Source organism: Mycoplasmopsis californica (assembly GCF_000695835.1).
In the GTDB taxonomy this organism is placed as follows: domain Bacteria; phylum Bacillota_I; class Bacilli_A; order Mycoplasmatales; family Metamycoplasmataceae; genus Mycoplasmopsis; species Mycoplasmopsis californica.
This window is the reverse complement of sequence record NZ_CP007521.1, coordinates 230,687-288,357: the sequence shown is the minus strand read 5'-3', so window position 1 is coordinate 288,357 and position 57,671 is coordinate 230,687. Positions and strand designations below refer to the sequence as shown.

The following is a 57,671-nucleotide window of genomic DNA, read 5'->3' as shown; positions in this document are numbered from 1 at the left end:
CGTGACAACCTGAGCAAACGTCGACAGAAATAGCTGTTTTAGTTGTACCGAATTGAAATTTTGTATTGCAGGTTGAACAAGTAACATCAACGATGTTGTATTGTGGGTGAATATCTTTTCTCATGTTTAGCTCCTAACCTTAATTATTTAGAGTAGAACTCAACAACTAAGTTTTCTTTAATTTCTGGCAATACTTCTGATCTTTCAGGTAAACGGTCAAATTTAGCGTCGAAACCTTTTAAGCTAATTCAAGCTGATGTTTGTTTTGCTTCCAAATTAGCAGTAATTTGTACATTTTTTTGTGATTTTTCTTTAAGAGTAATTGTCTGACCAACTTTAATTGTCATTGATGGAATATTTGCTTTTTTACCATCAACAATAAAATGGTTGTGAGCAACTAATTGACGTGCTTGTCTTCTTGTGTTAGCAAAACCTGAACGATAAACTAAGTTATCTAGGCGAGATTCAAGAAGTTGAATTAAGTTAGTACCTAAAACACCTTTCATTTTAGATGCTCTTTCAAAGAATTTTTTCATTTGTTTTTCAGTTAAACCATAAACAAATTTAACTTTTTGTTTTTCATATAAGTGTAAACCGTAGTCTGACAATTTAACACGTTTATTACCATGTTGGCCTGGTGCATAAGTTCTTTTTTTACCTTTTGAGAACTCTTTACCTGTTTCTAGAATTGAAAAACCATAACGGCGTGATTGTTTAAAAACTGGACCTGTATATCTCATTTTTCCTCTTTCTGCATAAAACATCAAAAGGGATTGTCTCTAATAAAATAATGCTAGTTTAATGATTTCAGTTTGCAGCAACCTTACTTTCAACTCAAATGAACTACCATTAATTATTTATTATGATAATCTGCTGTAATATGCTTTTCAATTATATAATAAAGTTATTTAAATTGAAATTTTTTTAAGAAAATGTATTTTTATTATTTCGCAATTTTTTTATCAATAAAAATTTTAAAATTACTAAATGTTTTTTGTATATATTTCAGTGCTTTTACTCAATCAAATACTGAAAAATGATTTTTGTACTTATAACTCATGCAAAAACGAATTTCAGCTTTTAATTCAAGCTTTTCAAAATCGTAATAAAAAATTATTTGGTGTTTTTTTTCATTTGAAGCCGAAAATAAATAAAATCTATTTCCTTCTCAACATCCTATTATTTTATGTTGAAATTGTTTATTATTCCCCTGCTTGGCAAGATAGTTGCAAAAGCGAATTAATGCGATGTTGTTATACATTTTAATTTTTTTAGTGCGTGTAATTGTTTTTATTCGCCCAAATTGTTGCTCAATTTGTTCGAGCTTAAAATTTAACAAATTATTACGATTAGCATAGGAGTTTAACATCCAAATTAAGCAAGCGAAAAAGTAATAATTATTAATTTCCGTTGAATATTTAGGGTTCGCTATAAAACCCTGGCTGTTGTATGCGAAAACATAGCTTTTATCTAATAATAAATCTTTGTAGGTGTTTTCGTCAAAATATGAGTATTGAACGCTATATTGTTTTAAGAGTTCTTTAATTCTGTATGGTGCGTCAAAAGGAATTAAAACTTTAAATTTTTGTACCTCAAACTTAGCTCTTTTATACTCTTGAAGATAAAAGTCCAAATAGACTAAAGCTAAAGTATGATAATCTAAAAAACGATAGCGATTGTTTACAAAGAAAAATGAATTCATGTGATTTATTTCATCGAAATGAATCACATTAGTTATACCAAGCTTAGAATAAGTTTTTTTGAATAATTTCAGTCTTATTTTCAATCTTTTTACCGAAATTTTACGATTTTTAATCCGATATTCATTAGCATAATTAGTTAATATCTTACGCATAATTTTTAGTGCTTGTTGGTTTCGATGGGTTAATAAACTCATGGTTTTATAACGCGGTTTAATGTCCACAAAAGGTTTTAAAATTTCCTCTTTACCTGCCAAAATATTGACATAACCTTCAAAATCTAACCTAACTAATGGTTGAGCGCTAAACTTAAAATTAAATGGTTTATTTTGAATATATATTTGATAGATATTATTTAGACTTTCAGAATTTAAAGGTTTTAAATCCTTGTTGTAAAGATGCACTCTAACTAATGAATTTGTTGAATCAACCGTTATCTTAAATAAATAATCCAATTTGTGTAGCTTCATAGCATATTCATCAACCATAAAAGGAGTTGAAGTTGGCGTATCAAACTCATAAATTGTGTGGCCACTGTATTGCAAAAATTTAGCAAACTTTGAGATATATTGACTTTGACTAAAACCCTGTAAAGAAATTAAAATATTGCTCTTAGAATCGATATTTTGATTAATCGCTTGTGCTAATAATAAAAAAGAATTTGTTGATACAGGATTTTTTTCAGTTATATCATAAAAGACAAATGAATTAGCAATTCTTGCAATTTTATCTTTTAAAAAATCCATTTTACCCTGCATTGCAAACTCCTTAAATTAATGTTAATATCTTAATTGTGTGTGTTTATTTCAGTATTTTCAGTGCTTTTCTCCTCTATTTCAGCATTGTTTTTAATAACTTCAACACCTTTAATATGTTCATTATTTTTAAGATTAATGATCTTAACACCTTTTGAATTTCTGCCTATCTCACTAATTTGTGACACAGGAATTCTGATTGTTAGTCCACCTGAAGTAATAATTAATAACTCATCATCTTGATTTACAAAACGAGAAAACACAATTTTGCCAGCTGATGAGGCTTTAATGCCGATAACTCCCTTAGCACCCCTCTTAACAAGTCTAAATTCATCATGGTGGGTTAATTTACCGTATCCTAAGGCACCGATTGTTAAAACATAATCACCTTCATTATTGCTTGAAGCTGAAATAACCTCTTCATCTTCACCTAAATTTATTCCTTTAACACCTGTCGCCGTTCGTGAAAGCGGTCTGAAATCACTTGAAAGAAACTTCACAACCCGATCATTATTGTTTGCTAAAATAACAATCGCTTCTTCATCAATAATCATTGCTCGAACTAATTCATCGCCATCTTGCAATTTAAAAGCATATTTTCCACTGGCGTGGATAGTTGAGTATTCGCTAAGTTTAGTTTTTTTAATAATTCCATGTTTAGTTGACGTAAATAAGTAGCGACTGCTATCATAGTCATCAATTGGTAAAATTGAAATAATTTTTTCATTTTCTTTAACATTTAGGGAAGGTACAAGATTAATAAATGGCACCCCTTTTGATTGGCGAGACATTTCCGGAACTTCGTGCGCTCTAATTCTATAAACGCGTGCGTGATTAGAAAATAACAATAAATCTGTATGAGTTGAACAAGTTACAAGCGATGCAACATCATCATCTTCATAAGTTTTCATCGTAGTTATTCCAACACCACCACGGCGTTGCAATTTATATTCGTTCAAGTCAATTCTTTTTACATAGCCTTTGGTTGAGGTTGTTATAACCACATTTCTTTGTGGAATCAAATCCTCATCTGTGATTTTAGCCCCTAACTCCAAATTAATTTGGCTCCGACGTGAATCAGAATATTTTTCTTTTATTTCTTTTAATTCAGAAATAATCAATTCAATTAATTTATCACGATCGGCTAAAATTGATTCAATATATTGAATTTCAGCGATAAGTGTATTCATTTCAGTTATCATGTTTTCAATTGCTAAGCCAGTTAAACGACCTAAACGCATGTCAACTATTGCCTTCGTTTGTCTTTCACTCAGTGAAAAACGCTCACCTAAACTTTTTTGTGCTTCAGCATCATTTTTAGATTTTTTAATTATTGCAATGACCTCATCAATATTTTCAACAGCAATTTTTAAACCTTCTAAAACGTGAAGTTTGTCTTTGGCTTTTTCTAAATCGAATTTCAGTCTTCTTGTAACAACTTCTTCTTGATGTTTTAAATATACTTCGATAGCTTGCTTAACATTCAATAATTTAGGTTCGCCATCCACCAAGGCAACAAAGTTAACTCCGTAATTGACTTGTAGATTAGTTTGGCGATACAGCTTATTTAATAAAACGTGCGGATTTATATTTCTTTTTACATCAATTACAATTCTAATCCCCTCACGGTTTGTTTCATCACGTAAATCAGAAATTCCCTCAACAACTTTATCTTTAACTAATTCAGCAATTTTTTCAATAATTGCTGTTTTCTTAATTTCGTATGGTATTTCAGTCACGATAATACGACTACGACCGTTCGCAAATTCTTCAACACGAGCCACTGAGCGAATAGTAATTGATCCACGACCTGTGCTATAAGCATCTTTAATTCCTGAGTTACCAACAATTATTGCTCCTGTCGGGAAATCGGGGCCAGGCATGTGATGCATAATTTCATCAATTGTAATGTCAGGGTTTTTTGCAACTGCAATTGTTGCATCAATTGCTTCGACTAAATTATGAGGTGGTATATTTGTGGCCATACCAACCGCAATCCCTGAACCTCCGGTAACTAGCAAGTTTGGAAAACGAGATGGCAAAACAACCGGTTCTTTTTCGCTGGCGTCATAGTTATCCACAAAATTAACTGTGTCTTTTTTAATTCCTTCAAGCATTTCAGAAGCAACTTTTGACATTCTTGCCTCTGTATAACGCATTGCTGCGGCACCATCGCCGTCAATTGAGCCAAAATTACCATGACCATCCACTAGTGGATAACGCATCGAAAAATCTTGGGCCATACGAACCATAGCCTCATAAACCGAAGAATCTCCGTGAGGGTGATATTTACCTAAAACATCACCAACTATACGAGCACTCTTGCGATGTTGTGAGTTGTGTGTAATCCCTAACTCACTCATATCAAAAAGAATACGCCGATGAACAGGTTTTAAACCATCTCTTGCGTCAGGCAATGCCCGTGCCACAATAACACTCATTGCATACTCTAGAAATGAATTTTTCATCTCTTTATCAATTTGCACCGGATGTAGACCTTCTTGTGGAGCATCAATAATTTGACTTTGAACTACATAATCCTCTTTATTCTGCGGTATTTCTTCTTCATCATCATTTGTTTCAGTTTGCGCCGTTTCATTTTTAAACGCAACAAACAACTCTTCTTCAGGAAGAAATTCTTCATTTAACTCTTCAGTACCTAAGGTATCAAGTTCCTTTTCCAATGATTTTTTTTCTAAATCTTTTTCTTTTGGCATGACAACTCCATTTAAATTTAAATATTTAATATTAATATTATACTAATAATTAAAAATTTTATTCCTTAATAATGCAAAATAAATAATAGTACAAAAATATTAGGAAATATTTGAACAAAATACACACAAAATCTATTGAAAACGTCAAAAATATCTCCAAGAATATTAACAAATTTAACTAAATCTAAGTAAAAATGATAAAAAGAGCATTATTATGAGAACAAATTGACAAAATCTATTCATAATAGGTTCATTTGTTATAATTTTATAGACAAGGGTGCTACTTTTTGTGGCTGAGAACATACCTATTAGCAGATCACGGTAATTCGTGCGTTGCTAGGTCCAGTTTTATATTCCTTGTCAAAGGAGTATTTTTTATATGAAAATTAACAAAAAAATAATAACTATATTATCTGCTTTGACACTTGGTACCGGAGGAATATTTGTTGCAGCTTCATGTTCTAATGATGCTCCAACTAATAGAAAGCCTCAGGACACCACACCAACAGACCAAATTCGCGAAAATATCAAAAAAGCATGAGACACTAAAATTACTATTACAAATGCTTGGGTGAATCCAGGATTTTTAGCTGAAGACGGCAAACCTCAAACCCAAATCCAAAAAACTTTTTTAACAACTTTAGCGTCTCGTTTTAATAAATTAAAAAATGAAGATGAATTAACAAAAGATCTTCCCGATGTGTCTTTTGATATAAAAATTGATTATGATAAATCAAAATACTATTCAACACTTGAAAATGACAATTCAGAAAAAGACATTTTTATCGCAAACTACGCAACTTATCTTAATGAATTATATGAGGGAGATAAGCTAAAAGACAAATTTCCTTTCAAATTCGTTGCACAAAGTGCAACTCTTAAATTTACTTGACAAAGCCAAGATACCGATTTTTATACTGATGGATTAAAAGATGATAAATTAAGAATTGCAGCTGAAAAAAATAATCAAAAATGAGTTAAAGAAACCGGTTTTGAATATCCAGACTGAGATAAAGCAAAAGCTGCTAAAAAGGTTGAATTTGACGGTTCCAAATACTCAACTTTTTATGAAAAAGACAAGCTTACATATGTTTATCACGGTGCAATCTTAATTGCCGGCGATAAAGAAAAAAGAGACCAAATAATTAAAGATTGAGAAGAAAAAAATTGAGAAAAATTCATTTCTCACGGAATAGTTTATAGAAAAAAAGATAGTGCGGGCGGTTACAAATATCAAGCAGCACTTCTAGCACGCCACTTTGGTAAAACATTAAAAGATGTTAATGAGTACTTGCAATCTCAAAATGAAAACATAATTATTGGAAAAACTAAAGATCAGCTAGGTAAGGCTAATTCAAACGGAAAAACTGCACATATCGGTTTTGACGATGAAGGCGCCTACAACTGAACTGAACACAATGCTATTTCAAATAATTATAAACCTACCGGATTTATGAGCTCGAAGCCATATGACGATCCAACAAATAAAGTTATACGGACACTAACTCTAACTAACCCCGCTCCATATGATGTTGTTTTAGGTCGTAAAGGTTTATCAGAAAAACAAGCTGAGCTAATTGGTAAAGCTCTTGAATCTTTATCACTAAAAGAAAACACGTATGGAATTTACACCGGATATAATAAATTCAAGCAACTAAACTATGAGCAATTTAGAAAATTCGCTCAACTTCAAGCACAAGCCGAAAGCAAACAAAATTTAGTTAAAGAAATACCACAAATTCAATAGTATGAATAAAAATATAATTGAGTTAAATTCAGTAAATTTACAGTATAAAACTAGTCAAAATTCAGTATTAAGTAATCTTAATTTACAAATCCAACCAGGCGAAATGGTTGCGGTTGTTGGTCCCAGTGGTATTGGGAAAAGCACTCTATTCAAAGCTCTGGTAAGGGCAGTTAATGTTCAAAATGGGACAATTAAACTTTTTGGTAAAAACATTTATGATTGCGACCGAAATCAATGAAAAAAAATAATAAAAAAAATTGGCTTCCTAACACAAAAACCAAACCTTATTAATACAGAAGATGTTTATGATAACATCAAAAGAAATTATGTAGATTACAAAAATTTTATCTTTAAGATTTTTAGCATAATTGCTAATGATCAAAAAATAAAAATATTTGAAATACTAGACTCTCTAGGGATTCTAGATAAAGCTTTTTATCGCGTTAGCGAACTTAGCGGAGGGCAACAACAAAGAATAGAAATTGCTAAATTACTTATACGTGATGTAGATATCGTTTTAGCTGATGAGCCAACTTCAAATCTTGATAATCAAACCAGTGAAGAAGTACTGACATTACTGAAAAAAATGAATAAAATGCAAAAAACAATTCTTGTGATAACACATGACCTCAGTTTTATTAAAACACATTTTAATCGTGTAATAGTAATTAATAATTCAACTATTACAATCGATAAAAAAACTAGCGAAATTGAAGAATGAGAACTGAAAAAAGCAATTCAAAAAACAACATAACAAAACGATGAAAAGGTGTTAAGTATTCGTATTGGAACAATAAATCAAATAGCTCTACTTCTTGAAAAATTCATCCAATCTTTAAACATCTTTTAGTTTTGTTTGTTATTGCAATAGTTTTTTGAGCATTTTATGCACAAAGCAGTAACTTCAAATGAAATAACTGGTCTTTAGTCGGACAAAAAATAGTTAAATTATTTCAATTTAAGAATCAAAGTGATTATGTGACGGGATCGTTTAGTGGTGAATACACAAATTTATGAGTTGACAGTTTTAAAGCATTATGAATAAATATTCAAAATGCTTTGACCGGTACATTTATCGGTTTTTTACTCGCTGTATTGACAGCTTATTTATCTTTTAGCAAAGGTTTAAATAAATATATTGCAGTTATATTCAAGTTTCTTTTATTATTTTTAAGAGCTATTCCTGAACTGGTCTTTATTTTAGTTATATCAGGGACTTTTAGATTTGAATTTAGTTTATTGCTTGTTTATTCATGATTCACTTGATTATGATTACACAAATATTATATTGACATACTTGAAAATACTGAAATACGACCATTTTACGTGTCACTGAATCAAGGTAATTCGCCGTTTAAAGCTTTTTTAAAAGAGATATTCCCTCGTGTCAAACATCGCTTTAATGCTCTATTCATTTTTTCATTCGAATCAAACATTCGATGATCTTCAATTCTTGGTACCTTAGGTCTTCCAGGAATCGGCGCTCTTATAAAATATGGCTCTTCATCTACCTCTCTTTTTGCTCAATTAGGCATCCCATTATTAGTGCTTGTGATTTTTGTCGCCATCCTCGAAATTGCTAACATTTTCTTCAAAAAATATCTTTTTGAAGCTAAATCAAGAGAAATAAAAGTTAAACATAAATTCTCTTTTGCAAACTACGAACAATTAAGTAAAATAGTAAATATTCGTAAAATTATCCTTTCGTGTATATATCTTATCTTTGTGGGGATAACTATCTATACACTAGCTACAACTCGATATTTAACTGTTAATGCACACAACACCGTGCAATTCATTAAATATTTATTTAATCCAGATTTTAGTGGCTTTAGTATTTTTTCTAATTTAACAGCTAATAATCCAATATTAATTTTTTGAGAATCCTTTCAATTCAGTACTGCATCATTTGCAATTTGCATAATTTTAACCTTAATTTCAATAAGATTGCAGTCTATAAAACTAAATAAAACTTACTTTGCGTTTTCATTTCGAATGTTAAATGTTTTGATTAGAATTTTACCTACTATTGTCTTTATTTACCTATTTTTACCATTATTCACTTCAGCAATTACAATAATTTTTATTGTAGTCGGAATTCACGAAATGAGCTCGATGTCAAAGCAAATAACTGAGGCAATAGATTCTCTTGACGAAGAAATTATTGCTAATATGCGCTTGCAAGGTTATTCAAATAATGCAATTTATTTTAAATATGTATTACCTTCAATTAAATTCGATCTAATCTCAATGTCGACATTTTATTTTGAATTAATCTTTAGAGCTTCGATTACATATTCTATTTTTTCAGAAAATAAATTAACAATCGGCACCCAAATCACCATTAATATGGACACTAGAAATTTTCATCCCGAAAAAGCTATGACTTATGTTTGAATAGGTACTATCTCGATTTTATTTATTAATTTGAGCAGTTATTTATTACTTAAAAAAATTAAAAAATCATATTAATACTGAAAATATACTCGAAAATATGATTTTAATCAATTATATTAACCACACTCAACAAAAATGGGTGTGTTTTTTTGTTGAGTGAAAAAAATATTTTTTCATATAATTATAATATTAGCATTATATAAATGAGTTGAGGTTACTACTATGATTTCAAATAAAATAAGAACAAGATACGCCCCTAGTCCAACAGGGTATTTGCATATTGGCGGAGCAAGAACTGCACTATTTTCTTTTCTTTTTGCTAAACATTTTAATGGCGATTTTATCTTTAGATTAGAAGATACTGATGTTAAAAGAAACGTTATCGATGGTGAAAGAAGTCAGATTGAAAACCTTGCTTGGTTAGGCATTATTCCTGATGAAAGTCCGCAAAATCCAAATCCAAATTGCGGACCTTATCGTCAAAGTGAAAAATTAAATCGCTATAAAGAAATTGCAAATAAATTAATATCTCTTGGATGTGCTTATAAAGCATATGATACACCCGAAGAATTACAAGCTCAGCATGATGAATCGGATGCTAAAGGTATCCCTTCATTTAAATATGACAGAAATTGACTAAAAATTTCTGAGGAAGAGAGACAAAAAAGAAATGCAAATGGTGCATATTCAATTCGTTTTGCAATGCCACAAAATAATGAATTAGCTTGGAATGACCTAGTTAGAGGAAGTATTTCATTCAATTCTTCCGATATTGGGGATTGAGTTATTATGAAATCAGATGGCTATCCAACATATAATTTTGCTGTCGTTGTAGATGATTTTGATATGGCGATTACACATGTTTTACGCGGGGAAGAACATATTACAAATACCCCAAAACAACTTGTAATTTACAACGCTTTAGGATGGCAACATCCACAGTTTGGTCATTTAACGGTAATTACGAACATGGAAGGAAAAAAACTTTCAAAACGTGATACGTCACTAAAACAATTTATTGAGGACTATCGCAATGAAGGTTACGTGCCGCAAGCTATTTTTAACTTTTTAGCACTTTTGGGTTGAACTGCAGCGGACGCTTCTGAATTAATGACTAAAGAAGAGATTATTAAAAAATTTGAACCTGAACGTCTTTCTAAATCTCCTTCAAAATTTGATATTGTAAAAATGCATTGATTTTCTAAACAATACTTTAAAAATCAGACCACAGATCAACTTGCTACAATGTTAAATATCGATGCAAACGATAATTGAAACAAATTATTTATTGAAACCTTCAAAGAAAGCTGCGGAACTATTTCTGAATTAAGAAACTTTTATAACCAATATAAAGAGCATCATGATAAATGCGATTTTGGATTAAATGACGAAGAAATTAAAGTTGCAAAACACTTTTATAAATTGTTAAAAAATACTGATTTTACTATTGAAAACATTCAAAAAGCGATCAATGAAACAAAAGATGAATTAGGAGTAAGTGGAAAAAAATTATTTATGCCAATTAGAAAAGCTTCAACTTATGCCGAACATGGTCCCGAATTGGCAAAAGCAATCTTTTTATTTGGTGAAGAAGTTGTTTTAAAAAGATTAAATAAATGATAATTAAATTTAAATCAATCGCCCTACAAAACGGCCAAGAACATATCGCTAATTTTAAAGCTGAAGCTGAATTTTATAGTGAAACTATCGAACAAGATGGTGAAAAAATTGATTACAAAATAATTTCTTTTTCTGACCCTGACAACAATCTAAAAACAAAAATTGAATTAAATCCCAAAAGCATAAATATTAACAATAATGTCGCTACCGTCCAGTTAAGACTCAAAAAAACGCACAATAAAACTGTGGTATACAACCCTCACGGAGAATTAAGATTTAAAAGCTATTTATATAAAACTAAATTCCGCGACAATGTATTTAACTTTGAATACGAACTACTCACTCAGGATAATGATCCAATAGGTACTTTTAAAATCGATATTGAATTAGTAGATTAAAAATCAAGCCAACTAAACTGGCTTGATTTTTTTCAAAAAATGGGCAATTAAAACTAAAATGCGTTCATTTTTCAAATGTAATATAGAGATTCTGCGATTGTTGGATGTGTAAAAGTAACATCTTGCAATTTATCCATTGTAATATTATTTTGCATCGCAAAAGAAATTTGATTAATCAATAAATGAGCACCTTCCGCAAACATGAAAGCACCAAGAATTTTATGTGTTGATTTCTCAACCAAAATTTTCACAAAGGTATATTGATTATCTGCACCATCAGCTAATGAACGAGGCAATGAATTAGCTGGCATTATTACTTTAACATAATCAATACCCTCAGCTTCAATTTGTTGTTCAGTCAAACCTACGCCACTGAACTCTGGATTTAAATAAACACTTCATGCGATATGATTGCTGTTTATAGGATTAGATTTTAGACCTAAGATTTCACGCGCTACTATATCAGAGCTACGATAAGCAACAGATGATAACATCATTATTCCCGTCACATCTCCAAGGGCATAAACGTTTTCAATACTCGTACGCATTCGATCATCCACTTTAACAAATCCGTTTGAACCTAACTCTAGTTTCAATTTTTTAAATGATTCAACATTCGCTTGACGGCCCACAGCCAGCAAGGTTTTATCCGCTATTAATTCCTCATCTAATTCATTGGTTTTAACACGTAATTTTTTACCGTCCATACTTAGAATTTGTGTATTTTCGTAAATTTTGATACCTCTTTGCATAATATAATTTTTAACTGATAAGGCAAGGTCCGAATCATATTTATGCATAAAAGTTCCAGAATCTATGATGTTAACTTTTGTGCCAAAAGTAGAATATAAATAAGCCATTTCAAGGGCAATTGGACCAGCCCCTATAATATTAAGTGTTTTAGGTAATGAATCTAATTCCAAAATATCTGAGGCTATAATTAAATCCTTGCTCTTTAAAGACTCGCTAAAACCAGGAATATCCAATAGTCGTGCTCTTGATCCTGTTGCAATTACCAATTTGTCAAATGTAATATTAGTGCTTAACAAACTTATTGTATGTTCATTGATAACGCTCGCTTCTTCTTCAAAAATTGATACTCCAGCATCTAAAAGCTGTTGTTTTATTTTGTTATTAATTACTATTTTGTTATTTTTACGACGTAGCTGAACTTTTTCAAAATCTAGCACAGGATTGCTGGTTTTAATGCCAAATTTATCAGCACTTAAAACAGTTTCAAATACTTTTGCTGACTTTATTAAAGTTTTAGATGGAATGCAACCCTCGTTAACGCAAGTTCCGCCCAAATTCTTACGTTCAATTAATGCGACTTTTTTGCCCTTTTTACTAAGTAAAATAGCAAGAGGATATCCTCCAGGACCCCCACCTACAATAACGACATCAAAATGTTCCATTTTTTCCTCCTAGTGTATTATTTTTTTTATTATAAACATAAAGTTATTTTTTTGTTCAAATAATATTTATATTTTTTATAAAAAATCAATATTTATGCAAAATTTTAGCTAAAAAAACACTTTTTCATTAAAAAACAATATTTAGTTATTAAACATTAAAGAAGTTTCACTGTCTTATAAAATCAATATAAATTTAATATATTATTAACCTATTAACCCATCTATAACTATGAAAAATAAAGAATACAAATAATTTAATCTGAATACACTTATATGAAAATTAATTTAATTTTCAAAATAATGAGATTAGATTAAAAATCGGCAATAGTAAAAGTGTATAAATAAACTATTCGAATTAAAACTATTTTTTAATCATGTCAGATAATTCAAAATCTATTTATAAACGAAAACAATATTTTTCAGTATAAATCAGTCTAAATAACTGAGAAATCGGAAATTTATGAAATGAGTTACTTTAATTTAAAGTTATCTTTTTTGTATTTTGAACACAAACAATTAATTTATTTGATTAATTAAAGCTGTTTTGCCACAATAATTTCTTAATAAGCGTTCCACAATCAAGTCTTATTTTCTTAAATACAATTCATTTTTAACTTAATATATAATATATAAAAAGAATTTAAGGAATTAAATATTATGAAAAAGAAAATATTTTTAAAACTAGGATTAATTGCTAATGCATCGGTAATTACATTACCGTTTATCGCTGCAAGTTGCAACAAAACCGATGATCAAAAAACACCGAAAAAACCACTTAAATCTACCACCGCAACTTCTCTTGAAGAAGCGAAACACGATTATAGAGCGGCTTATACAGAGTATAATAAAGAAATAAAAACATTTGCAGACCAATTGCAACAATATAAAAAAGAACTAGCTAGCAATAAAGTCAAAAAAGATCAAACTAAAAAAAGTTTAATCGAAGCGTCAGTTGAGAAATTATACAAAGATGCTAAAACTAAGTTAGACGCACTTGAAAAAGAATATAATGCTAAATTCGAAACTGTTAGAAAACTTGAAAAAGAACAAAACGCAAAAATAAGAACCGTGAGAATTTTCCACACAAATGATGAGCATGGACGTATTAAATTTGATGATTACAAATACAATTTATACTCAGGCATGATCGGAACAGACAAATTCATCAAAACTAAAAAAAGAGATTTATTGTTGTCTGCTGGTGACTTAATTCAAGGACTACCTCTTTCAGACTCTGATAAAGGAAAATCAATCGCAAAAATTGCCAAAAACATGGGTTATGACTCGGTCGCTGTTGGTAACCACGAATTCGACTACGGTTTAAATCATATTAAAAGTTTAGATGATGAGTTAAACAAAGACCAAGCTCAAAAAATGCCGTTTTTATCAGCAAATATTTATTACAAAGACTTTTCAAGCACAACAGATAAACCAGAAGGTTATGACCAAAACAAAGTTGGACAAAGAGTATTCACTCCTTATATTGTTAAAACTCTTGAAAGTGGTTTAAAGGTAGCTGTTTTTGGAATTACAACACCTGATACAACTTACACATCGCACCCTAAAAACTCTGCTTTAGTTGAATTCAAAGACCCGACAGAAGAATCGATTAAAGTGATGAAAGAAATTAAACAAGCTCATCCTGATATTAAATTCGTTATCGCAACAACCCACTTAGGTGTTCAAAGAAACCAATCGACTTGATCATCAGAATACTTAGTTAAAAACGTTAATAAAACTGAAAAAACTGAATTAGATTTAGTTTTAGATGGCCACAGCCACACATATGTGGAAGCAAATAACAGTAGCAATTCAGACATTTATGTTACACAAACAGAAGCTTACACAAAATGATTAGGTGATATTGAAGTTGAATTCAACACCGAAACTGGAAAAATCGAAAGACTATCACAAGTTTTAAGAAATATATGACAAATTGATGTCGCAACTCACAATCAACCAAAAGATGAAACTAGTGCAAATGCTAAACTATTAGCTGCACTTGAAGCTGAATTCGAAAAAGAAAAAAGCCAACCTGCATTTAAAAACACTAAAACTCTACTTCACGCACAAAATGTTGAAATTGATGGAACCCCTCACTGAGTTGGACGTGTTAAGCCTACTGGTTTAGGTATTATGGCTGCTAATGCCCTAGTTTGAGATTATATAAGAAGCAAACCTGAAAACGTAGCCAATCCAACGCCTGATAATACAATAGGTTTAATGAACGGTGGTGGTCTAAGAGTAGATTTAACTGAAGGGGACTTAAATAAAGGACATTTATTGGCACTGAGTCCATTTGGAAATAGAATTACTGCTATTAAAGTAAAAGGTTCAAAATTAATCGATACTCTTAAACACGGATTATCAAAAGGTAAATCTGGTGGATTTGCTCAATTATCGTCAAATGTTTCATACGATGTAGATGTAGTCAAAGAAAAAGATGCTAAGTTAGATAAGTTAACATACGTGTGAAAACCAAAAGAAAGCTCATTCAAAATCAATGGTAAAAATATTGTCGCTGATCAAGATTACTACATTGTAACTAATGACTTTATAGCTGCTGGCGGCGATGGATACAAAATGCTTGATTTAACAAAAGAAAAAGATATTTCACTAGCATTTGAAGGTGGAAAATTAATCGACTCAATAATGGCTTATGGACAACACATTACAAAAGATGGTACTCAACTAAAAGAAGAATTGTTTGAGAAAAAAATAGATGCATATTCAACCGAAGAAATAAAAGCTAACCAAAAAGTTAATATTCCTACCGAAGCATTCACAAATATTTACAAAGATCCTAAAAATTCATAATATTTACACAAAAGTTCTTGCCACGCAAGAACTTTTTTTAATAACATAAAATTTCCTAATTACACTGTAATTTACTCATTTTTAAAAAATAAGCCATATTATTTTGGCTTATTTGATACATCACTCTACGGGTAATGAATTAATTATTATAAATTTGTAAATTATTATGCTTGAGCTCTTAATTCTCTTCTTTTTGCTCTTGCTTGTTCTTTTTGTAATTTAGCTACTCTTTTAGCAGCTCTTTCTTTATTTTTTTGTCTAACAATTTTTCTCATAGTTCCTCTAAATAAAATTTATATGTAGTATTTTAACATAATTATTTTTAATCTACATTCTTTCACGCACAAATTCCTTAATTTCCTCAACCTTATTTAATCTTTCCCAAGGTAAATCAAGATCTTGGCGCCCAAAATGACCAAAATAACTAGTTGGTGCGTACTTAATGTCACGAAGTTTTAAGTTCTTAATAATTTCATATGGTCTTAAGTCAAATAATTTTCAAACAACTTCTTCAATTAGCTGGCGTTCAACTTTCTCAGTTCCAAATGTATATACACTTACAGATACAGGTTCAGCAACGCCAATTGCATATGATACTTGAATTTCAACTCTATCAGCTAAACGAGAGGCTACTAAATTTTTAGCAATTCACCTGCAAGCGTAGGCTGCACTTCTATCTACTTTTGTGTAATCTTTTCCGCTAAATGCGCCACCACCATGACGAGCAGCGCCGCCATAGGTGTCTACTATAATTTTGCGACCTGTCAGACCTGTATCGCCGATTGGGCCACCTATAACAAATCGACCTGTTGGATTAATCAAAATTTTATTAGCTTTGTCAAAACCATATTCAGCTAACACAGGAGTAATAATAAATTTTTTAATAAAATTTTTAAATTCCAGCTCATTGAAATTTTCATCATGTTGAATTGACAACAAAACTGTATCAATCGTAGTTTTTTCAGGGTTTGTATAATCAACAGTTACCTGACTTTTCATGTCTGCCTTTGCTCACTTAAACTCACCACTTTGGCGTAATTTATCAGCTTTTTTCACTAATTCTTGTGCAAGTGTGTGGGCTAACGGCATAAAATTTGGCGTTTCATTTGTCGCGTAACCAAACATTATTCCCTGGTCGCCAGCTCCTATTTCTTCATCGCCTAAATCAACACCTTGACTAATATCTGGACTTTGTTGTTTGATATCAACAATAATTTTTAATTCATCAGTAAAATAACCTAGTTTTTTCAATATATTTTCAGCAATTTTACTTGAATCCACTGTCACAGTAGAAGATACTTCACCAGAAATAAACAATGTTTTTCCGCTCGCCATTGTTTCCACAGCAACGCGTGAATATTTATCCTGAACTAGATAAGCGTCTAAAATAGTATCGGAAATTTGATCGCAAACCTTGTCTGGGTGTCCTTGCCCAACACTTTCGGACGTGAATAACTTTTTATATTCCATAAAAAATGACTCCTTTTGTCTAACAAAAAGAGTCTTTCCCTCAAACCTAAAACATGTTGGAGATTAATCCCCCTGACTTTCCACCATCCTTCAAAACAGAAGAGGTTGGCATGCTTCATAGTTGTCAAACTAAGCAACTCTTTATGTTTTGATATTATAATAACGATTTTTTTAAAAAAGTAAAATATTTTTGTAATTTTTATTTGTAAATTCATGAGTTTTTATTTTTGTTTAATCTAATTTGTCTTATAATTTCAATGCGTTATTTTAATAACTTAATAAGATCTTATAAAATATTAAAAGGAGGGGCCATGGCGATTGTTCCAAAGCGTAAAACATCGAAGCAACGTAAACATAAAAGACGTACTCACGATGCTTTAGTACCTCAAAACTTGGTAGCATGCAAAAATTGCTCAAGTTTTATTCAACAACATAGAGTTTGCCAAAAATGCGGTTTCTACAAAGATAAAATTGTAGAGGGCTACAAAAGCTTAGACTCACGCAACAATTAATAATCCAGTGCACTTAAAAATCTGCCTTGCAGATTTTTTTATTACTTTAATTAATAACACTACTTTATTCGTGAAATAAATCTCAATAATTTAATTAAGTCTATTTCTTAATTTTATAAGTATACCTTGATTAATATATAATTATATTTATGATTAAATTAGCAACCAACCCCCAGCTCACAAACAAGTCGAATGGAACAAATCCAACTATGATTGCTCTACTTTGTATAGTTGTTTTTTTGTGTTTGTTGCTAAATTGTCTTTTTATTTTTTTATTATTTCGAAAAAATAAACTAACTAGATGCGCTAATGATGTTAAAAAGTTAAAAGACTACATTTACTTAAATAACCACGAAAATCAATCTACGCTAAAAAGATTAGAATCAATTTCAAAAACCAATAACTCAATGATTGAAAATCAACAAAAAATTGATAATTTAATGAATCAAATGCGTAAAACGTGTGAAATTTTAAGCCCGCTTATCCGTGAATTTAATGAAGCTACACGAAAAACTCAATTACATAAAGTTAATAACCTCTATCCCCAAATAAAAAAATATTTTAACAATTATAAAAAATGTAATTCTGAATTCAAATCAATGAGCGACTTATTGAATAGTCATTGAAATGCAATTGAAATTTCAGTAATGAATACTTATGAAGTGTTAAAAGTTCTTGAAGATACACTGCGTGAATCAAAAGAACAATACAACCTTTCTTACACGCGCCTTCATAAAGAGTTAATTTCCTTACGTTCGAAAACTCAGGAACTAGAAAAACAACGTGAATCCAAAAATATACAAGATGTTTCAGGCAAATTGAATGACCATGACCATAGAGTTCGGACCTTTGCTAGCAGAGTAAGTCATATGCCAATCATCGAATGGTTAAGTCATCATTATATGCCACAATTGCTAAATGATTTAAAAAAGATTGAGCCAAATGCCAACCTTATTTCTGATATGGATGCACGCTTAATAAAAATTCAAAACAATCTTTTTAATAGTGCATTTCAATTTACATTAACAGATATGCGCACTTGATTGCGGGATCATGCAATAGCAAAAAGAAATCATAATTTACGTGTCCAAATTCACAAATATGCTCAAAAATCGTTAAGCATTATTGAAAAATCTATACAAAAATCAAATTTAGCATTGCAAGAGTTAGAACAAAAATATTCTATCCAGCAATCAGGAGACATTACAACATTACAATCTAGATTGCAAAATTTAAATGCGGATTTTAATACAATAAAAAATAATGCAGTGGGTCAAGAAATGATCTCATTATTAAGCATCGATGCTTTAAATGAATCATTAATTAATTGAGTTTATCAATATAATGATATTGTTAAGCAAATTAACCAACAACAATTTAGCATGAGTTATTATAGATATTATTTAGAGATTTTAGAAATTTGATACATTAGTATTATTAACGAACGACACATTGTTGAGCAAAGTAGTGAAAATGAAAAAATATTCAATGAATTAATTGAAAAACAACAAAAAATGTGACAAAAAGATAGAAAAAACATTTCAATCTATTTAACTGAATTTATTGAAAAATTACAACAAAGTTATAGAATTATTACCAAAGCAAAAACTTATAAATATATGTCTAGCGAATTAATAAAATCAATTCTAGTTTATCGTATTGATAACCCTACAATTGACGCAATAATCGATCGTGCGAATGAATATCTAGGCACAAAACATTATGAAAAAGCATTCAAAATAATTACTGATTTAATTAAGAAAGAGAGACTTAATGTACACAAAAATTTTAATTAGATATGGAGAATTAACTTTAAAAGGAAAGAATAGACAAAATTTCATTGATGTCTTAGCACGTAACATAACTCAAATAGTTGGTGAAAAACCACAAGCCAAATTTGACCGTATGTACTTATCTTATTCTGAACAAAATTTAAGCAAATTACAGTTTGTTTTCGGGATAAGCTCTTATTCCCCGGTTGTTGAAGTCGAAAACGACCAACAAGCTATCTTCGAAACAGCGGCAACATTGCTTACGGATAATTTTAAAACATTTAAAATAGCTGCTCGACGTTCAAATAAGAAATTTCCACTTTCTTCACAAGAAATTAATATTGAATTAGGTGCATTTATACTGCAAAAATACCCAAATATCACTGTAAATGTTCATGAGCCTGATGCAATTATAAATGTAGAGGTTCGTGATAAATCAACATATATTTTCCTAAACACAATTATTGGTTTAGGGGGCCTACCAGTCGGAATATCGGGGCGTGTGTTGCACTTAATGAGTGGAGGTATTGATTCTCCTGTGGCCGCTTTTGAATTAATGAAGCGTGGTCTAGAAGTCTCATTTTTATCATTTATTTCACCACCACAAACAGACCAACGTACTATTGATAAAATGAAGCAATTAATCTCAGTTTTAAATAACTATCAGTCAAAATCGCAATTCTATTTAATTGACTACTCACAAATACTGAAATATATTGCCTTAGTATCAAAACCTGCGTACAAAATTACTTTATTAAGACGTAGCTTTTATCGCCTAGCATCGCAATTGGCCGATAAAATGAATTTTATAGCTCTTTCAAACGGTGAAAATCTTGGGCAAGTCGCTTCACAAACTCTCGAATCACTTTCAGTAATTAATGAATCTAGCTCAAAATTAGTTCTTAGACCACTTTTAACCAAAGATAAAATTGAGACTATTAATATTGCTAAAAAAATCGGAACTTATCCAATAAGCATTATTAGCGCTAATGAAACATGCGAAATGTTCGCGCCAAAAGAGCCAGTAACTAAACCTAAAATCTCGGATGTTTTACGTTTAGAAAAAGAATTAAATGAACTAAATATCTATGAAAATAATATAATTAATAATAGCATAGAAGTATTAAGTGTAAAAAATTAGGAGTAAAAATGTCAAAAATTGTAGATATATACGCAAGAGAAATTCTTGACTCAAGAGGGAACCCAACAATTGCCGTTGAAGTTGTAACAGATTTAGGCGCTGTCGGAGTGGCAATGGTACCTTCAGGGGCATCGACAGGAACAAGAGAAGCTTGCGAGCTAAGAGATGCTGCATTTGATGAATTTAAAGATAACTGATATGGTGGCAAAGGTGTTATGAAAGCGGTTGAAAATGTAAATAACATTATTGCACCAGAAATTATTGGTTACGAAGTTAGCGATCAAAGATTCATTGACCTAAAAATGATTGAATTAGATGGCACAAAAAATAAAACAAATTTAGGAGCTAATGCAATTTTAGGTGTTTCATTAGCTGTTGCACGTGCAGCTGCTCAGGAATGTGGCTTGCCATTGTATAAATACATCGGGGGAGCAAACGCTCGTACACTGCCTGTTCCAATGTTAAACGTTATGAATGGTGGAGCACACTCTTCAAACACAGTGGATATGCAAGAATTTATGATTATGCCCGTTGGGGCAAAAACGTTTAGACAAGCGTTGCAAATGGCGAACAAAGTCTTCCATAACTTAGGTAAATTATTAAAAAAAGAACACGGAACTACCGTTGGTGATGAAGGGGGGTATGCTCCTAATCTAAAATCTCACGAAGAAGTTTTAGATTATATGGTGCAAGCAATTAAAGCAGCAGGATTAGTGCCTGCTACACACGGTGAAAATGCGGTTGCAATCGCAATGGACCCTGCTTCGAGTGAATTTTATGATGAAAAATCAAAAAAATATGTATTTAAAAAATTAAAACAAGCTATCGATGAAAAACGCCCTGGTTTTGAGCATTTAAAAGATGTTAAATTAGAATACACAACCGAAGAAATGGTGGATTACTACGAAAAATTAGTAAATACATATCCAATTATTTCAATTGAAGATGGTTTAGCCGAATCTGATTGAGACGGGTTTAAACTAATGAAACAACGTTTAGGTGATAGATTACAAATTGTAGGTGATGACTTGACCGTTACAAATCAAGAAATTCTAAGAGAAGCTATCAAAAAAGATGTTATGAACTCAATTTTGATTAAATTAAATCAAATTGGTTCATTATCTGAGACATTAGATACAATGGAACTTGCTCACAAAGCCGGCTTTACTTGTGTAGTGTCACACCGTTCTGGCGAAACTGAAGATACAACAATCGCTGATTTAGCAGTTGCATTAAATACAGGTCAAATCAAAACAGGTTCTTTATCAAGAACTGATCGTATTGCCAAATATAATCGTTTATTAGAAATTGAAGATGAATTAGGTGAAACATCACGCTTTGATGGCGAAAAAACATACTTCAACCTAAAAAGACACGTTTAGTATAAACAAAAAAAGGGGGCTTGTGCTCTTTTTTTACATAAAAAATCAGGCAGTTTAAGCCTGATTTTGTTGTTCTTCATTTACATGTTCATCAGTATTTAATTCAATATTTTCAGTACTATTTTGTGTTTTTTGTGCTTCTTTTTGTTCTTCAACATATTCAATAATAATTTGAATTAAGAAATACACTACCAAACCGGCTGAACCACCAACCAAAGCTATATCAGCAACATTAAATGTTCCTAATTGTCTGCCTTGTATCGTTTCTAAAAATGAAGCAAATAAAATATCTTTAACGCGCCCACTAAACATAAAACGATCGAGCATATTTCCAACATTGCCCGCAGCAATAAACGAGAAAAGAATTATCATTCAAATTGAATTGGTTAAAAAAGGTATTGTGATTATTGCTAAAAATATCAAAACACTCAGTATTTGAATAATAATTACAACAGTTTTACCTTTTCAAGGCAGTAATGTAACTCCAAAATGTTCTACCGACCTTACACCAAATATCAAGCCATGATAAATTGTTTTACCATCCCCTTTTCACTCAGCTTCTGTATCTCAACTAAATAAAAATGTTTTTGTTAATTGGTCAATTAATAAAACAATCACAAATATCGAAACAAAAATTGAGTAATTAATTAAAATTCGTTTTTTATCGTTGATTCATTTATTTCTTAGCTCAGCTCCATAATTTTTGAACCGTTCTGTAAAATCCTGGCGGCGTTGTTGTCAGGATTTTTTATTACTCACCTTGGTTCCATCTATTTCTTTACTCATTTTTATCTCCTGATTTTAGCACTTTGGTGCAAAGCGGACATAAATCATCAATGATTTGAGCAGGCAAGAAATGATTTCAACATCGCTGACATTTAAGAGATTCAAAAGTTTCTAGCTTGAATTCTTCTCCGTATGCCACAATACCAACCATTAATAACTGTTTTAAATCCAATGACGCAATAAAATCTGATTTAGGCTTTAAGGTTAATTTAACTTCATTACTTCGTCTAATCAAGCCTTCTTTAATTGCTTTTTCAATTGCTAAATTTACCTCATCACGTAACTCAAAAAACTCTTCCCACTCATTAATAATACTCATATTAACAGATCTTTCACGAGTAATTGTGTCTAAATGAACTGATATCTGCTTATCTTTTTTATTAAAATAACGATACGCATCATCACAAGTAGTTGGGATAATTGGTGCTAAAATTGTGATTAAAAATTCAACAATTTCATAAAAATTAGTTAAAGTCATACGACGATTAATCGAATTAAATTCTTCAACATAAAGGATGTCTTTAGTGATGTTTAAGTAAAAACTTGATAATTCAATGACATAATTATTAATTAGTTTAATACCATTTAAGAACTTAAACTCATCAAACGCCTTTAAAACATTCGATCGAACTAATTCAAGTTGTTCTTTGATAAATTGATGCACTCCTTTACGAGGCAATGATTCATCGTATTCAAACCCTTCAAGATTGCCTAAAATAAATTTAATAGTATTTCTAATTTTTCGATATGAATCGGCGTTTTGTTCAAGGATCGAATCGGAAATGCTTACATCATTTGTATATTCACTATTCGCAACTCAAAAACGTAAAATATCTGCACCATGTTTTTGAATTACTTTTAACGGATCAATAGTATTTCCTTTTGATTTTGACATTTTTTCACCCTTACCATCTAAAACAAACCCGTGTGAAACAAGTTTTTTATAAGGAGCTACTCCTCTAAGGGCTACAGAGTTAATTAACGATGAATTAAATCATCCTCTATATTGGTCGCTTCCTTCAAGATAAAGATCATAAGGAGCGTTGACTTGAGGGTCAATTTCAACAGCAAATGAAGTCGAACCCGAATCAAATCACACGTCCATAATATCAGTTTCTTTACTGAATCCTTTACCTTGATAAGGCTTAGGTAAAAGTTCATCAGCAGTTTTTTCTCATCAAATGTCAGGACCTTCAATTTCAATTAAATTAATAACATGGTCAAAAATCTTTTCGTCAAAAATTGGTTTGTTATCCTGGTCGTAAAAAATTATAAGTGGCACACCCCAAGTTCTCTGGCGAGATATTGTTCAATCATTGTGGTTAATAATCATATTTGAAAGACGTTTTTTTGCCCATTCAGGATATGTCGATACATTTTCTAATGACCCTATAATCCGATCTTTAATTTTGTCAATCGAAACAAATCATTGTGGTGTTCCACGGAAAATAATTGGTTTATGAGTTCTTCAATCATGAGGGTATGAGTGATTAATTTTACCGGCTAAAATTAATAAATCTAGTAGTTTTAATTGTTCAATAATCAAATTATCAGCTTTTGAATAGTATTGGCCGGCATATTCCCCGCCTAATTCGTTTATTTTTCCATCATCAGAAATATGCATGATTTTGTTTAAATCGTATTTATTACCGATCAAAAAGTCATCTTCGCCAAACATAGGAGCAATATGAACAAGTCCAGTACCAGTTTCTAAACTAACGTGGTGACCAATTACTACTGGTGAAATATTTTTATTTAAGGGACTGATGTATTTTGAACCTACTATTTCAGAAGCTTTTAAATTTTCAACAACATGAAAGTTTGTTCAGTTAAATTGGTCAGTAACTTTTTCAACTAATTCAGTAGCAATTATGTATCTTTTAGCTCCTTTTTCAACAATTGAATACTCAAAAGACTCACCAATTGCCACGGCTGAATTAGCTAACAATGTTCAAGGGGTGGTTGTCCAAATTATTAAATAATCACCTTTTTTGATCCGTTCGCTCCCTGGTTCTTCAATCTCAAAAGCAACAAATATAGAAGGACTATCAATATCTTTATATTCTACCTCAGCCTCAGCTAATGCAGATTGTGAAGATGGCGACCAATAAACAGGTTTTAAGCCCTTGTAAACAAGTCCGTCAAGGACCATTTTTTTAAATAAACGTAATTGTTGTGCAACAAACCCAGGCGATAAAGTAACATAATACTGTTCAAAATCACTCAAAAGTTGCATTTGCTTAAATTGCTCTTTTTGCACTTCAACCTGACTCAATGCATACTCACGAGCTTTTCTTCGCAGTTCTAGTGGTGTCAATTCGTTTTTATTTAATTTTGCTTCTTGTAGCATTTTGTGTTCAATTGGCAATCCATGAGTGTCTCAACCAGGTATATACGGAGTATAAAAACCATTCATCGATTTGTAACGGATTACAATATCTTTTAAAATTTTATTAAGAGAGTGGCCAATATGCAAGTTACCATTAGCATATGGTGGGCCATCATGCAATATAAAAGGTGTATTAGCTTTATTTTTAGCTAATACTTTTTTATAAATTTCATTTTGCAATCACAATTCTCTAAATTCAGGTTCTTTTTTTACTAAATTTGCTCTCATTTCAAAATTCGTTTGAGGCATATTTAGTGTATCTTTATAATTTTTTTCTGCCATAACTCTCCTATTAAATTTAATATTTAGTATTATATCAAAAAGTCTTTTTTTGCTATTTACAAATCCTTATGCAAAATAAAAAATTCAGAAAACTAATTCTAAATTTTAAGATACTATTCGTAAAACATCTTTTTTAATATAAATTTATTGCAACTAACTAATTTTTAATTATTTATTTTTCTTTTTTTATAAACAAAAATTTCCATGTCATAAAGACCCAAATGCTCACAATATTTAAATTTTTTAGGTGTGCTTCAATTTTTACCATAATTTTGAATTAAAATCTCTTCTCAATTAGACGGAATTTTAACGCTTAAATCTTCAAAATTAGATTCAATTGCTGTATCAAAATCCAGTTTTGAATAAGTGTTTTTATAAGTTTTTTTCTTAAATGGTAAATATAATACCGATGAAAATTCTGGTTTATCCGAGTATAAATCATTGTAAGCATCGCCTACTGAGTATTTTTTGCTCAATCAGCTAAATAAAGAAAAGAATTTTAGAATTCTTAAACCCCATTGTCTTTTAAAAGTTTTTCTGCGTGTGTATGTGTGCAAATATCTTATTTTATTTTTAAGTGATGAGAATTTAGAAATATTTTTTCTAGATGTTGGAATCGCAAGGAATAAATCTATAAAAACAGCTTCTTCATTAGTTTTGTTATCGTTTGAAAATTTAGGAATTAAAAGAGGAGAATTGTTATTTTCGGGTAAATAAATTTTAGAAGGATAGTTTTGAACTAAAAAATCCAATGTCGCCTTAGGAACAACTAGGTCAATGTCATCGTCCCAAGGAATAAATCCGTTGTGTCGCTTAGCACCTAACAAAGTTCCATAAATAATCATATATTGCAAATTATGTTTATTAACAATTTGCAAAAATTCCTTAAGAAGTTCATAAACTTGTTTTTGTTTCTTGTCCATTTAATCTCCAAATTCAATCTAGTATGTATTAATTTTAATTATTTCTTATTAGAAGAGGAGCAAAATATACAGAAATTTTACACGTAAACAATAAGAGAAAGAAAAATTTAATGGTAGTAATTAAATTAACTAGGGCTAAAATGGTTAAAATTAAGTAAAATTTATTTTGTATCATTTGAATACTTCGAAAAGGAGGTGCGCATGAAAAATATCATTATTTTAGCTGCAGGATTTGGTTCTCGTTTAACTCCGCTTACTCTAAAAATCCCCAAAGGTTTATTAGAAATAAAAGAAAACACTCGTATTTTGACTGAAAATTTAAAATATTTAAGTGATTTTGATAACAAGATAATTGTTACGGGGTATATGCGAAAAAAATTTGCTGGAATAATTCAGCGTCATAATTTAGTCGAAGTTTACAACAAGGATTTTAAAAACACAAATTCACTATATAGTTTATATCTTGGGCTTCAAGAGCTTAAAAACCCAGAAGGTGGTGTTTTTATCTTAACTAGTGATGTAATTTTTAGTAAAGATATATTCAATCAAAAATATCCAAATTCATGAGTTAATACACAAAAATCGACTGAAAACATAGCGGAATGAGAAGTTATTAAGGATGCGGGAAACGTTAAAGATTTTAGAGTGCGAGATATAAATCAAAAATATAAATCCAATAATTTTGAGTTTTTGACAGGATGCACCTATATTCACAAAAATGATTTTTCAGCATTTAAAGAAGAAGTTAAAAAATGTGTCTTAAATGATGAATTAAAAATAAACTCTTATTGAGAACAAGCATTATGAAATGTTTTAGATGACATAAATTTAAAGACTTTACCTTGCGACAACTATGCTTTCGAAATTGATAATTTTAATGACCTATTAACTTACAATCCAGATGCACCGTGTTTTAAAGAGGATATCCATTTAAAGAAAATAATGAGTGTTTTTTCAATAGATTTTGATGAAATTTCAAATATCAAACCAATTAAACAGGGGATGACTAATGATTCTTTTACTTTTGATATAAAAAACAAAACATATATTGCTCGCATTCCTAAAAAAGGCTCTCATGAATTAATCAATAGATATCAAGAACAAGAAGTTTATGAAAAAATCAACAATCTCGGCATTAGTGAAAGCGTTATATATTTTAATACTACCGATTTTATAGATAGCCCTCTGCACGGATTTAAGATTGCTAAATTTTATACAAATGCTACAGTAGCTAACGGAAACAATTACCAACACATGAAAAAAGCAATGCACGCTTTTAAAGATTTACACAACAAAAATATACAAATCAATCATGAATTTGACTTGCTAGAAAGAATGAATTACTATGTCAAAATCATTGGTGACCACTATGCAAAAATCAATTTACAAATCAAGGAATTGCAATCACAATTCAATAATATTTATCATTGATACAAAGCTAAAAAATATCCAACTCATTTGTGTTTGGTAGATACTTTTTTTGAAAATGTTTTAATTTTAAGTGATGGTCGAGTTAAACTAATTGACTGAGAATACGCAGGCCAGGCTGATGCCTACACTGATATTGCAGGATATTGCTTATCTTGTGTTTATGACCAAAAACAAGTTAAAGACGCTTTAAGCGTATATCTAGACCGCAAACCAACCAAAAGTGAATTAAATAGACTGTATGCACAGATAATAATGCAGGCTATTTTATGAGTGTTCTGATGCGAATATAAAAAACAATATCAAGAATTTCATCACGAGTACGAAAACGAATTAATCATGGTTGCTAATCAATATTTAAAAAGGTTTAAATATGAATAAATACATAAAAAACGAGCAAAAAAAACTGTTTTCATCAACTTTTCTAGGTAAAATTTTCGGTTTTATCGCCGGGATATCTTGAGCATTAGTTTCGATTTTTTTATTTTTACACGATCAATCATTTAAAGCAAGACAAGGTGATGTTAATGGTATTTTAAATTCTTTACAAATTGGAGTGTCAATTTCATTCATTCAGGAATTTTTTGCTTTAATTTGAGCTTTTTTAGTACTACTAATGTTCAAAAGAATAAAAGATCTTAAAAAAGCTTTTCAAAATAAAAATATTTTATGAATAATTCTTGGTTCAATATTTGGAGGACCTTTTGGATCTGTAACTTACATTTTAGGTATTCAATATATCGGTTCTGGTTTATCTGGATCAATTACGGTTACATATCCAGTTTTAGCTGCAATGCTTGCTTACTTATTTTTAAAACAAAAAATGAATATCAATTCAATAGTTGGCGGTTCTATTTCCCTTCTAGCAATTTTAACACTTGGAATATTGCAATTTAGCTCTGGTGATATCAAAAATGGGTGAGGGTTTTTATTTGCATTATTTGCTGCAATAGGTTGAGCTATCGAGTCTTTTTTGAGTTCAAAAGCAATGGATTCGGGAATTGATCCTTATGTTTCTATCTTTGTTCGTCAATGTAGTTCTGTTCTTGTTCTAGCTCTAATTTTGGTTCCCTCGTTCAATTCATTTGGATCAATTAAGGATGTAGTTTCAAACATTGATGTTTTTTGAATTCTAGGATCGTCAATTATCGGGATAGTTAGTTTTGTCTTATTTTATATCGCGATTAACAAAGCTGGTGTTGGCGTGGCGTCTGGATTAAATATATGTTATGTGGTTTGAATTATAATATTTGAATTAGCACTGTTCAGATTTTACCCTTGATATATCTATATTTTGGTTGCTACTGTTTTTTGTGCTCAAATGTTTACACTTGTTCCTGATTTTAATAAACGAAAATTAAAAAAGTAAAGTTTAGTCTTTATTTTTTATTTTTACCAAAATAACTCTAAATGAGTATTATTTAAATATTTATTGTTTTTTATTATCTAATATATAATTAATCAGCATTAAATTAAGGAGAAATTATAAATGAATAAAATCAAAAAAATATTACTAAGTGCTTCACCACTTGCAATATCTTTTTCGACAGTTGCAGTTGCTGCATCTTGCAAAAAGGAAAGTGTAGTTTTAAATACAAAACCAGCACCAAAACCAATGCAAAATGAAAATGACGCAAATAAAAATAACCCCAAAACTGATACTGACAAAACGGATGAATCTCAACCTGACATCCAAAGAGAAATAGCTAAAAAACTAGCTGAGCAAAATAAGCCTGTTGACAAACAATTGCAAATCGCAATGGAGCTAGCAGAAAGACAAAAAATTAAAGAACAAAACGCAGCTAGAACTGAGGCTTTAAAACAAAAAATTCAGGAACTAGAAAATAAAAACAAAATGGAAGAAGAACAAAGAAAAGAGCAAGAAAGAAAAGAGCAAGAAGCAATTGAGGCTCAGAAGAAAGAGGAAGAAGAATTACGTAAGAAGGTTTTGATGAGAAAAAATATGCGTTCTCAACCAACCACTACACAATCAAGTTAATTTAAAAACAAGAACCACTAAAAAAGTTCTTGTTTTTAAATTCGATTTACCTAATTATGCGATTTAGTTTTGTGAATAGAATTTTTTGTGAGCGTAGACATTGTCTGGTTAGGAATTGTCTCACAATAACCAAACATATTCACTATCCCTTTAAAGGATTCTTCAGGAATAGCTAAATCATTCAGTTGCTCTGGTTTGATTGCTAAGTTTATTTTATCTATTTCATTATTTTTTATTTTATGCACAAACTCTGGATCTGCTACAAAAACTGAGCTTAGACCTACTAAATCACAGTGTTGCAAAGCGTCCAAACATTTGTCAGGAGTGTTAATACCCCCTGAAGCTATAACAGCAACCCGATTTTTAAAATGATTATAAATTACCTCATTTACTAATTGCCCTTTAAATTTACAATCTGAACGAACTTTATTTAAGTAAATATCATGCCCTCAACTAGCAATTGCTAAATAATCAATTTTTCCTTTTTCAATAGTTAAATCAATTAATTGGTTAAATTCTTCAATTGTATAACCTAATACTGGTCCATAAGTTTCCTCGGGAGTTGCTCTGAATCCAAATAAAAATCCTTCTGGTGCAAATTGATCAATTACATTTCTGATTGCTTGGACAACTTCAATACATAAACGAGAACGATTCTCAAAAGTATCAGTTCCGTAGGAATCGGTTCTTTTATTTACTATCTTACTAAAAAAAGTTTGGATTAGCAATCTTTGAGCCATTGAAATCTCGATGCCATCAAATCCAGCTTTAATTGCCCGTTGAGTCGCTTTTGCATAATCCTTAATAATATTTTTTATTTGCTGTTGTGTTAATTCAAACACTTCATGTTCAACAGGAAAGAAATTTTTTTCATAACTTGGACCATGTAGGTGTCCGTATCTTTTAAGACTTGCTTTTGAAAATTTTCCAGCATGTGCCAGCTGTAATATTACAATATTGCCGTCTGCTTTCATTGCTTGGGCTAATCTAGCTAATGATTCGATATCAGAATCGCTTTTAGCACTATAGCCATACTCAAATAATTGACCAAAATCGTCAATGTATGCCGCCCCTGAGACTATTAAAGGAGCACTATTGGCTCTTCGGCGAGTGTAATTAGCTTCTTGGTCAGTCATTTTGCCATCAATAGTTGTTAATGACAAAGTCATTGGTGAAAGAACAAAACGATTTTGTAACGTGTATTTTCCAAGTTTAAAAGGTTTAAATAATTCTAAATACTTATTCATTATTCCTCATCTAGAATTATCTTTGCAATTTCCACAGCATTTACTTCTGTGAAGAAATAGCTCTGTAAATCAGCGTCATTAAGAGCTTGAACTAATTCTTCAAATTTCATTTTTGTACCAATTAATGATAGCTCAAGACCTGACACATCTTTACGCGGAAAGAAATCGCCACTTATTTTGAACTTTTCAATTTTTTGATTTTCTATAGCTAATGAAAAATTAATTGTACCAATTGATAAGCGAGCATCACGGTTGTACTCATAACGAGGACTGATTCCGTATGTTCAATCTCAGTTTTTATATTTTTTTTCAATTAATTCGTCAATTTGCATTCAATCTTGATCGCTTATTTCATAACGCTTGATGCTACTTAAATCTTCCGCGTTAAATAAGCGTTTAATAATTAAGTCTTTAAATTCAAAAATGTCTAAATTTTTATATTGCTCATCCAGATACTCGCTTAATCCAGCAACTCTTTGGCGTACTGATTTAATACCTTGCGATTGAATTTTTTTACGGTTCGGATTTAATACTTGACTCATTGCATCATAGTCCACATTATAAAGCAATGAGTTTCCGCCATAGATAACATCATTAATCAACGTCATCGCAGCGCCAGATACTTTACGCCCGTCAATGGTTAAATCATTTTTGCCAGTTTGTGTGACTCTTGTTGCACCTAAATCTTTTAAAATTTTAATAGTAGGTTCATAAAATTTAGCAAAATTACCAATTATGCTTTCGTTTTCTTTGTAAGGTATTAAATAACAAACATTAACTGAATTTGAATCGATATAAATTGCACCACCACCTGTATCGCGGCGTACAATTTGCAGATTTTTTTCTTTTAAATAATTAAAATTGACTTCAACTTCTGGATTTTGAAAATATCCAATTTGAATATGAGGTTCTGCAACCGAAGGAAAAACAATTGTATCATCTAGGCGCAAATGATTCATTGCTCAAATTTGGATCGCTAGTCAATAAGCACCGTCTTTAACATATTTACCATTTCTAATTGGTTCGATTAATATCATTTTTTACCTCTAATAATGCTTGAATAGTTTCTTTAATATCGTTAGTTTCTACGACGGTTTTTGCTTTAATTTCTTGTGGCAAGCGGTACGATTTATTATTCATTGCTAAATACGTGGCTTTGTCAAACGCTTTTGTCATCTCTCAAAAAGGATGCTTAATTAACATTGGCGTTGAATAACCAACACCAATTTCCCAAAAAAGAATTTTCTTATTTTTATTTAATTGAATAAACTGCTCATAACGCGCTTTTTCTTCAAAAAAACGCTCATCTTCTACCATTCCCTTACCTTTTAGTCGTTTATTAACTTCTAAAAAGGCGCCACATTCAGGACAAAGTGGAATAAGTTCGTATGGAACCATCATGTTTGACTGTTTTTCAATCATTTTGTACACAGCTTCATCATTAGAATAACGACGATTGTGACACATTTTTTCACATTGCAATAAATTATATTTGCCTTGAATGTAAAAAATCTTATCTTCATCAAAATCAACTGCTTCTAGCGCATTATCCGAATTAGTTGTGATGATAAAATAATTTTTATCAGACAAATACTGTTTTAAATTCATAAAACTTTGACTTGCTGGTTGATCAAAATAGTTTAATTTCATAAATCTCGAGTGAAAAGCTCAGTAATTCCGTATATCTTCAAAGTGATAAACGCTAGCTTGCAACATATCTAAAAAACCAAATTCATCAATAAAATCAGAGAAATTCTCACGGAAACGCTGACCAGTATAACCAATGCCGTCTGCCGCCGTCATACCTGAACCTATGCCAACAACTATTGCATCAGCTTGCATTATTAATTCATTTAATTTAGATGGATTAAATTTTTGGTTCATAATTAAAAGTCTTCAAGTTTAGAAAATACATCAGCATTAATATCACTAATTATCATAATCCAGTTTTCTTCATCCTTGTGTGACGAAACAAGAGCAGGTTTAGTAATTACCGCCTTATTTCACTCTACCACTTTGGCGTCTAGAGGCATTTTTAATGTTAAAACGGCTTTTGACGCTTCTAGTGCCATAATTTCATCATTTTCCTTCAACTCAGTTTTGTCAGTGTTTTTAAATTGAATATAACCAACCGTACCTATATCGTCTTGCATTTCAGGAGTCATTCTCAATCAATATTGGTCTTTATCAGTCATTTTTTCAATAATTAAGTATTTAATAATCTTTTTCATTTCTTTCTCCAATCTTATAATAATTTGCAATTTTTTTCAAAGCCATCATACGATCCTTAACGCTGGACATCGTCGGTAAAACCATTAGATGGTCAATGCCGAGTTCAACACATAAATTATCAATATTTTTTACATCTTCAGTTGATTTTAATGCAAATATGTTACGATAAAATTTATTAAATATACGTTCTTTTTCCTCATCAAAATTAAATTCCGAAAAATCCTGAATTGTTGGAAATAATTTAAATTCGTTCCATTGGTGAGAACCTATTCTAAATAATGCAAGTACCTTCTTATTATTCTCGATTGCAATGTCATCAGCTCCGCTTACAACATTAACACTCAGTGCAATATCGGATGGATCAACACCTCATTTTTGCTTATATATCTTTTTATACGTATCAATTACAGCTTTGGCATAAATTTTAGACGGGTATAAAAATCATCCATAATTGATTTTATACTTATGTTCAGCGGCAAAAATAGCACTTTTTTCGCTTGTTATCAATAAAGTTGGTTCAATGGGTTCATCGATACTAGGATTTACTTTAAAATCAAAATCACTAGCTCTATTAATGAAATCAACTGTTTGTTCCATTTTCAAATAAAAACTCTGCGATGAAATATCAGTGTTCATTAATTTAGAAACTTTTTCAGTAGAACTGTTTGCACCAAAACCAAAAATTAGCCTCTTTGGATATAATAAATTCAATGTGTTTATTTGCTCAGCAATCGAAAATGGCTGGTAATGCTTTAACATTATTCCACCACATCCGATTTTAATTTTTTTAGTTTTACTTGTCAGATGACTTAGAAGAATAAGTGGATTTGTGATCACAAGTGCATTTACGTCATGTTGTTCACTCACTCAGAATGAATAAAAGCCCAAGTATTCAGAATACCTGCATATTTTTTCTAGATCTTGATAGGTCTTTTTGTACCCGTTTTTAGTTGTTAATAACCCGTGTTCTAATACGCTTATCTTCATATATTAATTATAAATTACCCTTAATTTTACAATTACCTAAATTTATATAAAATTTACAATATGAAAACAATTCCAAAATTCAATTATTTTTAGCAACTTAAAATCACAAAAATTTAAATTAATACTGAAAAATATCAGTAAAAAGTGAATAATCGACTTAAATTCTAGATATATAAAATTCGTAATAAAATTAATATATTTAAAAAAGCGTTTTTAACTAGTGAAATAATTTTTTATCAGTATATTAGTAAAAATTAAAAAAATACACTACTAACGATATACGGTTTTATGACTTCTATTCCATTTTTCGCAAATATATGTATATATTTCAATTAACTAAAATAGCCAGAATCAGTAAGACATCATAGAACCATCTAATTTATAGTTTTGTTTTTCTATTCTTAATTTTCAATTAAAACCATCTATTAATAATGTGATAATAAATTTATAATGCCGAGACACAACATTAAATTAACTTTAAAATAAAAACACAGCAATTTGCTGTGTAATTAAGCTGAGAATAACTATTATTTTGTGTATTTATGAGTATATTTTATTTATTTTTGTGTTCTCAAGTCATTTTTAAAAATGAATCAAAAAGTGGATTAGATTTAATAACTCTTGTGCTGAATTCTGGATGATATTGAACACCTAAATAAAATGGGTGATTTTTTAGTTCGCAAATTTCAGCAACTTTAAGATCGGGATGGATGCCAGAAAACTTAAACTCTTCATCTTCTAAATTATGGCGATATTTATCAGCGATTTCATATCTATGACGATGTCTTTCATAGAATATTTCTGAGCCATAAATTGATTGTGCTAAAGTGTCAGGTAATGCTAAAATTTTATCTTCGCCCAACCTTAAAGTCCCGCCTAAGTTCATTGTGTCACCGTTCTCATAAAAAGGGGTTAAAATAAATTCTTGATCTTGACCTTGAACCGCGAATTCTTTACTTGTTGCGTTAGAAATACCCATTTTACGAGCCTGTGCAACTGCCATTGCTTGGAAACCTAAACAAATACCTAGCGTTGGAATTTTATGGTCGCGTGTGTATTCAGCAACCTCAACCTTAGAATAAAAACCTCTAACACCGAAACCGGGAAGAATCATAACTCCATCATAGCCAGCTAATTTTTCATTAATATTAGATTGTGTAATATCACTTGAATCGATTAAAGTGTAATTTAAATCAATATTTTGATGTGCAGCCGCTATTTTTAATGATGAAATAATTGAAAGATATGCGTCTTCTAAGCCTGTATATTTACCCACTAGCAATAAATTTAGTGGTTTTTGGCGTTTTGCTAAATATTTTTGTGTAAATTCATTTCAGACAGCATTTGCATTAGGGATAATTTCTTTTTCGATCCCAAAGTGGTCATAAATAATTTTTACAATACCACTTTTTTCTAAAAATAGTGGTATTTCATAGATATTGGCTTTATCAGGAATGTTAATTACATTTTCGGGTTTTAAAAATGCATTTTCGCTAACTTTTTTTATGATTGATTTATCAATTCCTTCTTGCGAACGAAGTAAAAGTAAATTAGGATTTATACCAAATGAACGCAGAGATGCAATCGAAACTTGGCTAGGTTTTGACTTATATTCTTTTGAAGCACTTAAATATGGTACGAATGCTAGATGTGAAAACATTACATTACGTGGATATAATGAAGCAAACTTACTAATTGCATAAATGTATGGACTAGACTCTAAATCTCCAACCGTTCCACCAATTTCAATTAACATAAAATCAGGTTGCTTTTGTTCTGCTAAACTTAAAATAATATCAATTATTTCATCAACAACGTGTGGAACGATTTGTACAGTTTTTCCGTGGTAATCCCCTTTACGTTCCTTTTGGAAGATGCGTGTAAAAATACGACCAGTAGTAAAATTAGAATCTTTTGCTAACTTAACGTCAATAAAACGCTCATAGTGTCCTAAATCTAAATCAGTCTCCCCACCATCGCTAGTAACATAAACTTCTCCGTGTTCAATCGGATTCATAACTCCTGGGTCAATATTAAGATATGGATCAAGTTTTAGTACGAAAATACTAAATCCCTGAGATTTTAATAAATTACCAACGCTAGCTGCTGTAACCCCTTTACCAAGACCGCTTAAAACACCGCCTGTCGTAAAAATAAATTTTGTTTTCATTCTAACACTCCTTAAAAAATTATAATTCCTATTTTACAAGCATAATTAAAAATTGATATAAAAAAGCATTTAAAAATCATAAAAATAGTGAAAACGTAGCCAAAAAACATAATAAAAAAAGCCCGAAAGGGGCGATTTTTAAATCATATGGTGGCTCCGGCAGGAATCGAACCAGCGACACACGGAGCTTCAATCCGTTGCTCTACCTACTGAGCTACAGAGCCTAATGGCGGTCCAGACGGGAATTGAACCCGCGATCTCCTCCGTGACAGGGAGGCGTATTAAACCACTTTACCACTGGACCATTTGGTGGCGGAGGTTGGACTTGAACCAACGACCTCAGGGTTATGAGCCCTGCGAGATACCGACTTCTCCACTCCGCGATATGATTTTAATTTTATTTGGTGCCGGAAAGGCGAATGGCGGGTGATGAGGGATTTGAACCCCCGCGGGCCGTGAAGCCCCTGCTAGTTTTCAAGACTAGTCCCTTCAGCCGGACTTGGGTAATCACCCGTGGTGGACCTAACTGGATTCGAACCGGTAACCGACCGGTTATGAGCCGGTTGCTCTAACCGTTGAGCTATAGGTCCATAACAGTTAGATATTTTCCATATAATGGTGGCGTCGAAGAGAGTCGAACTCTTGACCTTCCGGGTATGAACCGGACGCTCTAACCAACTGAGCTACAACGCCATAAAATGGTGGAGGATATGGGATTCGAACCCACCACCCCTTGCGTGCAAGGCAAGTGCTCTAGCCAAATGAGCTAATCCCCCTAATGGTGAAGAAGACAGGATTTGAACCTGCGACCACTTGGTCCCAAACCAAGCGCTCTACCAAGCTGAGCTACTTCTCCGCTTGTCTTTTAAAAAATGCATAGTTATTATAACATAAAATAAAATGCAAGAAAATATTTTTAAAAGAATTTCTACGCTTTTTAATATTTCATTTAAAGCGTATTATTATTTTAATAGAAATTTTAAATTTTGCTAATAAAAAAATATTTTTTTATATGTTTAAATAAAATTTTAAAAAATAATTTTATTATGTAAAACTTTGCTAAAATATAAGTGCAGAAAATGCAAATAATATGAACAATTGAATTTTAATTGCAAGTTAAAGTTCAGAAGCAGAGATAGATATCTCTGCTTTTTTATTATCTAATAGTCAAAAATTATAAAATATACTAAATATTTATATAGTAGATGATAAAAATGAAAAAAATTATCACTAGACCATCAATGACTAATAAATATAATAAAATAGTATTAAAAGCGAGTTAAAATGAAAAAAATAGTTAAACTAACAGACATTGAATTTAATAAATTTAAACAAACAAATACATTAGATATTAGCACTTTTTTAAAGTGTACTGATGCTGAAATTAATGATAAATATTTAAATATTCCCTTATATAAAATAGTCTTAGAAAGTACAAATGAAGAAATTTTGTGCAAAATTAGTAAAATCACAGACAAAATAGAGTTTAAACCAGTCAAATTGAGTATCAATGATTTTGATACATTTGTATTTGATATGGACGGTACATTACTTGATAAAACTAAAAATATTGTTCCAGCGAATTTGAAAATGCTTCAAAAACTTGCAAAAGATGGCAAAAATATTTGTATTGCTACAGGAAGAGCTATATTTATGTTAGATAAATATCTGGACAAAATCCCATACAATAAACCATTTTTATGTGCTAACGGCAGTATGATTTATGACCACAATACTTTCAAAATGATTTCTAATTTTAACATTGAAAAATATGATGCATATGCTCTGATGGAAAAATTAGAAACACTAGGTTTGGGATACTATGTATTTTGAAGTGATGGTCTAGTTGCTTTTAATGTTGAAAATTCAGTCGATTTCAAAACAAGAAACTACTATGAAATGATGCCAGCAGGTAAATTTGTCCTAAATCCTGAACGCAGTTTTTTAGATGATAAAGAAATATGCAAAATTTTAGTAACTTTCGATCCACATCAAGTCGAAAGTCTAAACGAATTTGCTGAATATGTTAAAAAATTCCCACGTTTACAAGGAGTTCAAACTCAGAAAAACTTTTATGATGTTGGTGAGCCAGCTTCAAAAGCTCTTGCTTTGTGTTCCATAGCTGACAAATATAATATTGATCTAAATAAAACCGTGGCTTTTGGGGACGCTAACAATGATGCTCCAACATTTGATGTAGTTGCTTTATCTTGTGCTCCACTGAATTCAATGAGTAATGCAATTGATGGTGCTACATATGTTAGCTCAAAAACCTCTGATGAAGACTGAATAGCAACTTTTATTGAGCAACACTTATATAACTAATACAAAAAAACGGTTGATTATGCGCAACCGTTTTTTAATATTTGTGTGTAAATTTAGTGAAATTAACTTTTTTATTTTAGTAGTGCAAATTCAACAAGTGTGTCAACTAATACACCCATAGGCTTACCTTTAATATCGGCAGTGCCAGCAATATCGCAATGAATAAATGGAACATTATTTGTAAATTCTTTTAAAAACATTGCAGCAGTATTATGATCTGATGTCTCATCGTTATTAAAATTATTCAGGTCGGCGACTAAACTTGCAGTGTTTGGCTCATGAAAATCTTCGTGCATTGGCATTCTCCATACTTTTTCGTAACCATTTTTCGCTGCCTGAGAAAATAATTCTCAATTTTTATCATCAGTTGAATAGATCCCTGAATACACAGACCCTAAGGTTCTAGACATTGCACCGGTTAAAGTGGCAACATCTACTAAGGTTGTCGCATTTAATTTTGTAGCACCATAATATAAACCATCAGCTAAAACCAGACGCCCTTCTGCGTCAGTATCAGTGACTTCAACCGAAATATTGGCCATTGACTCATAAACGTTTTCCGGTAACGAAGCATCTCCATCTTGACGATTGTCAGTAATGCACATTATAGCTGCGACGTTTTTCTTGATTTTTAACTCAGCAATCGCTTTAACTGCATAAGCAACGATAACTGAGCCCGACATATCAAATTTCATACCTTCCATGTGGTAGCCTTTTGTATTCATACCACCGGTGTCAAAAGTAATACCTTTACCCACGTAAACTAACTTTTCATTCGAATGGGGGTTACCATTGTATTCAACAATCACTACCCGTGGTTCATGTGTAGATCCTTTATTGACTGATAAAAGCAAACCCATATTAAGATTATTTATTTCTTCTTTGTTTAAAATTGTTATTTTTAAATCTTTGTTGTGCGAAAACTCTTTATTGATGTGCTCAGCCAATGACTCTGAATTGCAAAAATTTTCTGGCTTAATTTGCAAATCACGAACAGCATTTTTATTTTCGGCAATTATTCTATATTTTTCGCTCAGTTCTATTCATTCTTCGCTATTTAACAAGAATGTAAACGATTGTTTTTGAGATTCTTCTTTTTTCTTGTTAAATAAGTTAGCTTCGTAAAAAATCACAGATGAATAAAAAGCTTTTAAAACATCAGTAATACTTAGGCCATCCCTTACAAATGAATGAATATCGATTTGTAAATTGCGTTTATGTGTAAGTATTTTTTCTTTAATTATTTTAGTTAAAGCAAAATAATCTAATTTTTTTTCAATGTAAATATATGCTTCTTTTTGTTCAATTATTTCAGTTATAAAACCATCTTTTTTGGCGATGTAAGAATTATTCAATGCATCATCAAAGTAAACAGCTTTCAATAAAAAACTATCATTTTTCTCAGTAAAATAGTATTTTTTCATATTTCTCCTTAAATATTAAAATTAAGTCCATCGACATAATCGGCTTTATTATCCTTTTTTTTGCGTGATTTGGTGCGTTTGGGCAAAAAAGTATTATTAAAAAATTTATTGTGTGCTTTATTGTAAATCTGACAACTTGAGCGATTTAAATTATGTTTAAAAGTAGGATCAATGTTAAATCGTGAACAAAAACTTTCAAGATGCAATTTAGATAGCTTTGAAAATTTAGTTCGCATCTCTTTTTTTAAAATTATGCTGTTAGCATATAAGATAAATACCAGATGTATGTAAAATGTTTGACAAACCTTACTTAAAATATTATCATTCTCAATTAAATTGTATTTTTTAATATTCAAAATAGCCTCTGTATAAGCATCAAAAAGGATTTTGATTTTTTCATCTATTCGATTTCAACTGCTAGATAATGAGTTAGGTCTGATTTGATAAGTGAATAAGCGCTTGTTAATAAATTTAAATTTAGGTTTGTTAAGAAAGAGAAAATACATAAATCGTACATCTTCAAAAATATTACCACTAAATTTATTAGCAAATTTATTAACAGTGTCTAAATAGTATTGTTTTTTAATCAATTTTCCTCAACTATATAGTGAAGAGTTTAGGAAAAACTCTTGTGGATCATTGAAATTAAAATCAACGTGAAAAGGAACCTTAGGCACAGAAATGCGCATGTGTGGCAAAAGTTCATATGTTATTTTGAAGTCGCTTGCTATTAAGTCATAATCACCCTCTCGCAGAACTTTTTCAAAATTACCTAGTGCCGAGGTCAACATCCTATCATCATCATCTATAAAAATAAAGTATTCGCCAGTGCTTTTCTCAATCAAAAAGTGTCTATTAAACCCTATACCCACGTGATGATGATGATTTTTTAAGTCTATAACCTTAATTCTTGGATCCAGTTTCGCAAATTCGTTTAGTATATTAATTGTGTTGTCAGTTGAATAATCATTTAGCAATAATATTTCAATATTTTTATATCTACTTTTTAAAACGCTAATTAGTGAAAAATAAGTGAGTTTTTCAATATTGTGACAAGGAATTAAAACACTAATTTTAGGATATGATGCTAAATTTGATGTCATATTTTCTCCGTTTTTAAGTGGCGAAGCGTTCCTTAAATAAATAACCTCTATTTTAAAATTGTACATTAAAAGCACAAATTTCGATGCAAAATGAGTGAATAAGCCAATTAGGATAGAATTAAAATTGTGAGGTAATTAAAAGTATTAATTTTTTCCAAAAAAATTTAAATTACTAAAAATAACAATATATACAAGTATGAAAATAACAAATTCAATATTTAAATATCTGGTTTTTAATTACTATAAAACTTTCAAATCAATTGAGTCATTCAGTCTAATGCACTGGGCTGACAATCTACTTGGTCATCAGATACGGCTAAAACTAGTTTGGTCTTTAAACTTTTTTATGCATAGCTTGGGCTTTGCTACAAATTCAACCACAGGGGCAAGTTTTGAACTAAATAAGCAACAAGAATTTGTTCGCAAGTTAATGAATAATGAAATACATTTTGATGACTTAATTCAAACAATATCAAAAAGGAAGCGGGCTAATATTTATAAAAAACTTCTGGCAATCATTTGATTGCTTAAAAGGCTGAAAAATACTGAAATATTTCAGTCTTTTAAGCTCAAACCCCAGGGAAAGAAAGAAAAGGTTTATACACGCAGTGAATGTATAATTATAGGTAAATACAGTGACAACAAAGTTGTTGCGATGCACTGCTTATATGGTAATAATTATGGGCTAAACATCAATAAACATAAATCCATTTATTGAAACATTAGCAAACAAACAAAAAATATCGTAGTAATCCCTTTTTCAATTAAACTAATGGACAAAAGGAAATTGAGAAACGACAATTTAATTAAGATTGACTGGTCATTTGTTAATTTTTATCCTTCAAAAGGATAAAAAATGAGCACAATGCTCATAAAATTATTACTAAGAAATTTTTGCTCAGTGTTTTACCGTTCTAACAAGCTGTGAAACGTAAGACATTTCATTGTCGTATCATGCAAAAACTTTGTAAATTTTTTGTCCATTAGCTTCTTGTATTTTGGTTAGTGTAGCATCAAAAATTGAACCATAATGTGAATTGATTATATCTGATGAAACGATTGGATCTGTATTGTATTTAAATGACTCGTTAGCAGCTTTTGCGAATGCTTCATTCAATTCTTCAACAGATGGAGATTTGACTAATTGTACTGATAAATCAATAATTGAACCGGTAATTGTTGGCACACGTAGTGCAGAACCATTCAACACACCAGTCGCCTCAGGAACAACTAATCCAATTGCTTTCGCTGCTCCGGTTGAAGTAGGAACAATATTATGTCCAGCAGCACGAGCTCTACGTAAATCACCTTTTCTGTGTGGTCCATCTTGTAACATTTGGTCCCCTGTTATTGAGTGAATAGTTGTCATATAACCATTTATTAAACCAAAATTATCAACTAGAACTTTAACCACTGGCGCTAAACCATTTGTTGTACATGAAGCAGCTGAAACAATCTGGTCATCTTTATTTAAAGTGTCGTGGTTAACGTTGTAAACAATAGTTTTGACATCGCTACCAGCTGGAGCAGAAACTAAAACCTTTTTTGCTCCTGCAATAATATGTTTGTTAGCTAATGCTTTTTTAGTGAAAAATCCTGTACATTCAAGAACTACATCAATCCCTAATTCTGCTCAAGGTAAGTTTTCTGGATCTTTTTCAGCAAAAACTTTAATTTCTTTGCCATCTACATACATTGCATCAGCTTCTACTTTAATGTCGTTAGATAAAGGTCCAAATGCTGTGTCATATTTTAGTAAATGAGCCAGCATCCCTGGGTCAGTTAAGTCGTTAACGGCAACAACTTGAATGTCATCCCCCCCGATTTCAAGAAGGTGACGCAAGGTTAAACGTCCAATACGACCAAATCCGTTAATTGCAATTTTTTTCATGTTGCCTCCAAATATCTTTATTGTGTAATTTAATTGTATTCTTTTATGTAATGAGATATTAACGCCAAGGAAAAATGTGGAAAAAATTTAAGAAATATTTCCATAGTTTAATACATTATTTTAAAGGTCAAAAAAACAAAAAGGCGTGATAAACACGCCATTTTTAAAATATTTATTTAATTCCTTCTCATTTTCAATTTTTCACTTCATCAATATCGGTACCATGCTCACGAATGTATTTAGTATGGTAATCTAGTGTGTCATTCATTTTTGCAACAAATTCTACTGATTTAGCACCATAAACAGCTTTAGCGGCGGTAATTGACATGTGGAATCTGTCCATTTGTGAAAGTTGGCGAATATCAAATGAGGTAGTAATATCTCCATGTTCACGATATCCATGAGGATGTAAGTTTCTATTTTGTCTTGTAAAGAAGATGTCTCTTAATAGACTTTCATACCCGTGGAAGGCAAATAAAACTGGTTTTGAAGTAGTGAATACTTTGTTAAATTCTTCGTCTGAAAGACCTCTTGGATCGATTGAAGGGTGTCTTAGTTTCAGAATTTCAACAACATTTACAAATCTAATTTTTAACTCTGGGAATTGTTTATTTAGAATTGAAATTGCAGCAAGTGCTTCGATTGTTGATTCGGTACCGCTGGCAGCAACAACTAAATCGGGTTCTTGATCTAAACTTACATTTGAAGCTCAATCAATAACTTTGTATCCATTTTTTGCTAATTCCTTAGCTTCTTCAATATTGAAGAATTGTTCTCTCGGTTGTTTAGAGGCAACAATTAAGTTAATAACATCTCTTTCCTTAAAGGCTTTTTCAGTTATAGCTAGTAGCGAGTTGGTGTCAGCTGGTAAATATTCGCGAACAATTTCAGGACTTTTGTCTGCTAAATGTCCTAGCATACCAGGGTCTTGGTGTGTGTATCCATTATGGTCTTGCTGGAATGCATTTGAAGTCGCAATCAAGTTTAATGATGGTAATGATTTTCTTCAGTTTAGTGGTTTACATTTATTTAATCATTTTAAGTGTTGAGTTACCATTGAATCAACAACTCTTAAAAAGGCTTCGTATGAAGCAAATACCCCATGACGTCCAGTTAGAACATAACCTTCTAAGAACCCTTCAGCTTGGTGTTCTGAAAGTTGCGAATCAATTATTCTACCAACTGGCGAAACTTTTTCATCCAAATCAGCATCAACTGTGTCAAGTCATTGACGATCACTAATTTTTAAAACATCGAAAAGACGATTTGATTTAGTCTCATCAGGTCCAAAAACTCTAAAATTGGTTGGGTTTTTAGTGATAATATCTGCGTAGTATTTTGATAAATTAGCCATATCTTGGCCAATTGTGCTTCCTGGTTTGCCAATTTCAACTGCAAATTGTGTTCAATCAGATAACACTAATTCTTGAGGATTAATCCCTCCATTTGTAGCTGGATTCATTGCCATTCTTTGATTTCCGATTGGCGCAATATTAAACTCTTCTTTTAATAGTCCATTTTCATCAAATAATTCGTGTGGACGGTATGATTCAAGTCAAGCTTTTAAATCGCCTAAGTATTTTTCATCTCCCGCTTTTGCAGGGATTGGCACTTGGTGCGCCCTAAAGCTTCCTTCGACTTTGTTGCCGTCAAATGTTTTAGGTCCGGTTCATCCTTTTGGTGATCTGAAAATAATCATTGGTCATTTTGGACGTGTTTGTTCTTTGGCATCTTTTTTCGTCGCCTCAGCCTTAATTGCTAGAATTTTTTCAATTACATAATCTAATTTTTCGGCCATTTCGCGGTGATAGTTAGCTACTTTTTCAACTTCAACAAAAACTGGCTCTCAACCTAAACCATTGAACATTTGCGACAATTCTTCATTACTACGACGAGCTAAGATAGTTGGGTTTGATATCTTACCACCGTTTAAATGAATAATTGGTAAAACAACACCATCATTTTTAGGGTTGATAAATGTATTTGAGAATCAACCAGCCATTAAAGGTCCGGTTTCTGCCTCGCCATCACCGATTATAGTTGCAGCAATTAAATCTGGATTGTCTAAAATTGCACCAGTTGCGTGTGAAAGTGAATAACCTAATTCACCACCTTCATGTAATGAACCCGGGGTTTCAGGAGCTGCATGCGACGCAGTTCCACCTGGGAATGAGAAAATTTTGAACAATTGTTTCATTCCAGCTTCGTCACGAGTGATTTCAGGGAATAATTCGGTATATGAACCATCAAGATATGAATTAGCTACCATAACTTGCCCACCATGTCCAGGCCCTTCAATATAAAACATGTTTAAATTGTATTTATTAATTACTCTGTTCAAGTGTGCGTAAATAAAGTTTTGGCCAGGAATTGTCCCTCAGTGGCCTATAGGATATACCTTAACATCATCTGATTTCAATCCGCCTTTCATTAGTGGATTGTTTTTTAAATACATTTGTCCAACTGAAATATAGTTAGCTGCTCTTCATCAAGCATCAACTTTTCCCAGATATTCATTTGTATTAAAATCGATATGTTTTTTCATTAAAACTCCTTAAAAATTAAATATTCAAATGCATTATGTTAAGTGCTAATAAATTATAGTAAATTTACATTCATTTTTTATATATTTAATTATGTTTTCAAAATTTTCTTCGCAAAAATACAAAATAACGCCACATGGGCGTTACTGCTATATTATTATTTAAATACGTGAGTTACACCAACTTGACTTAAAGTGTCATTGTGTACTTTGCAAAATGCTTCTGATGCTTTGTTGAATTGTTCTCATTCAGCGTCTGTTAGAGACAATTTATTAGGTAAGTATTCGTAACCATTTTCACCAACAATAACTGGGATTGAGAAGTAAATTCCTGGGTGTTTAAATCCTTCTGGAATTTTAACCCCAACTGTCATAATACTTCTTTTATTATTTAAAATTGCTAATGTGATTTCACATAGTGATGTTCCAATACCAAATTGTGTATTTCCTTTACGTGAAAAAATTTCAAATGCTTCACGTTTACTTTTTTCGTATAGGTCTTGTTTCACTTCTTCTGTAAATTGAGGTATATCTTTAATAAATGTTTCACCAACTTTTGCAGTTGATCATACAGCCACAGCTGATGCGCCGTGTTCAGCAATAATTGATGCTGTTACCGAGTCAGAATTTACATTGTAGAATTCTGAAATAAGTTTTTTAAGTCTTGCTGAGTCTAGAATTGTACCCGCTGAAATAACTCTTTCTGCTGGCAATCCTGATGCGTAATGGAATACAGCAGCTAAAACATCACATGGGTTAGCGGCAACAATAACTGTTCCTTTAAAACCAGTTTTTTTCAATGTTTCACCAAAGCTGGCCATTAATTTGGCGTTTGCTCCCGCCAACGCTAGACGGTCACTGAATGTTTTGTCAGCAGGGATTGAAGCACAAACTACAACAATATCAGCATCTGCAGCTTCTTCTTCAAGTTTTCCTGATCTAAATTTAGAACCGTTTCTTGGCATAATTGAGACCATATCTGAGAAATCTTTAGCATGAGCATACGCTATTTCTTCATTTTTATCAACAAATACTCATTGAGCTTCAATACCTCTGGCAACTGAGATGTTTACATATGTAAACCCTACATTTCCCATTCCAATTACAATAATTTTTTTCATATTTTTTATTCACCTTTCATTATATCTTAATTATTTTCAGCAAAAATAACTACTTTTATTATAAAGAAATGAGTTGATTTTACTTAGTAATAATTTATCTATATGAAAAAAATTCCATATTTTAACCAATATTAGCTTTATAAAGATAAATTTATTATTTTTTGCAACCCGTAAAAAGGATAAAGAAAACACTCATACGAGTGTTTGATAGTAATTTATTTTCTAAAATCAATTACTGCACGACCAATGAAATCACCTTTTTCAAGTTTTTCAAAAATCTCAGCAACTTCATCTAGTTTAACTACTTTTGTTACCTCAGATTTAACCATTCCTCTTGCTGCATAATCAAGAGCTTCTTTTAAATCTTTACGTGTTCCGACGATCGAACCCGCTAATTCACGTTCGAATAGAACGGTTCAGAACACTGATACTGGGAATTCGTCTTTACCTAATTTGTCTTTAGCTGGTAAACCTACTAAAACTTGACGACCGCCACGACGTAGCATTGACATACCTTGAATTGCAGCTTGTGTTGCCACCGATGTGTTAACAACCGCATGAGCACCACCGCCTGTTACTTCAATAACTTTTGCCGCTGCATCAACTTCTTTACTATTGAAAGCGAACTCAGCACCTGATCTCAGAGCTAATTCCACTTTCTCGTCATTTAGATCAATACCAATTGGACGATAACCCATTGCTTTGGCATATTGAATTGCCAATTGTCCTAAACCACCAACACCAATTACAGCCACAAAATCACCTGGTTGTAATTTAGCTTGTTTAACTGCTTTATAAGTTGTAACCCCTGCGCAAACTACTGGAGCACCAGTAATTAAGTCAAGATCTTTTGGAACAATACCAACAAAGTCTTCATGACCAATTGCGTATTCAGCAAATGATCCATCTTTTGTATATGCTGACATATTTTGGTTAGGGCATAAAGTTTCTTTTCCGCTTAAACAGAATTCACAGTGACCACAAGCATCGTGTAATCACGCTAAACAAACTCTATCACCAACTTTTAAGTGAGTACATCCTGGTCCTAATTTTTCCACAACCCCAATACCTTCATGTCCTGGAATTAATGGATATTTAGGTTCAACTAATCAATCATAATTAGCAGCGTGTAAATCAGTGTGGCAAATTCCACTAGTTTCCATTCTGATTAGAACTTCTTTTTCTTTTGGTTCTGGAATATCAACTGTTTCAACACTTCAATTACGTGGTGAACGTACGACAAAAGCTTTCATTTTTGCCATAATTTGTCCTCTTTTCTTATCTTACATTTCTTATTTTTATTTTTTTATACATCTGATAGACATTTTGACTATCAATTAAATCATATACTTTTTTAATTTCTTAATAGAAAATTCTTGAAACCGTGATTTTGTATTATGGTAATTTTTACACTCTAATAATAGATGAATAAAAGACAATAAAAAAAGGCGTTTTCGCCTTTTAAAATTTATCTGTGACTAAATTTAGCTCTAATTTTTGAGCCAATTTTTTGCATTCGTTTTTTACGTTTTTCAGCATAAAACGATTTTAAAGCTTCAAAATATTCAACGATCAATTTATCAACCACTTTTGACCAATCGCTTGGTAGAGATTGTGCATTTAAACCAGCTTGCTTTAACTGTGTTGGATTAGTAAATATCTCAATAATTTTACTTGCAAAAGAATTCTCATCTTCTTTGACTACATAGCCATTAATGGAATCTTCTATTCCTTCCGAAGAAGCGGAATTTTCAATAACTAAACTAGCTAATTTGTGTACTGCAGCTTCATGAACTACCATTCCGAATGCATCGTAAACAGATGGATAAATAAATAAATCATGACTTAAATACAGTCCTTGTAGCAAAATATCTTCTTCAATTAAATTAGTAAAAATAATATTTTGATAAACTCCGATTCTCTTAGCGTATTCAACAATTTCTTCGTACGCGCCTGATCCTCCTGCCATTGTTAATGAATATGATGGATCTTTATCGACTAAAATCTTGAATGAGTCTAGTAAGAATTTAATATTTTTCTCTCAAACAAAACGGGAAACAAATAAAAGATTTTTCTTTTTAATATCTATGCCAAATTTATCAATTGCTTTTTGAGCTATCGCTAAATGATTGTCTGGATATTTAAATTTAGTACCATTACCAATTAAAACGTGTCGATTCGTTAAGTCGCTTGCATACTCATTCATACCATGTTGTGACACATGAAATATACGGTGAGATGAATTAATATATAATGAGGCCATTTGACCCCCGATTTGACCAATTAACTCACTATTCATTGATTTTGCAATAGCTATTTTAAAAATATTATGCATGGTAAAAATCAAGGGCACATTATAACGAGCACTTAACATTTTACCTATTGTCCCAGCAGAAATCGGTGTATGCGAATGAATAATATCTGGACTAAAATCGTCAATTTTTTTGAGAGTTTCTTTACTTAGGGGCGACTTAATTAGTACTGTTTTTGTCCACATCACACGTGTAGATTTTACTCGTAATACTGAATATTTTAACTCTTTATCCAGTGCATTATTGTAGTCTAAGTACTGAGGAGCTAAAATAAGTAATTCAACATTTTTATCTTTAAATTGTTCAGCATAATTTTGCATCACACGAACTGAGCCGTCTACTCGTGGTAAAAATGTATCACCAAACATCAAAACTCTCAAGGGTCTTTTACTTAACTCGTGCAAATCTGCTTTCGTTCTAACTAATTTATTTTTGTTCATAATTCACTCACTTTATTTTTAAAATGATACCAAAATCAAAATACTAATTTACTAAAAAATTAGTAGATAGTTTTAATAAAAAAAGTAAAAACTCCACATCTCATAATATGGAGTTGATATATAATAGAGTTTAACTTTTTACATCTATACTATATAAAATAACAATATCGAATATTACCGATGATTTTCTTTACATATAAATATTAATTTAAGAAATATTTTTCCTTGTTATTTATAGCTGTTTTCAATAAATAGGTGTTTTAGTTTTTGACCATTCTTCAGGGATGAAAGATAGTTCTTTACCTTCTGTGTCTACTTTATATGTATCATTTTCATCAAAAAACTCTACCGAATTTATTGTATGTCTTTCTTTATCATCATTCTTAATATAGAATCAGATTTCAATTATATTGTCTTTTTCATTAAAAATAATTTCTTTATTAAGACTACGTGGTAAGTTAAAAGGTATTCTTAGGAATTCTTTAGTTGATTTTTCATCTTTAAAAGATATCCCTCCTTTTTCTTGTTTATTCTTTAGTCATAAAAGTATATCTTTGTTACCTACATTGATATTAAATACCAAAAAAGAGTTGTTTCATATATCTAGTTTATCAATTTTTAACTTACTTGCAATTTCGCTTCATTTATTTTTCAAACTTAAATTCGCTATGTTAATTGCACTTTCTAAATTACTTTTACCTAATGTGTAGTTATAACTACTCGATATATTACTTTCTATTTTTTGAATTTCCAATTCTAGTGAATTTTTTATATCACTAAACTCAGTAACAGATTTTATACTTTCTGAAAGTTTAAGTGCTTCATCCTTAAATCTTACATAAGCTTTTTTTGCTTCTTCGTGCTCTGCTTTTTGTGCATTTGCTTTCTCAATTGCTTGTTCAATTGCTTGTTTAGCTTGATTATATGATTCTTTAGTTTTTGAAGAATTTAAATCTTGGTTTGCTTTTTCAATAGCTGATTTTAATTCAGTTAATATTGAATTGTATTCAGGTTTATTTTGCAACTCTTGAGCTAGAATTTCTTGCTTTTTGTTTGATTCTTCGTAGCCACTTTTTGCTTCTTCGTGCTCTGCTTTTTGTGCATTTGCTTTCTCAATTGCTTGTTCAATTGCTTGTTTAGCTTGATTATATGATTCTTTAGTTTTTGAAGAATTTAAATCTTGGTTTGCTTTTTCAATAGCTGATTTTAATTCAGCCAATATTGAATTGTATTCAGGTTTATTTTGCAACTCTTGAGCTAGAATTTCTTGCTTTTTGTTTGATTCTTCGTAGCCACTTTTTGCTTCTTCGTGCTCTGCTTTTTGTGCATTTGCTTTCTCAATTGCTTGTTCAATTGCTTGTTCAATTGCTTGTTTAGCTTGATTATATGATTCTTTAGTTTTTGAAGAATTTAAATCTTGGTTTGCTTTTTCAATAGCTGATTTTAATTCAGTTAATATTGAATTGTATTCAGGTTTATTTTGCAACTCTTGAGCTAGAATTTCTTGCTTTTTGTTTGATTCTTCGTAGCCACTTTTTGCTTCTTCGTGCTCTGCTTTTTGTGCATTTGCTTTCTCAATTGCTTGTTCAATTGCTTGTTTAGCTTGATTATATGATTCTTTAGTTTTTGAAGAATTTAAATCTTGGTTTGCTTTTTCAATAGCTGATTTTAATTCAGCCAATATTGAATTGTATTCAGGTTTATTTTGCAACTCTTGAGCTAGAATTTCTTGCTTTTTGTTTGATTCTTCGTAGCTAGATTTAGACTTAATAATTTCGGTCTTCTCTTTTTCAATTCGTTCAATAAACTCTTCTAAAATTTTATTTATTGAATCGTAATCTGCTTTCGTTTTTGAATTTGCTATTAATTTTTCAATTTCCTGAAGTTTATCAGCTAGTTTTTTGTCTAACTCCGAAAATTCAGTATTTTTTGTAATTTCTTGAGATAATTTCTTGAACTTATCATATGTTTGGTGATAATTTTCTTTTGATTTTAATAATTCTTTTTTATTATTTTCTTTTTCAACCTCTTCTTTTGGAAATGAAGCAATTGGTTTATCTTCATTTAATTCTGGTTCATCTTTTTGAAACTCATCTAATTTATGAATTTCAGGATCGCCTTTTTTCTCTATTTTTTCCTGAATAAATTTATTTTCAATTGGCTTAATTTTAGTAATATCACCCTTTACAGAAGATGCGGCTACAAAAGACATTGAAGTAACCGAGGTTAATGAACCCAAAATGATTGTTAACTTAAAAGATTTCGACATTTCGCTCCCTTGAATAATTATTAAATTGTCCAAATTATATATATATATATATCGGAAGCTTTTTGCTTACTTTTTCATACTGAAATCTAAATAAAACAATCACCATGCATTTTAAAATATTAAAATTTAAGGATAATAATTAAATAAACTAAAGATTAGTTATTATAAAGTTCCCTGCAAAAACATCAATATTGTATTTTTGCCCACTAACTAATTCACCATCAATTATTTTATAAGCTAAAAGACTCTCAATTTTGTTTTGAATGTATCTACGAATTGGGCGAGCCCCAAATTGATTATCATATGCTGCCTTAGCAATGAATTCTATTGTTTTATCTGTAAATGACAGTAATATTTCTTTGTTTTCACTAATACGATCAGCTAGTTTATCAAGTTCTAATTTAACTATTTGTTGGATTGATTTTTCGTCAAGCTGATTGAACTTAATAACCTCATCTATTCTGTTTAAAAACTCAGGAGTTAAAAACTTCAATAACTCAGCTTTAAGCGATGGGAAATCTTCAAGTTGTTTTTTCAGTGTTTCATCAGAAGCTAAATTAGAAGTCATTATTACAATTAAATTGCGACAGTTAATTAGGCGTCCTTTCGAATCGGTTAATACCCCATTATCTAATATTTGCAATAATATATTTAAAACATCTTTGTGAGCTTTTTCAATTTCATCAAAAAGTAATATAGTGTAAGGATTTTTTCTAATTCTTTCTGTTAATGCAGTTGACGAATCAAAACCAACATATCCTGGGGGAGCGCCGATAATTTTTGATACTGAATGTTTTTCCATATACTCACTCATATCGATTCTAATCATTTGTTTTTCAGAATCGAATAGTGAATAAGCTAGTGCTCGCGCAAGTTCAGTTTTACCTACACCGGTTGGGCCGGTAAATAAAAATGATGCCAGAGGACGGTTTGGGTCATTAATATTTGCTTTTGCACGTAAAATTGCTTTTGACACCAATTCAACTGCTTGTTGTTGTCCTTTGATTTTAGATTTTAGTTCTTCCTCGAGATTTAATAACTTTGTCTTGTCGCTTTCTAATAGTTTTGTTACAGGAATTTTGGTTCATTTTGATACGATTGAAGCAATTTCTTCACTAGTGACTGTATCTTTTATTAATGAAGAGTTAGACAAATTAATCTCTTTTTCCATCTTGGAAATTTGTTTTTCCAATGTAGGAATTTCACCATACAAAATTACAGAGGCTTTTTCATAATCTGCATCTTTTTGATAAATATTACATAAATGTTTAAACTGGTCTAGCTTGGTTTTAGCTTTTGAAAGTTCAACTAAGCGTTGTTTTTCGTCATTTCATTTATTTTCTAATTGCTCAATCTTATTAGTTTCATCAGCTATTAATCTATCTAATTCATCTAAACGATCTTTATTTTTTACTTTAGCTTCCTTGGTGTCTGCAAGAGATATTTTTTCCATTTCAAGCATTGCCTTTTTTTGTTGAGCACGATCCATTTCTTCGGGTTTAAAATTAATCTCGGTTTTTATTGTGGAAGCCGCTTCATCTATTAAATCAATGGCTTTGTCTGGCAAAAATCGATCGGAAATATATCTCGATGATAATCTTGTCGCAGCAATTAAAGCATCATCTTGAATTTTGACATTGTGAAAATTTTCAAATCGTTCTTTGATACCGCGCAATATTGCTATTGTGCCTTCAACGCTTGGTTCCGTTACGTCAATTTTTTGCATACGGCGTTCAAGTGCTGTATCTTGCTCAATATATTTTCTATATTCATCAAATGTTGTTGCACCAATTAAATGTAATTTACCACGTGCCATTAACGGTTTCAAAATATTAGCCGCATCCATCGAGCCGCTATTATTTCGCCCTGTTCCAATAAGCATATGGATCTCATCAATAAATAATATTGTGTCACCATTACTGTCTTCAATTCTTTTTAAAACTGCTTTTAGTCTTTCTTCAAATTGACCTTGGTATGAAGCACCAGCGATCAAGGCAGCCAAATCTAATTCAAAAATATCTTTGCCTTTTAAATTTTCAGGTACTTGACCCTCAACTATTTTGCGAGCTAATCCTTCAACAATTGCAGTTTTACCAACACCTGGCTCACCAACTAAAACTGGATTATTCTTAGTTTTACGGCTTAAAATTCGTATCATTCTTCTTATTTCTTCATCACGATTAATAACTGGATCTAATTCATTTCGTGTTGCTAAATCCGTCAAATTTCGTCCATACTTTTTCAATATGTCTTCTTTATCTTTCGTTTTAGCTTTACTAGGGTCTAAACTAGAAAAAATATCATCAAAGTTAAAATCCATTTCAACCTCCTTATTGATTATTTATATTTTAGCACTCTAATGCGTTGAGTGCTAATATTTTTTTAAAAAAATAGCCCTTTTCATTTATTAAATTATTTGAATCAATCATTTCAAGAGGGGTAATTTCGAGCGTTTTTAAAGCACTTTTTTTGATTTTTTTAAAAATGAACCATATATACCGAAGCTGTATTGGCAATTTTATCCGCCGATTCTAATAAACACGCTATTAAATAATAATATTCATAGTGTTAATCATTTCTTTTGAATACCAATGCTCAATTTTTTACCTAGTTGCGTCAATATTCATTCCATTTTCTGAGGTAAAATACATTCTTTGAAACTGTTTTTTCTATAAATTCTAAAAGTGAGTGTTTTGATCCTATATAATTCATTATATTCTTCATATTAAACCTAAACTTAAAATAGCTTCATCTATTCCTCTATCCCTATATTTTTGATTTACAAAAATTTTAAAACTATCTGCAATTGCACCTCTACTGAAATTCCTAGCCTTTCAGTTTTAAATTTACTATCGATTTTTCCCATAAACCTCCTTTTAAATTGATTTTATTTAATTATTTATAAATAAAATAGAGTTTATTTTTAAATATAACAAACCTACTTTTATATTTTATTGAACTGTTTAAGAAATTAAATATATTGAATAGTAGTGTAAAATTCATAATTATGAGATTAAGATTTGATAAAAATGCTGAAGAAAAATTAAAAACATCTAATTTTTATGCAGGAAATGAATCATTTCCAATTATTTTAGATGAAAAATGTATAGTTGAAGTAGGAATGGGTAAAGGTGAAATGCTGGTTGAGCTTGCGCGATTAAATCCCCGGATTAAATTCTACGGATTAGAAAAATATGCAACAGTGGCTGTAAAAGCAGTTAAAAAAGCTGAAGAATATAAGCTAAATAATTTTAAAATTATTTTAGATGATGCCCAAAATATCCCGCAAATTTTTAAAGGGTCTCTAAATACTTTGTGACTTACATTTAGCGACCCTTGACCAAAAGCTCGACATTTTCGTCGCCGTTTAACGCATAAATCATTTTTAGATTTATATGCTGGAATAATGGATGAAAATTCAATATTAAAATTTAAATCAGATAACGACTCACTATACCAATTTTCACTTGAATCTTTTACCGAAAATAACTGAAAAATAATTGATTTTGGTAGTAATTTACATATCAGTCAGTACGCCAGAGAAAATATAATGACTGGTTATGAAAAGAAATGAAGTTCATTGGGTAAAAACATTAACTTTATTTACGCTAAGAAGCCTTGCTAATTTTAAATAAGCATTTTTTGCTTACTTATAAAGTAATCTATAAATAAAAAATAGAACCTGAGTTCTATTCAATATCTTCTTCATCATCGTGAATATCTTCAGTTATTTCTGATATGTCGCCGAACATATCATCTTTTAATTCTTTAAGAATATTTCGTGTTTTTTCAGATGACTCAGTGTTTTTCTTTACAAAATTAATTTTTGAATTTTCAAGCGCTTGCTCATCTGGATCGTCAGTAAACAAAATTGTTGGAATAATAATTGGTCTTCGGCGTTTTGCTTTATAAAATAAGTTTTCCAAACGCTCAATAATCATTTGTTTTAAATCAACTATATTAATTTCTTCATTGTTACGAACATAATATAGGGCAGCACCATGAGCTATACGTTTAGCTTCGGAAACAAGCTCTAAAGATGTTTTCACATAAAACGCTCCACGCGAAATTAATGATGGACGACCAATTATATTTTTGCTTTTGCGATCAATTGTTAAACAAATATTAACAAAACCACTTTCACCTAATTTTTGGCGATCTTTAATTACTGATGAATTCAAACCTAAAATGTTGTGTCCATCAATATAAATCGGTCCGTATTCTATTTTTTCATTTGTTTCAAAAACTTCTTGATTAATTATATGATACACACGTCCTTTTTCGGGAATCAAAACTCTTTTAGGATCTACACCATTACGTATCGCACTTTGTCCGTGAGTAATACTCATTCTATATTCACCGTGATAAGGAATAAAATACTTTGGTTTTGTCAATTGAAAAATTTTGTCATGTTCATGTTTGTAAGCATGTCCTGAGGTGTGCAAATAGCAATCAACTCCGTTTTCTTTAATATCTGCGCCTAGTTTAGCTAACCTATTGATTAAGAGTTCTATCACCATAAAGTTACCAGGAATTGGACTTGATGAAAAAATTACTAAATCACCTTTTTCGATTTTAACGCTTTGATGTTTACCGTGTGACATACGAGCAAGCGCCGCTAATTGTTCACCTTGAGAACCGGTTGTTAAAATTACTAAATCTTTTTCAGGTACATTCGCAACTTGTTTTTTGTCGACCAAAACCTTATTATCAACGTTAATATACCCTAATTTACGGCCTATTTTAACTCCATTGACCATTGAGCGCCCGAATGTTGCGACTTTTTTACCCAATTTTGCCGCTAATTCAATAATCGCTTTAACACGAGTAAGGTTAGAAGCGAAAGCTGTAATAATTATTTTTCTAGTTGCTTGGCGCATCAATTTTTCAATATCAGTTAAAATGTCATTTTCTGAAGGTGAATGAAAAGGTCTCATTGCATTCGTCGAATCAGAAAGTAACACGGTTAAACCCTCTTTACCTATTTGATCTAAGCGAGCAAAATCAGTGTAACTCTCACCAATAGGATTATAATCAAAACGGAAGTCACCTGTACACATTATTGAACCATTTGGGGTCGTAACTCTGATTCCAAATGCGTCTGGAATTGAGTGCTGAGCTGATCAAAAATCGACAACGCACTTTTCCTTCCCTTTACCAAAAACGTGGGTATTTCCTTTTTCGATTTCAACAAATTTAATACCGCTAGGTATTTTATGCTCATCAAATTTCAGTTTTAAATACTGAATGGCAATTCTTGGCGCATAAATTGTTTTTAATGGAACTTGTTTAACTAAATAAACAACCCCGCCAATGTGATCTTCGTGGCCGTGAGTAATAAATAAACCTTTTATTTTGTGTGCATTTTCAGCTAAATATGAATAGTCTGGAATAATTCCTTTTATCCCCGTTGATGCAGTGTCAGCAAATTTAATACCAGCATCAATAATAAAAATGTTATCGCCGTGTTCAACAAATAATGAAGATTTTCCAATTTCTTGAACACCACCAATTGCTACTAATTTTGTCGGTTGCATAAGCCTCCTTAATTTAAATATATAAATGATTTATTAAAGATATAAATATATGAGTTGATATATAATCAATAATAAAATTAAACCATAAAAATAAAAAAATAAAAAAATAAAAATGGCCGGTAGTAAGGGATTTGAACCCTTGAGCGATTTGCACCGCTATTTGTTTTCGAGACAAACCTCTTCAGCCACTCGAGCAACTACCGATCATATTTTGAACAACTATGATATTTTTGCGAAAATACTCATTTTGCAATGAATTTAGGCAAATAAAGAACCTTTTAATATGGTTAATTTTATTGTTCGTTTATTATTATAAATTAAAATCGGAATTTTTATTGTATAATGGTAAATATTATTTTGGAGGTGAAATGAATCCTGGTGAAAAATATGGAATTGTAGCCGGCGTTCCTGCTAACTCAGC

The 57,671-nt window shown here is 30.9% G+C and carries 42 protein-coding genes and 9 tRNA genes (2 of these 51 running past the window's edge); 17 read left to right on the top strand and 34 right to left on the bottom strand.

Features of this window, described 5'->3' with window-relative positions; translation table 4 throughout:
• The 4 genes from rpmE to gyrA all read right to left on the bottom strand — a co-directional run.
• Positions 1-124, bottom strand: the 5' portion of a protein-coding gene (rpmE, locus tag MCFN_RS01235) for a 50S ribosomal protein L31 (RefSeq protein ID WP_038561418.1). Its footprint begins 89 nt before the window's first position; 124 of the gene's 213 nt are visible here — the first part of the coding sequence; it begins with the start codon at positions 122-124; its stop codon lies off the left edge, out of view.
• A gap of 19 nt (positions 125-143) precedes the next feature.
• Positions 144-740, bottom strand: coding sequence for a 30S ribosomal protein S4 (gene rpsD, locus MCFN_RS01230; RefSeq protein ID WP_038561415.1), 597 nt, complete (start codon positions 738-740; stop codon positions 144-146).
• Between the two features lie 203 nt (positions 741-943).
• The gene (locus MCFN_RS01225; RefSeq protein WP_038561412.1) at positions 944-2,458 is read right to left on the bottom strand and encodes an MAG5620 family putative phospho-sugar mutase; all 1,515 of its coding nucleotides are present in this window, start codon (positions 2,456-2,458) and stop codon (positions 944-946) included.
• Positions 2,459-2,487: 29 nt separating this feature from the next.
• Positions 2,488-5,172 carry a DNA gyrase subunit A gene (gene gyrA, locus MCFN_RS01220; RefSeq protein ID WP_038561410.1) on the bottom strand — a complete coding sequence of 895 codons (2,685 nt, stop codon included), beginning with the start codon at positions 5,170-5,172 and terminating at the stop codon, positions 2,488-2,490.
• 379 nt (positions 5,173-5,551) lie between these two features.
• Between gyrA and cypl the strand changes: the two genes are divergently transcribed.
• From cypl to MCFN_RS01195, 5 genes are all read left to right on the top strand, one after another.
• Positions 5,552-6,919 carry an ABC transporter thiamine pyrophosphate-binding lipoprotein p37/Cypl gene (gene cypl / locus MCFN_RS01215; protein ID WP_051604551.1) on the top strand — a complete coding sequence of 456 codons (1,368 nt, stop codon included), beginning with the start codon at positions 5,552-5,554 and terminating at the stop codon, positions 6,917-6,919.
• 1 nt (position 6,920) lies between these two features.
• Positions 6,921-7,673 (top strand): ATP-binding cassette domain-containing protein, encoded by a 753-nt coding sequence (locus MCFN_RS01210; RefSeq protein ID WP_038561404.1) that lies wholly within the window; start codon positions 6,921-6,923, stop codon positions 7,671-7,673.
• Positions 7,637-9,391, top strand: coding sequence for an ABC transporter permease subunit (locus MCFN_RS01205; protein ID WP_038561402.1), 1,755 nt, complete (start codon positions 7,637-7,639; stop codon positions 9,389-9,391). Before MCFN_RS01210 ends, MCFN_RS01205 begins: the two co-directional genes overlap by 37 nt.
• A 147-nt stretch (positions 9,392-9,538) precedes the next feature.
• A complete protein-coding gene (gene gltX / locus MCFN_RS01200; protein WP_038561399.1) occupies positions 9,539-10,939 on the top strand; it encodes a glutamate--tRNA ligase in 1,401 nt (466 codons plus the stop codon).
• Entirely contained in the window at positions 10,933-11,334 is a 402-nt protein-coding gene (locus MCFN_RS01195; RefSeq protein ID WP_038561397.1) for a hypothetical protein, read from the top strand. Before gltX ends, MCFN_RS01195 begins: the two co-directional genes overlap by 7 nt.
• A 53-nt stretch (positions 11,335-11,387) precedes the next feature.
• Here MCFN_RS01195 and MCFN_RS01190 read toward each other — a convergent pair whose 3' ends face one another.
• Positions 11,388-12,749 carry a dihydrolipoyl dehydrogenase gene (locus MCFN_RS01190; RefSeq protein ID WP_038561394.1) on the bottom strand — a complete coding sequence of 454 codons (1,362 nt, stop codon included), beginning with the start codon at positions 12,747-12,749 and terminating at the stop codon, positions 11,388-11,390.
• A 657-nt stretch (positions 12,750-13,406) separates the two neighbouring features.
• Here MCFN_RS01190 and MCFN_RS01185 point away from each other — a divergent pair.
• The gene (locus tag MCFN_RS01185; protein ID WP_038561392.1) at positions 13,407-15,566 is read left to right on the top strand and encodes a 5'-nucleotidase C-terminal domain-containing protein; all 2,160 of its coding nucleotides are present in this window, start codon (positions 13,407-13,409) and stop codon (positions 15,564-15,566) included.
• Positions 15,567-15,893: 327 nt separating this feature from the next.
• On the opposite strand, the gene metK is transcribed toward MCFN_RS01185, so the two are convergent.
• Entirely contained in the window at positions 15,894-17,036 is a 1,143-nt protein-coding gene (gene metK, locus MCFN_RS01175) for a methionine adenosyltransferase (RefSeq protein WP_038561387.1), read from the bottom strand.
• A gap of 311 nt (positions 17,037-17,347) precedes the next feature.
• Between metK and rpmF the strand changes: the two genes are divergently transcribed.
• The 4 genes from rpmF to eno all read left to right on the top strand — a co-directional run bounded on the left by rpmF (position 17,348) and on the right by eno (position 21,843).
• Positions 17,348-17,548, top strand: a complete 201-nt coding sequence (rpmF, locus tag MCFN_RS01170) for a 50S ribosomal protein L32 (RefSeq protein ID WP_038561384.1) — start codon at positions 17,348-17,350, stop codon at positions 17,546-17,548.
• Positions 17,549-17,697: 149 nt separating this feature from the next.
• The gene (locus tag MCFN_RS01165) at positions 17,698-19,344 is read left to right on the top strand and encodes a hypothetical protein (protein WP_144238971.1); all 1,647 of its coding nucleotides are present in this window, start codon (positions 17,698-17,700) and stop codon (positions 19,342-19,344) included.
• Positions 19,322-20,461 (top strand): tRNA uracil 4-sulfurtransferase ThiI, encoded by a 1,140-nt coding sequence (gene thiI, locus MCFN_RS01160; protein WP_038561380.1) that lies wholly within the window; start codon positions 19,322-19,324, stop codon positions 20,459-20,461. Before MCFN_RS01165 ends, thiI begins: the two co-directional genes overlap by 23 nt.
• An 8-nt stretch (positions 20,462-20,469) precedes the next feature.
• Complete coding sequence (gene eno / locus MCFN_RS01155) at positions 20,470-21,843, top strand: phosphopyruvate hydratase (RefSeq protein ID WP_038561377.1); 1,374 nt, start codon at positions 20,470-20,472, stop codon at positions 21,841-21,843.
• 54 nt (positions 21,844-21,897) lie between these two features.
• On the opposite strand, the gene MCFN_RS01150 is transcribed toward eno, so the two are convergent.
• From MCFN_RS01150 to mf1, 3 genes are all read right to left on the bottom strand, one after another.
• Complete coding sequence (locus MCFN_RS01150) at positions 21,898-22,629, bottom strand: signal peptidase II (RefSeq protein WP_051604550.1); 732 nt, start codon at positions 22,627-22,629, stop codon at positions 21,898-21,900.
• A complete protein-coding gene (ileS, locus tag MCFN_RS01145; protein ID WP_038561375.1) occupies positions 22,622-25,300 on the bottom strand; it encodes an isoleucine--tRNA ligase in 2,679 nt (892 codons plus the stop codon). The genes MCFN_RS01150 and ileS overlap by 8 nt, the downstream gene beginning before the upstream one ends.
• 164 nt (positions 25,301-25,464) lie before the next feature.
• Entirely contained in the window at positions 25,465-26,223 is a 759-nt protein-coding gene (mf1, locus tag MCFN_RS01140) for a diacylglycerol cholinephosphotransferase Mf1 (RefSeq protein ID WP_038561372.1), read from the bottom strand.
• Between the two features lie 201 nt (positions 26,224-26,424).
• Between mf1 and MCFN_RS01135 the strand changes: the two genes are divergently transcribed.
• The 3 genes from MCFN_RS01135 to MCFN_RS01125 all read left to right on the top strand — a co-directional run bounded on the left by MCFN_RS01135 (position 26,425) and on the right by MCFN_RS01125 (position 29,650).
• Positions 26,425-28,032: a sugar phosphate nucleotidyltransferase gene (locus MCFN_RS01135; protein WP_051604549.1), complete on the top strand. Its 1,608-nt coding sequence runs from the start codon at positions 26,425-26,427 to the stop codon at positions 28,030-28,032.
• Positions 28,025-29,020 (top strand): DMT family transporter, encoded by a 996-nt coding sequence (locus MCFN_RS01130; protein WP_051604548.1) that lies wholly within the window; start codon positions 28,025-28,027, stop codon positions 29,018-29,020. The genes MCFN_RS01135 and MCFN_RS01130 overlap by 8 nt, the downstream gene beginning before the upstream one ends.
• 120 nt (positions 29,021-29,140) lie before the next feature.
• Entirely contained in the window at positions 29,141-29,650 is a 510-nt protein-coding gene (locus tag MCFN_RS01125) for a Vmc-like lipoprotein signal peptide domain-containing protein (RefSeq protein WP_038561370.1), read from the top strand.
• Between the two features lie 50 nt (positions 29,651-29,700).
• On the opposite strand, the gene MCFN_RS01120 is transcribed toward MCFN_RS01125, so the two are convergent.
• The 14 genes from MCFN_RS01120 to MCFN_RS01055 all read right to left on the bottom strand — a co-directional run bounded on the left by MCFN_RS01120 (position 29,701) and on the right by MCFN_RS01055 (position 37,142).
• Positions 29,701-30,897 (bottom strand): NADH-dependent flavin oxidoreductase, encoded by a 1,197-nt coding sequence (locus MCFN_RS01120; protein ID WP_038561367.1) that lies wholly within the window; start codon positions 30,895-30,897, stop codon positions 29,701-29,703.
• Positions 30,897-31,934 (bottom strand): lipoate--protein ligase, encoded by a 1,038-nt coding sequence (locus MCFN_RS01115; protein ID WP_038561366.1) that lies wholly within the window; start codon positions 31,932-31,934, stop codon positions 30,897-30,899. The genes MCFN_RS01120 and MCFN_RS01115 overlap by 1 nt, the downstream gene beginning before the upstream one ends.
• Positions 31,912-32,781, bottom strand: a complete 870-nt coding sequence (locus MCFN_RS01110; RefSeq protein WP_038561365.1) for an SIR2 family NAD-dependent protein deacylase — start codon at positions 32,779-32,781, stop codon at positions 31,912-31,914. The genes MCFN_RS01115 and MCFN_RS01110 overlap by 23 nt, the downstream gene beginning before the upstream one ends.
• A 2-nt stretch (positions 32,782-32,783) precedes the next feature.
• The gene (locus tag MCFN_RS01105; protein ID WP_038561364.1) at positions 32,784-33,128 is read right to left on the bottom strand and encodes a glycine cleavage system protein H; all 345 of its coding nucleotides are present in this window, start codon (positions 33,126-33,128) and stop codon (positions 32,784-32,786) included.
• Complete coding sequence (locus MCFN_RS01100; protein WP_038561363.1) at positions 33,112-34,116, bottom strand: LLM class flavin-dependent oxidoreductase; 1,005 nt, start codon at positions 34,114-34,116, stop codon at positions 33,112-33,114. Before MCFN_RS01100 ends, MCFN_RS01105 begins: the two co-directional genes overlap by 17 nt.
• A 553-nt stretch (positions 34,117-34,669) precedes the next feature.
• Entirely contained in the window at positions 34,670-36,286 is a 1,617-nt protein-coding gene (locus MCFN_RS01095; RefSeq protein ID WP_038561361.1) for a CTP synthase, read from the bottom strand.
• Between the two features lie 148 nt (positions 36,287-36,434).
• Positions 36,435-36,510 (bottom strand) — tRNA-Phe (locus MCFN_RS01090).
• A 3-nt stretch (positions 36,511-36,513) separates the two neighbouring features.
• Positions 36,514-36,590: transfer RNA gene (locus MCFN_RS01085), tRNA-Asp, on the bottom strand.
• 3 nt (positions 36,591-36,593) lie between these two features.
• A tRNA-Met gene (locus MCFN_RS01080) sits at positions 36,594-36,669 on the bottom strand.
• A gap of 37 nt (positions 36,670-36,706) precedes the next feature.
• Positions 36,707-36,799, bottom strand: a tRNA-Ser gene (locus tag MCFN_RS01075).
• A 1-nt stretch (position 36,800) separates the two neighbouring features.
• A tRNA-Ile gene (locus tag MCFN_RS01070) sits at positions 36,801-36,876 on the bottom strand.
• A gap of 26 nt (positions 36,877-36,902) precedes the next feature.
• A tRNA-Met gene (locus tag MCFN_RS01065) sits at positions 36,903-36,979 on the bottom strand.
• A 6-nt stretch (positions 36,980-36,985) separates the two neighbouring features.
• Positions 36,986-37,062 (bottom strand) — tRNA-Ala (locus tag MCFN_RS01060).
• A gap of 3 nt (positions 37,063-37,065) precedes the next feature.
• Positions 37,066-37,142: transfer RNA gene (locus MCFN_RS01055), tRNA-Pro, on the bottom strand.
• A 428-nt stretch (positions 37,143-37,570) separates the two neighbouring features.
• On the opposite strand from MCFN_RS01055, the gene MCFN_RS01050 reads away from it, so the two are divergent.
• Positions 37,571-38,611, top strand: coding sequence for a Cof-type HAD-IIB family hydrolase (locus tag MCFN_RS01050; RefSeq protein WP_051604547.1), 1,041 nt, complete (start codon positions 37,571-37,573; stop codon positions 38,609-38,611).
• 71 nt (positions 38,612-38,682) lie between these two features.
• Here the strand turns inward: MCFN_RS01050 and MCFN_RS01045 are convergent, their stop codons facing one another.
• Together MCFN_RS01045 and MCFN_RS01040 are read right to left on the bottom strand one after the other, a co-directional pair.
• Positions 38,683-40,035 carry a M17 family metallopeptidase gene (locus MCFN_RS01045; protein ID WP_038561360.1) on the bottom strand — a complete coding sequence of 451 codons (1,353 nt, stop codon included), beginning with the start codon at positions 40,033-40,035 and terminating at the stop codon, positions 38,683-38,685.
• Positions 40,036-40,043: 8 nt separating this feature from the next.
• A complete protein-coding gene (locus MCFN_RS01040) occupies positions 40,044-41,138 on the bottom strand; it encodes a glycosyltransferase family 2 protein (RefSeq protein ID WP_158419984.1) in 1,095 nt (364 codons plus the stop codon).
• A 346-nt stretch (positions 41,139-41,484) separates the two neighbouring features.
• On the opposite strand from MCFN_RS01040, the gene MCFN_RS01035 reads away from it, so the two are divergent.
• Positions 41,485-41,991: a hypothetical protein gene (locus tag MCFN_RS01035; RefSeq protein ID WP_144238970.1), complete on the top strand. Its 507-nt coding sequence runs from the start codon at positions 41,485-41,487 to the stop codon at positions 41,989-41,991.
• Between the two features lie 30 nt (positions 41,992-42,021).
• Here MCFN_RS01035 and gap read toward each other — a convergent pair whose 3' ends face one another.
• From gap to MCFN_RS01000, 7 genes are all read right to left on the bottom strand, one after another.
• Positions 42,022-43,029: a type I glyceraldehyde-3-phosphate dehydrogenase gene (gene gap / locus MCFN_RS01030; protein ID WP_038561356.1), complete on the bottom strand. Its 1,008-nt coding sequence runs from the start codon at positions 43,027-43,029 to the stop codon at positions 42,022-42,024.
• Positions 43,030-43,201: 172 nt separating this feature from the next.
• Positions 43,202-45,574, bottom strand: coding sequence for a phosphoketolase family protein (locus MCFN_RS01025; RefSeq protein WP_038561353.1), 2,373 nt, complete (start codon positions 45,572-45,574; stop codon positions 43,202-43,204).
• A gap of 155 nt (positions 45,575-45,729) precedes the next feature.
• Positions 45,730-46,692: a lactate/malate family dehydrogenase gene (locus MCFN_RS01020; protein WP_038561351.1), complete on the bottom strand. Its 963-nt coding sequence runs from the start codon at positions 46,690-46,692 to the stop codon at positions 45,730-45,732.
• 215 nt (positions 46,693-46,907) lie between these two features.
• Positions 46,908-47,945, bottom strand: coding sequence for a zinc-dependent alcohol dehydrogenase (locus MCFN_RS01015; RefSeq protein ID WP_038562443.1), 1,038 nt, complete (start codon positions 47,943-47,945; stop codon positions 46,908-46,910).
• Positions 47,946-48,160: 215 nt separating this feature from the next.
• Positions 48,161-49,444: a glycosyltransferase gene (locus MCFN_RS01010; protein ID WP_038561348.1), complete on the bottom strand. Its 1,284-nt coding sequence runs from the start codon at positions 49,442-49,444 to the stop codon at positions 48,161-48,163.
• Positions 49,445-49,676: 232 nt separating this feature from the next.
• A complete protein-coding gene (locus MCFN_RS01005) occupies positions 49,677-51,713 on the bottom strand; it encodes a hypothetical protein (protein ID WP_038561345.1) in 2,037 nt (678 codons plus the stop codon).
• Between the two features lie 148 nt (positions 51,714-51,861).
• Complete coding sequence (locus MCFN_RS01000; protein WP_051604545.1) at positions 51,862-54,033, bottom strand: ATP-dependent Clp protease ATP-binding subunit; 2,172 nt, start codon at positions 54,031-54,033, stop codon at positions 51,862-51,864.
• Between the two features lie 687 nt (positions 54,034-54,720).
• On the opposite strand from MCFN_RS01000, the gene trmB reads away from it, so the two are divergent.
• Positions 54,721-55,338, top strand: coding sequence for a tRNA (guanosine(46)-N7)-methyltransferase TrmB (trmB, locus tag MCFN_RS00995; RefSeq protein ID WP_038561342.1), 618 nt, complete (start codon positions 54,721-54,723; stop codon positions 55,336-55,338).
• A gap of 64 nt (positions 55,339-55,402) precedes the next feature.
• On the opposite strand, the gene MCFN_RS00990 is transcribed toward trmB, so the two are convergent.
• Both MCFN_RS00990 and MCFN_RS00985 read right to left on the bottom strand, forming a co-directional pair.
• Positions 55,403-57,250 (bottom strand): ribonuclease J, encoded by a 1,848-nt coding sequence (locus MCFN_RS00990; protein ID WP_038561338.1) that lies wholly within the window; start codon positions 57,248-57,250, stop codon positions 55,403-55,405.
• 113 nt (positions 57,251-57,363) lie between these two features.
• Positions 57,364-57,453 (bottom strand) — tRNA-Ser (locus MCFN_RS00985).
• Positions 57,454-57,618: 165 nt separating this feature from the next.
• Here MCFN_RS00985 and lgt point away from each other — a divergent pair.
• Positions 57,619-57,671, top strand: partial view of a prolipoprotein diacylglyceryl transferase gene (gene lgt / locus MCFN_RS00980; protein WP_051604544.1) — the 5' end (the start) only. 919 nt of this gene lie beyond the right edge of the window; only the first 53 of its 972 coding nucleotides appear in the window; its start codon is at positions 57,619-57,621; its stop codon lies off the right edge, out of view.